The sequence below is a fragment of the Streptomyces sp. NPDC001904 genome (genome assembly GCF_040297005.1).
Lineage (GTDB): Bacteria > Actinomycetota > Actinomycetes > Streptomycetales > Streptomycetaceae > Streptomyces.
Genome location: NZ_JBEOYI010000035.1, coordinates 1 through 57,424, shown reverse-complemented (window position 1 = coordinate 57,424; position 57,424 = coordinate 1). Strand labels below are relative to the sequence as shown.

Genomic DNA, 57,424 nt, shown 5'->3' with positions numbered 1-57,424 from the left:
CGGAAAAGGGCAGGGCGACCGCCTTTCGCGTGTTCACCGCTGGGGAACGCGCGCCGTGGACGGCGACCGCGGCCCCATTGCGGGAAGTACCGCGATTCCATGACGAGATCAGCGGGACCGGATCGGACGTCGTGCACTTCCGAGGGGGACCGGGACCGGGCGTCCTGCATTACGCGGGGCCGGGCCTCGTTCAGTTGGAGGCGTTGGACAGTGGCCTTGCCTATCGGGTGACGGTGGCTGAGGCCCGTACCGGAGAGCACACCTTCCAGTGGCCGGCCAGCGGCTACTACCAGGTGCGCTCGGCCGGAGCATGGAGCCTGACCGCCACTGCCGGCCCGGCCGCCCGTGAGATCGGCGGAGGTTCAGGGGTGCGGTAGGCGTTCGCTATCCGCGGGCAGCCAAACAGGCGAGCAGCCCCGCTGCGGCTCCCAGGACGATCAGTTGCACGACGCCGGGGATACGCCATCCCAGGGCGAGGAGGCCACCGCCTGTGACGACCGCGCCGCCCAGCAGAAGGAGCATGCCCCGCAACGCCTCGCGCGGCGCATCGGGCGGATTGACGCTGTCAAAGGAATCGGCCCAGCCCGTCATTCCGTAGCGGAGCAGCACCAGATAGGCGATGACCATCAGATCGACGATGAGAAGCGCCACGCCGACCCCGACTTGCGCGCCGGTCGACGGTGCGACCTCGGGCCTCAGTCTCATCACCACTCCGATCGCCGGTGACGTTCCGTCCCTCGCATACCGTCCAGCATGCTGACGCGGTCGGCGCCGCACATGAGTACAGCTACTCAGTTGCTCCGCAAGGATTGCCGTCAACTGTGCGATCCCGATGGTTAGTTGATGTGCGAAGCTGTTCGCAACTGATCGCGGAGGGAGCGCAACGTGCTGCGGGACGACATGCAGGCCGGGGTGATCGACACCAGCAGGCCGCATCCTGCCCGGATCTACGACTACCTGCTGGGCGGCAAGAACAACTACGACGTGGACCGGCAGGCCGGTGAGGATCTGATCGCCGTGGCGCCCGAGGCGCGGGACGGGGTGCGGGCCAACCGGGCGTTCATGGAGCGGGCCGTGCGGTTCGCCGTGGGGCAGGGGGTGCGTCAAGTCCTGGACATCGGGACCGGGTTGCCGACCTCGCCGAACGTGCACGAGATCGCCGAGGAGGTCGCCCCCGGGGGCGTGCACGTCGCGTACGTCGACAACGACCCGATCGTGAAGGCGCACGGCGACGCGCTGCTCAGCCGGACCGGCTCGACGGGCATCGTCCTGGGCGACGTACGGGATCCGGGGAGCATCACCGGACACCCCGACGTGCGGCGGCTGATCGACTTCGACGAGCCGGTGGTGCTGCTGCTCGTCGCCGTGCTGCACTTCCTCACCGACGCCGACGAGCCGGAGCGGGTCGCCGCCGAGCTGCGCGACGCACTGCCCACCGGAAGCTATCTGGTGCTCTCGCACGCCACGGGCGACTTCGCGGACCGCAGGAACGCCGAGGCCGGATACAGCAGCAAGGCCTCCGCCTCGCTGAATCTGCGGGCCAGGGACCGGGTGGAGCGGTTCTTCGAGGGGTTCGAGCTGGTCGACCCCGGCCTCGCCCAGATCTCGTACTGGCGGCCCGACTCCCCGCCGCCCGCGGAGGCGGCCAGGATCGGGTTCTACGGGGGCGTGGGCCGCAAGGTCTGACGGCGGGGCGGCCCTACTCGCGCAGCGCGCCCACCGTCCTCAGGAGCCGGTCCGCGCGGTCACGGAGCGCGGGGTGGGCCAGGACCGTGTTGCGCAGGCCGCGGACCGGGCGGCGCCACAGCCGGTGGACGGCCGCCACCGGGTGCGGGCGGCCGGCGATGCCCTCGGTGACGCGCAGTTCACGGGTCTTGAGCCGGTCCTTGTACTCCTTCTCGCCGCGCCCCCAGTCGATCATCCGGATGCCGCGCCGGCCCGCCGTCTCGGCCATCCGCAGGTGCATCATCAGGCCGGGCGAGTAGTAACTGAACTCGGGGTCGTACGCGGTGAACCAGCCCGCGAAGACCGTGCGGGACGTCGGACCGAAGTGCGCGGCGACCGGGCGCTCGCCCGCGTAGACGACGGAGAGCACGCCGGTGAAGTGGGGCTCATGGACGGTGGCGAGGTCGCTCACCAGGCCCACGATCCAGGGGCGGGCGAAGCGGTCCATCCGGCCGGTGCGGCGGTACTGGGCCGACTTCCAGCGCATCAGCCGGCGCAGCACGGCCGGGTCCTGCTCGTCGTAGACGAAGCGCATCTCCCCCGCGTTCCGGGTCAGGCGGCGCTCCTTCTTCAGCATCGTCCTGGCCTGGCCTGGACAGGTGGCCCGCAGCCACTCCGGATAGGAGTCGTGGCCGCCGTCCTTGAGGTCCTGCACCGGGGAGGCGAACGTGCCGGTGACGTACCGGCCGAAGGGCTTCTGGTCCTCCACGAGGTGGTCGAACTCGAACACCGCGAGCCCGCAGGCCTTCAGGAGCTGCTGGGTGTCCCAGCCGACGCCCGGCCGGTGCACCAGCGCCTGGCAGTCGGACAGGCCGAGAGCGATGGCACGCCCGATGCCGAGCGGGCCCCGCTCGTAGGGCAGGAAGCCGACCGCCTCGCCGCCCTCCCGCAACACCGCCACGTGCACCCCGGGCCGGTGCCGGGCGACCCCGGCGGCGAACTCCGGTGAGAGGAAGGGGTTCTGGTAGTCCGGCGCGTCGTCCATGGTCTCGTGCCACGCGGCACGCAGCGACGCGCTCAGCTCACCGGGTCTGTACGTGGTGATGTTCACCGTGCGTTCGACCGCCCTTCCGCAGGGGCGCGCAGCATGAGCTCCCCCCTGTTCCCCCCATAGGGCTCAAAGGTGGCGAAACAGTACGCACCCTGTCAAGGGGACTTCGGGCAGCTTCGGTGCGGAGTGGGCCGCGGCGGCGCTGTCACACTTCCGGCACGGGCCGCGTCAGACTTCACCCGCGCCGAGTGGGTGGCCGTGGGCCTGCTGGTCGGGCTCGCCGTGCCGGCGGTCGGGATCGCGGCCGGGATCGGCCTGCCGTAACTCCCCCGCCCGTCAGGGGTGTTGGATGCGCACGTGGACGTGCATGTCGTGCCAGCCGTCCGCGTGCAGGGCGGAACTGCGCCGGACGCCCTCCAGCGGGTACCCGGCCTTCTCCGCGACCCGGCACGAGGGTTCGTTGCCGGTGGAGTGCTCCAGGTCGATGCGGTGGAAACCGGCCGCCAGGGCCCAGTCCGTCATCGCGGTCAGCGCGCGGGGAGCCACGCCGAGGCCCCGGGCGGCCGCCGTCACCCAGTAGCCGACCTCGGCGACCCCGTCCTCCAGGTTCATCTGCCGCAGGGCCATCCTGCCGAGCGCCTCCCCGCCGTCGGCCCGGACCACCAGCCACTGGGCGGAGGTCTCCTTGCGCCAGCCCTCGCGCACGGACTCCACCCACTCCCCCGCCTCGTCCGTGGAGTCCATGGAGCGGATGTGCCAGTACTGGAGCACCGGGTCCTGGAAGGCGAGGTGGACGGCGGCCGCGTCCGCGGGTTCGAAGGGGCGCAGGGCGAGTGCGTCGTCGGCCGTGCGGAGGGTGGGCTGCGGGGTACGGGAGAAGGTGCCGGGCGGGATGGCGGGCTGGGTCAGGAAGGGCATGGTGCGCAGCATGCCGGGCGGCGCGGGGCGGCCGCACCCCGTTTCCGGGCGCCCCCTCGGAAGGCTGTTGCAACATGTGCACGCTCGTTGCGCAGCGACTGTTAGCGTCGGTCGGAGTCCGCCCCGCCCCTCCGCGCCGACGAACAGGAGCCGATCGTGCCGCCCCCGTACCGCCCCGAGGTGATCTGCCTCGGCGAGACCATGGCGCAGCTGACCCCGGCCGACGGCGCGGGCCTTGAGCACAGCGGGGAGATGCGGCTCGCCGTCGCGGGCGCCGAGTCGACCGTGGCGCAGTACCTCGCCGATCTGGGGCATCGGGCGGCCTGGGTGAGCCGGGTCGGCGACGACCCGTTCGGGCGGCGGACCGTCACGGCGGTCGCGGGCCGCGGGGTGGACGTCTCGCAGGTGACCGTCGACCCCCTCGCCCCCACCGGCGTCTACTTCAAGGACCCCGGCCCGGACGGCACCACCCGTGTCCACTACTACCGGCGCGGCTCGGCCGCCTCCCGGATGACGGCCGCCGACACCGAGGGCATCGACCTGGACGGCGTACGGCTCCTGCACCTGACCGGGATCACCCCGGCACTGTCCGACGGCTGCGCCGGAGCCGTCGCCGCCCTCGCCGAACGGGCCTCCAGGCACGGCGTTCCGCTCTCCTTCGACGTCAACTACCGCCCAGCACTGTGGAGTTCGGTGGATGCGGCGGCGAAGGAACTGCTCGCTCTCGCCCACCGGGCCGACATCGTGCTCGTCGGGCGGGACGAGGGCGAGGCGCTGTGGGGCACCGCCACCGCCGACGAGCTGCACGCCCATCTGGCGCCGCGCGGCACCCTCGTGGTGAAGGACGGGGCTGTCGGCGCGACCGTGTTCGGGTCAGGAGTGCGGGAGTTCGTGGCCGCGCCCGCCGTCGAGGTCGTCGAGGCGGTCGGCGCGGGGGACGCGTTCGCCGCCGGGTATCTCGGCGGGCTGCTCGCCGGTGCGGCGCCGCGCGACCGCCTCGCCCTCGGCCACCGGCTCGCCGGGCGCACCCTGCGCTCCATCGAGGACTACGTCCCGGCCGCCTTCGAAGAGAGTGGGTGACCCCGTGTCCCAGACCGTACGGCGGGCCATCGACATCCTGGAGTACGTCGCCCGCAGCCCCCGCACCCAGACCGAGGTCGGCGACCATCTCGGCGTGCACCGCTCGACCGCGCTGCGCATCCTGGAGTCGCTCACCGAGGGCGGACTCGCGCGCCGGCTGCCCGACGGGCGGTACGCGGTCGGGTACCGGCTCGCCGGACTCGCCCGGCTGGCCCGGGAACAGTTCGGACTGCGGGACATCGCGGCCGAACCGCTGCGGGCCCTCGGCGCGGCCTGCGGGCACACCGTGCACCTCGCCGCGCTGGAGGACGAGCGGATCGTCTACGCCGACAAGGTCGACCCGGCGGACGGGGTGCGGCTGTACGCCGAGATCGGGCGGCCGGTGCCGCTGCACACGGCCGGGGCCGCCAAGGCGATCCTCGCGCACCTTCCGCCCGAACAGGCCGAACTCCTGCTCCGCGACTGCGACTTCGCGCCGCGCACCGATACGACGATCACCGACCCGGCGGTCTACCGGGCGGGCCTCGCCACGGTGCGGGCGCGCGGGTGGGCCGTCGACGACGGCGAGTACGAGTCCTACGTGAACTGTGTCGCCGTCCCCGTACGGGACTGCGGCGGCGCGGTCGTCGCGGCCGTGTCGGTGACCGCGCTCAAGGCGCGGGCCGGCCTCGACGCGCTCGTCCGTGACGTCCTGCCCGATCTGCTGACCACCGCCGAGACGATCTCCAAGGAGCTGGGATGGCGACCGTGACCGACGACAAGCCCGCCGGGACCACCTTCGACTCGCTGTTCGCCGGGGTGCCGGTGATGGCGATCCTGCGCGGGATGTCCGCCGACAGGTCCGTAGAGCTGGCCTCGCGGGCCTGGGACCTGGGGATCGAGTGTGTCGAGGTGCCGGTGCAGAGCGAGGAGGCGGCGCGGGTGCTGGGCGCCGTGGTCGCCGCCGGGGCCGAGCGGGGGAAACCCGTGGGGGCCGGGACGGTCACCAGCGCCGAGCGGCTGGACCGGGCGGTGGCGGCCGGGGCCGCGTTCACGGTGGCCCCCGGGCTGAACGCCGCCGTGGCGCGGGCCAGTGCCGTCGCCGGGCTGCCGCATCTGCCCGGGGTGGCGACGGCCACCGATGTGCAGGCCGCGCGGGGGCTCGGGCTTGACTGGCTGAAGGCCTTTCCGGCGAGTGTGCTGGGGGTGGAGTGGTTCCGGGCCATGCAGGGGCCGTTCCCCGAGGTGCCGTTCGTGGCGACCGGGGGTGTGGATGCCGGGAACGCTGCCGCTTACCTGAAGGCCGGCGCCCGCGTCGTCGCCGTCGGCTCGGCCCTGGAGGACCCGGCCCAGCTCGATCGCCTCGCGGAGTTGCTGCACGGCTGAGGCCCGGTGGGGCTCCTCGCGCCCCTGAAGGCCGCAGGCCTTTCAGGGGCGCGGGGAACTGCGCGAGAAGCGGCCACCGGCCGTCAGCCGGAAGACGACCCGACCGAACCGCCCGTCAGCGGAGTTCCTCCGGGCACGGGGTGCCCCGCGACCACTGGTACGGCGCCGCGAGGCGATAGGTGCCGGGTTTCGGGGCGAGCAGCACCGTCCACTGGTCACCGGAGTCGTCCTTCTCGGTCTCCATCAGGCACCCGTGCACATTGTCGAACGACCGCGGCAGCCTGTCGTCGCCCTCCCGCGCCCGCTTCGACGCCTCGGTCTCCTGCGGCGTACCGACACTCTTGCCGTCGGCGCCGACGACCGACAGCCACGGCGAGTAGGGAATCCGGATCAGCACCCGCCCCGGCTTCGTCACCTCGATGGTCAGCTCCCCCTGCTCGGCGGCGTCGACCACGGCGTGCGGCTCGGCCAGCGGCGTCGGGTCGGTGACGGCGAACAGCTGCCAGTTCGCGTCGCCCCACACCTGCTTCAGATAGGGCAGCCCGCGCTGCACCAGCTCCCGCTCGCGCTCGCCGCCGGACCCGTCGGGCTCCCCCTTCGGCAGCACCACGTAGTGCACGGCCCACCGCTTGAGCCATTCGTGGTAGTTCGCGGAGTTCAGGGTGTCGTCGTAGAAGAGCGGGTTGCGGTCCATGTCGGCCTGGCGGTTCCAGCCGCGCGCCAGGTTCACGTACGGCGCGAGCGCGGACGCCTCCCGGTGCGAGCGGGCGGGCACGACCTCGACGCGGCCGCGCTCGGCACTGACCTGCTGGAGCTCGTTGACGAGCGGCGCCAGCTCGCGGGCCCAGGAGGCGGCGGGGGTGGTGTGCACGACGTCGTCGACGGACTTGAAGCCGATCCAGCCGTTGAACCCGGCGAACGCGACGACGATGACGTACCACTTCCGGGACCGCGGCACGGTGAACGGCAGCGCGGCGAGCAGCGCGACACCCGCGAACAGCATCGGAAGGCGGGTGATGTTGGAGCCGATCTGCGAGCTGATCAGCCACACGAGCAGCACGGCGAGGGTGTAGACGGCGGACGTGATCCGGACCGTCACCCATTCCTTCGGTACGAGGGCGTAGGTGAGGACGCCGTAGACCATCGGCAGCAGCGCCGACCAGAACGACATCGGCTGCGTCCCCGAGAACGGGAACAGCCACGCCGAGAGCCCGACCACGACGGCGGGCGCGATCCCGAGCGCGTACGCCCCGGGCCGTCTCTTCTGGAGGAAGAGCGCCACGGCGACGAGCCCCACGAACAGCCCCGCCACCGGCGAGCAGGCGGTCGCGACACCGGCGAGCGGCGCGGCGACGACGGCCTTCGCCCACCGCTTGAAGCGCCAGCGGTAGGGCCAGCAGAAGACGGCGGCGACGGCACCGAGCCCGAACATCATGCCGAGCCCGAAGGTGACGCGGCCCGACGCGGCGTTGCACAGCAGCGCGAAGACCCCGGCGAGCGCGGGCCACAGCGGCTTCGCGACGGCCCGCGTACGGATCAGGATGAGGGTCAGCAGGGCGGCGGAGAGCGTCCCCGCGATCATCATGGTGGTCCGCACGCCGAGCACGGACATCAGATACGGCGACACCACGCTGTACGAGACCGGGTGCATGCCGCCGTACCAGGCGAGGTTGTACGCGGAGTCGGGGTGCCGGCCCACGAACTCGGCCCAGGCGTCCTGCGCGGCGAGGTCACCGCCGCTGTTCGCGAACGTGAAGAACCAGATGAGGTGCAGGACCCCGGCGATCGCGGTGACGACCAGGACGGGATGGCGTGCGGCGAACCGCGCCGACGCCTCCCACGCCGCACCGCGCGGCTGCTGCGCGGGCCGTATTCGTACGCGCTCCGAGCCCGGCTCCGCGTCGTCGGCACGCGTCGGCTCCGCTGTGGCCACTGCTGACACTCCCCGTACGTACCCGTTGTGACGACCGAGGGGTACGTCCCGAACGCCCCGGTCCTGCCCCGGTCTCGCGACGCTAGCACGGCGCCTGTGAACGGGCGCCGCGGGAGGCCGGTGCGCACCAGCCTCCCGCTACGACGTCACCCGACGCGCTTGATTTTCGCTCCGAAGCCGGGCTCGGCGAGGTCGCTCTGCAGCGCGACGGGCACCTCGACGGCCCCGCCCTCCCCGTCGCCCACCTTGAGCACGCCGACCTCGGTGCCGGCGGTGGCGGTGTGCGGAACTGTCTTCCCGCTCTTGTCGCCGATCTCCAGCTTGACGGTCTTGCCGGCCCAGCCGACGGCTGTGACGTTCTTGGTCAGCACGACCGGCGTGTGCCCGCCGAGGCCGTCGTCCACGTACCCGACGACGTCGCCCTTCTTGAGGATGGTCGCCGGCTTCAGGGCGCCCTGGGCGGCGATCATCGCCGTCTTGCTGACCGCGTTGACGGTGTCGATGATCGGCGCCCTGTGCTGGCCGAGGATCGCGCCGACGACGGTGACGGTCTCGCCGCCGACCTCCTTGGTGGCCGCGAACAGCAGGTTGCCGCCCGCCTTCGTCGTCGTGCCCGTCTTGATGCCGACGGCGCCGTCGTAGGGCACGAGCCGGTTGTAGTTGGTCCACGTCTTGCCCGACGGGTCCTTCCACGTCGGCAGCTTGGTGATGTCGGTGAGGGCCTTGATCTGCACCAGCTCGTTGCCGAGCTTCACCTGGTCCTCGGCGGTGGAGACGGTGCTCTCCTTCAGGCCCGAGGGGTCGGTGTACGTGGTGTTCTTCATGCCGAGCTTCTTGGCGGTGGCGTTCATCTTCTTGACGAACGCCTCCTCGGAACCGGCGTCCCAGCGCGCGAGCAGCCGCGCGATGTTGTTGGCCGACGGGATCATGACGGCCGACAGCGCGTCCTTCTCGGAGAGCTTGTCGCCCTCCTTGACGGTGTTCAGCGTCGACTCGTTCTGCCCGTCGGCGTCGTAGCCGCCCTCCTTCTCGGCGGTCTTGTCGACGGTGATCTCGGGCCCGGCCGCGCCCGCCTTCAGGGGGTGGTCGCGCAGGATGATGTACGAGGTCATGGACTTGGCGACCGAGCCGATCGGCACCGGCGTCTGCTTGCCGAAGTCGTCCATGGAGCCGATGCCCTGGACGTCCATCCAGCCCTGGCCCTCGTCCGGCCACGGCAGCTTCGTGCTGTCGCCGTCGAAGGAGTACGAGTCGTCGGCGGTCAGCGCGAGGGTCGGCGTCGGGAGCGGGCGCACGGCCTGCACGATCGCAAACGCGACGATCAGGAGAATGACGATCGGCGTCCACACCTTGACCCGGCGGACCGCGGTGCGGGTGCGGGTCTCCGGCGGGGGCGGGGTGTTGGTCAGCTCGGCGAGCAGGTCCAGCGGCGGCTTCGGCGGCAGCGGCTGCTGCCGCGTCCGCTCGGGCTCGGCGACGGCGGGAGCCTCCGCCTTCGCGGCACCGGTTCCCGCGCCGTCGTCGAGCGACTTGAGCGGCACGAACCGGCTGGTCCGCTCCGCCTCGGACTCTTCCTTCGCCTTGGCCTCGGCCTTCCCGGCCCCGGCTGCGGGCGACTTCAGCATCGTGGTCGGCTGGTCCACGGGCCGCTGCACGGCCTTGAAGACGGCGGTGGGCTGGTCCACGGCCGCGGGCTCGGGGTCGGCCTTCTCGTCGGCGTCGTCGGCGTCGTCGGCGTCGTCGGCGTCGGCGTCGTCCGCCGTGGCGGGCTCGGCCTTCGCCTCGGACTCCGGAGCGGTGTCCTTGGTGCCGGTGTCCTTGGTGTCCCCGCCCTTGTCCGAGGCTTCCGCCTCGGCGGGCTCGGGCTCCGCGTCCTCGCCGTTGTCGGCGTCCTCGGCGTCCTCGGCGTCGCCGCTCTTGGCGCTCGGGGCGACGAGCTTGGCTTCGGCCGCCTCGGCCTCCGCGTCCAGGGCAGCCGCCTTCGCCACGGCCTCGGCCACGGCGGGCTCGGCGTCCTCGGGCTCGGCGTCGGCAGGCTCGGCGGCCGACTCCTCGGCACCGGAGTCGTCCGCGGCCTCAGCGGGCCGGGCATCCTCGGGCTCGGGCTCGGCGTCACCGGACCCGCCCTCCTCAGCCGCAGCCTCCGCCTCGGACTCAGACTCGGACTCGGACTCAGCCTCAGCCTCGGGCTCAGCTTCAGCCTTCGCCTCCGCCTCGGGCTCGTCCTCATCGGACCCCGACCCGGCGGAGCCCTCCGCGCTGTCACCCGTACCGCCGCCGGAGACCCACGCGGCCACGGCGGCGCGCAAGCGCGCGTCGCCGGGTTCGTCCGCGCCGGAACCGGTCCCGGAGGCCGACTCCGCCTCCGCCCGTGCACCCGTCTCCGTGCTCGTGGAACCGGATCCGGAACCGGACCCCGTCCCCGCCGCGTCACGGACCGAGAAGACCGCTGTAGCGCGATCCGCCTCCGGGCTCGTCTCCCGCGCCACAGCGAGGCGCGGATCGCGCTCCTGCGAGCCCGGGCCTCCCGACGCCTGCTGCTCTCCCGACCTGTCGGGGGTCCCCGCCACCGATGCCTCCTCGACCGCTAACGACTAGACGCCGACGCAAACCAGCGCTGTCCGAACCATGTACCAGTGTCCTGTGTGGGGGCTTAACCCTGGTGGTAGACGAGAACGACATACCTACTGGTTCCCACCCAAAGCCCCCACGCACTCTCGACAGACCAATGTGAGAGGGGTCACCCTGTCATTCATCCACGCGGGGAGGCATGGATGGGCAGGAGCCGCAGAACAATTCCGGAGGAGCTTCTGCTGCTCGCTCTGGACCCGGCCACGGGTACCACAGCGCAGCCGCAGTCGCTCGACCTAGGTCTGGCCGGAGCACAGCTAGTAGAGCTGGCGCTGGCCGGACGGATAGCCCCAGACGGGGATCGTATCGCCGTGGTGGCACCACGGCCGACCGGAGATCCGACTCTGGACTGCGCGTTGGAGTTGCTGCGAAGGCGTGGCGCTCCCGTACGGGCGGTCCACTGGATTGGCGGGCCACGACTGGGGCTCCGCCAGACCTACCTCTCGCACCTGGAGCGGTGCGGCATGGTGCATGCCGTGGCCGGCCAGATGTGCGGGGTACTGCCGACGACTCGCTACCAGGCGACGGACACGGCGATCAGCCGGGAGATCAGGGCCCGGCTGGACAGTGCGATCCGTACCGGCGTCCCGCCGGACCCACGGACCGCGGCGCTCGCCGCACTGGCCCACGCGGTCGGACTCGGCAAGCACCTGTACCCGGGGAACGAGGGACGATCGTCCCGCTCCCGGTTGCGGGATCTGATCAGGCACGACCCGATGGGCGGCCTCGTGGCGCACGCCGTGATGGACGTCCAGAACGGGGTGGCCGCGCAGCCACGCCGCTCGCCCGCCACCCCGGCGGGCCGGGGTGCACCGGAGCCCGCACGGGGCGTTCCGATGCAGCAGCACCACCACGGCCCCATGGCGCGCGTCGCGGCCCACTGAGGAGACTCGGAGGCCGCAGGCACGGCACCACCCGCCGTGCACGCAGCACACGCACCACGGGCAACTGACGCACCAGCCGCACCGACAGCGCCGCACCGCAGTCCCCAAGACCCGGTTCGGGAGCCGCTGTACCGCGCGGGGTGATGCACCGGACGTCCGTCTTCCGCACCGCGGGAGCCGGACCCCGGGACATCACCCCGCGCGGTCGCGTGCGGGCGCGTCGCAGCTCTGTCATAGCTGCACACCCCTCACATATCCGCTGTTTGGCAGCGGTGACGGCCCGTTGGTGGCAATCTGCTGAGCAGCAGATACGCAACGTACAAAAAAATGCACGCAGCCGGAGGTGCACGTCCCGTGGCGTCCAACGTCAATCCCACCGTCAGGCGACGCCGGTTGGGCCAGGAGCTGCGGAGGCTCCGGGAGCTCAAGGGCATGACCGCCGAAGAGGTCGCCGAGCGCCTGCTGGTGTCGCAGTCGAAGATCAGCCGCCTGGAGAACGGGCGGCGCAGCATCAGCCAGCGCGATGTGCGCGACCTGTGCGGGGTCTACGAGGTCGAGGACCACCGCATCGTGGATTCGCTGATGCAGATGGCCAAGGACTCGCGTCAGCAGGGCTGGTGGCACTCCTTCGGCGACATCCCGTACAGCGTCTACATCGGCCTGGAGACCGACGCGGCCAGCCTGCGCGTCTACGACCCCCAGGTCGTGCCGGGCCTGCTGCAGACCCGCGGCTACGCGGAGTCGCTCATCAACGGCGCGCTGCCGGAGACGACGCCGTCGGACATCGACAAGCGCGTCCAGGTCCGGATGCGGCGCCAGGAGCGCATCCAGGCGCCCGACAACCCGCTGCGCCTGTGGACGGTGCTCGACGAGGCGGCGCTGCGCCGCACGGTCGGCGGCCGGGGCATCATGCGCGAGCAGCTGGAGCACCTGGTCGAGCAGTCGCAGCGGCCGCACGTCACGGTCCAGGTGATCCCGTTCGAGATGGGCGCGCACCCCGGGCTCAACGGGCAGTACGCGATCCTGGAGTTCCCCGACGCGGCGGACTCCAGCGTGGTCTACATCGAGGGCGTCACCAGCGACCTGTACCTGGAGAAGGCCAATGACGTACAGAAATACAGCGTCATGTACGAGCATTTGCGGGCACAGGCGCTGAACGTGGAGCAATCGCGACAGTTCATCTCCGAGATCGCCAAGGAGTACGCTCGCTGACGATCTTCGGCCGGCCTTTCCGGAAGATCGAATTCCGGGCAGATTCGGCATTCTCCGCGACTTCGGGACAAAGGCGCCGCACGGTACACCTTCGCCTCTGACCAATGGAAGACCCCAGTGGAATATGCCATCCGGTCGAGTGAATGGCCGCTTCAAGCACCCGAGTTGGCGAGTAGCGTCGATCACGCCATCAAGACATCACCGTTGGCGAGAACCGCTCTGGAACCCCGAGCGGGGACGTAATTCGACCACTGGTCGACCACTGGCTAAACCGGAGCGAACATGGCAATCCAGCAAGGCGCCACGGAATCCTGGATCAAGTCCTCGTATTCCACGGGCAACGGCGCGTGCGTCGAGGTCAAGTCCCCTGTGGTCCACGCGATCGCGGTTCGGGACTCGAAGGTCGAGGAAGGCCCCTCGATCGGCTTCACGCCCGGCTCGTGGAGCGCGTTCGTGCACGAGGTGAGCACGGGCACGTTCTGACCGGGCCGAGAGGCCCTCGGCACCGAGCGTGCCGACGCACCACGGCTCAACAACCGCATCAGCACAGCGAGTATCACTGGTATTACCGGTATCACTGTGGGAGCCCTCTCGACTGGTCCGCCGTCCTGGCCGAGGGGGCTCGGCCGTGTCCGCCCCGCGCGGTCAGCGCAGCCGGTCCACGTAGGTGTCGGTCCCCGGCACCGTCGGGACGAACGGCGCCAGCAGCTCCACCCGCGCCCCGAGCCCCGCGCCCGCCACCTGCTCCCCCAGCCCGGCGAAGCGCTCCTGCCAGCACTCCCGCGGATCCGCCTCCAGGAACCAGAGCAGCGTCAGCCGGGTGTCGACGCCCTCGACCTGCTTCACGTACGTCATCCTGTCGCCCGGCAGCGGCGTCGGCCGGAAGAGCGTCACCATGGCCGCCGGCGACCCGGCGAGGGCCTTCGGCAGGTGCCGCGCGCGCAGCCACTCGACGAGAGCGTCCCGCTGGTCGGGGCGCTCGACGTCGACGACCTCCAGGACCAGACCCTTGTACGGGTGGTCGAGCGCGTGGAAGTCCCGGGGGCCCGCCGCCCCGTCCCGGTAGACGGTCACCTCGTGGTCCTGGAAGGCCGTGAAGACGTGGGTGCGGTCCTGGTAGACCCGGCCGTCGCGGTTGAGCCGCTTGTTGATGCCGACGGTCCACTTCATGTGCTCGTCGTAGCGGCCCTCGGTGACCCAGTACGTGGAGAGGTAGCAGCCGGCCGTGACCGGCTCGGCGACCGCCGACTTCTCCGGGGAGCGCAGGAGCTGGAGGTCGCGGGTGGCGACCCAGCGGCGCCCGGCGAACATCCAGGGCATGGCCATCGCCCCGGCGTAGTAGTGGTCGTCCTCGTACCAGCGGTTGTACGCGTACTCGTGCCCCGGATGCGGTTCGACCATGGTGATCAGGGCGTGCCCGGGGCGCACCCCGTACGGCCCGACGGCCGCCAGTTCCGCGTAGGTCTCGCTGTGGGTGTCCATGCCGGTCCCCTTCCGTCCTCCGTGCGACGCCCCTACTCTGACGGTCCGTCAGAAAGATGGCCAGAGCCAGGAGGCGACCGATGGGGAATGGTGGACTGCTCGCCGGGAAGACCGTGATCGTCTCCGGGGTCGGCGCCGGGCTCGGCCACCAGGTGGCCGCGGCCGTGGTGCGCGACGGCGGCAACGCGGTGCTCGGGGCGCGCACGGAGGCCAATCTGGCCAAGGCCGCGGCGGAGCTCGACCCGGACGGCGCCCGGACCGCCTACCGGGCCACGGACATCACCGACGAGGGGCAGTGCGCGGCCCTCGCCGAGCTGGCGCGCGAGCGGTTCGGCGGGGTGGACGCGGTGGTCCACGTCGCCGCCTGGGACAGCTACTTCGGCGGACTGGAGGACGCCGACTTCGAGACCTGGCGCGGGGTGCTCGACGTGAACCTGCTGGGCACGCTGCGGATGACCCGGGCCTGCCTGCCCGCCCTCAAGGAGCGCGGCGGCTCGGTCGTCATCATCGGGACGCAGTCGGCCGTGGCCGCGCCGACCCAGGTGTGGCAGGCGGCGTACGCGGCGTCGAAGGGGGCGCTGACGAGCGCGATGTACTCCCTGGCGCGGGAGCTGGGACCGCACCGGATCCGGGTGAACACGGTGCTGCCGGGCTGGATGTGGGGCCCGCCGGTGCAGGCCTTCGTCCAGTTCACGGCGCAGACCGAGAAGGTGCCGGAGGACGAGGTCCTGGGACGGCTCACCGAACGGATGGCCCTGCCCGAACTCGCCACGGACGGCGATGTGGCGGACGCGGCGGTCTTCTTCGCCTCCGACCGGGCCCGCGCGATCACCGGCCAGCAACTGCTGGTGAACGCGGGCGAACTCATGCACTGACCACGCTGGGCCGAGACTCCTTTCACGCGACCGCACGGGACCCGCATCCCGTGCGGTCGTTCGCGTCTGTGCGCTGCTTCCGACTACTGACGAAGTGCCCGCTCATGGTGTGGCCCCGGTCACGTTCACGACAACTCCCCGCCCGGTCACGAAAGGGCAAAATCGTTCTACTTGCTGATCTCGGTTCACATCCATGACCGCGAGAGGCCTTGACCGGCTCACCGGACAAGGGGTTCAATCCCCCAAGTCCCCACTCCCGCACGGGGGCGCCCGCTGAAACGGACGTACTGACGAAGAGCCGCAACGTTCACAAGGCGGACCCCTGGAGGGGGCACATGAACAGTCTCGACTGGGTCGTGCTCATCGGCTATTTCGGCATCATGGTCGCGATCGGCGTCTGGTCCCACAAACGCGTGGACAACGTCTCCGACTTCTTCACCGCGGGCGGCAAGATGCCGTGGTGGCTGTCGGGCATCTCGCACCACATGTCCGGGTACAGCGCGGTGATGTTCACCGGGTACGCCGGCATCGCGTACACGTACGGCGTGACGTCCTTCGTCACCTGGTCCTTCCCGATCGCGATCGGGATCGCCATCGGCGCCAATCTGTTCGCGCCGCGCATCAACCGGCTGCGGTCCCGGCTGCACGTGGCCTCGCCGCTGGAGTACCTGAAGAACCGCTACAACCTGCCGACCCAGCAGGCGCTCGCCTGGTCCGGCATGCTGCTGAAGATCGTGGACGTGGCGGCGAAGTGGGCGGCCATCGCCACCCTGCTCTCGGTGTTCACCGGGATCTCCCTCAACCAGGGCATCCTGATCACCGGCGTCATCACCGCCGTCTACTGCACCATCGGCGGTCTGTGGGCCGACGCCCTCACCGAGCTGGGCCAGTTCATCATCCAGCTCCTCGCCGGCGTCTCGATGTTCGTCGCGGTCGTCATCAAGCTCGACGACAAGAACATCGGCTTCCTCGACGCCTGGAACCGGCCCGAGCTCCAGGGCCACGGCAAGCCGCTGGTCGGCCAGTACGGCGCGGTGTTCCTGCTCGCGTTCCTGTTCATCAAGCTCTTCGAGTACAACGGCGGCATGCTCAACCAGGCCCAGCGCTACATGGCCACCGGCTCGCCCCGTGAAGCCACGCGCTCGGCCCGGCTCTCGGCGATCCTGTGGCTGGTCTGGCCGGCCGTCCTGTTCTTCCCGATGTGGATGTCGCCGCTGCTCGTCCACGCGCAGAAGCCGGACGGCTCCGACTCCTACGGCCTGATGACCGAACAGCTGCTGCCGCACGGTCTGCTGGGCCTCGTCATCGTCGGCTTCTTCTCGCACACCATGGCCATGTGCTCCTCCGACGCCAACGCCATCGCGGCCGTCTTCACCCGGGACGTCGCCCCGGTGCTCTCCGTCAAGGCGCGGTCCTGGAACGAGCGGCGGGGCCTGATCGCCGCCCGGGTGACGACCGTCGTCTTCCTCGGCCTGTCCATGGCGGTGGCCACGCAGGTCAACTCGCCCACCTTCAAGGACATCATCACCGTCGTCATCAAGTGGGTCGCCGGTCTGATGGGGCCGATCGCGATCCCGATGATGCTGGGGCTGCTGCGCCCGTTCCGCAAGTCCGGGCCGACCGCCGCGCTGACCAGCTGGGCGATGGGGCTGCTGGCCTTCTGGCTGGTCAACTATCCGATCAGCTGGAACGTCGACGGGGGCGTCCCGCTCCAGTACCAGGTCTCGATCCCGCTGGCGGTCTCCCTCGTCCTCTACATCGTCATCGGCCTCGTCAAGCCCGAGGACACCCCCGAGCGGGACGCCATCATCGAGCGCATCAACACGGACGACGACTCCGGGACGGCCGCGGCCGTCCCGGCTCCGGCCGCGGCCCAGGACGACGTCCAGCGCTTGTAGCCCGACTGCGGTTCGGTCGGGGGCTGGTCGCGCAGTTCCCCGCGGCCTCAGGGGCGCGGGGAACTGCGCGGGAAGCGGCCACCGGGCCGCGGACGAACGACGACCGTCACGGGCCCCGGGCCTAGGCCCGGGGATACCGCGCCAGCCACCCCTCCGACGCCCCGGCCGGCCCGTGCAGCGCGGCCCCCTGCGTCATCTCCATGGCGAAATCATCGGCCAGCTCAAGAATCGTGGGCCGCCCCTCAAGCTCCACCACCCACGCCGGAGGCAACGCGGTCTCCCCGTGCAACGCCCCCAACAACCCCCCGCACAACGCCCCGACAGCCGCCGAAGGCCCGTCGTGGTGAACGGCGAGCCCCAGCCCGTGCCGGATGTCCTCACCGACGAGCGCGCAGTACACGGCCCCGGCGAGCGCCCCGACGGCCCCGCCGTCACCGACGAGCTCCCCGACCCGCGCGGCGTTCGGCATCCCCTGCCGCACGGCCCCCAGCGCGTGCTTGAGGGCGTCCGCGACCGGCGGATGCCCGGGCCGGGCGGCGAGCAGGGCGAGAGCGCGCTGCACGGCGGCGTCCAGCGAGTCCCCGCGCGCGAGGGCGTGCACGATCACGGCGTACGCCCCCGCCGACAGATACGCCTCGGGCGCACCGTGCGTGTGGACGGCGCACTCGACGGCCAGCTGGAGGACGAGCTGCGGCTCCCAGCCGACCAGCAGCCCGAAGCCGGCGGACCGCGTCGCGGCCTCGGGACCGTCGGCGTCGGGGTTCTTGGGCTTGTCCAGGGTGCCCATGACGTCGTTGCCGAGCCCGAGCAGACAGGCGGAGGAGGCGCCGCGGCGGGAGTACAGCCACTCCTCGCGGGCCAGCCAGCCGTCCTCCTTGCGCCGCTCGTCGGGCCCCCAGTCGCGCTGCGTGGCGGCCCACCGCAGATAGGCGCGGTGCACATCGGTGGGCGGGTGCCAGGCGCCGGTGTCGCGGCGCACCTGGGCGCGGATCAGCCCGTCGACGGTGAACAGCGCGAGCTGGGTGGCGGCCGAGACGGCGCCGGTGCGGCCGAAGGCGGGCAGCAGCTCGGCGGCGCGCGCGGCCGGGGCGTCGGCCGGGGCCTTCTCGTCGAGCGGGGCACCCAGCGCGTCGCCGAGCGCGGAGCCGAGCAGCGCGCCGCGCACCCGGCTGCGGAAGTCCTGCTGTTCGGCGCGGCCCCAGACGGCCCCGGCGGCGGGTGGTGCGCCCATGGCTCTCCTTCGCTGCCCTGCGGCCCTCGACTCGCAGCACTGTAATCGACCAGGAACGTTCGCTTCAGTGATCCAAGCGACCTCAACTGGTGTGGGAAGAGACGTCCTTGTGGTCACTTCGGCACGTATGTGCACAGTTCGCGAAGGTACAGAGGAGTCCGCTCCCTGAGGTTCCCGCGCCGTTCACCGCCTCGTCGCACGCCGCTCTCCGACAGCCCGAAGCATCCGCCCCATGACGCACATGAAGCAGCAGATGACGCGTGTCAGGGGCACGGTCACCGCTCTGTCGGCCGCCGCCTTCCTGGCCACTCTCGCAGCCCCGGCGGCCTCCGCGCACTCCGCACACGCCGGACACCACGCGCCGTCCGCCCGGATCCCCTTCACGCGCGCCGAGGTCACGGCGGCGGCGACCCCGGGCACGTACGAGATCACCTGGACGGCGCCCGGCGTCCGGCACGTCACCGTCAAGGCCAACGGCCGCACCGTGGCGAGCGGCGGCTCCACCGGCACGGTGAAGGTCACCGGCCTGCCCGCGCACGTCGACCGCCAGTGGTTCGACCTCACCCCCGGCCACGGCCGCGGGCTGCACCTCGCCGACCGGCTCATCAAGCTCGACGGCACGGTGAACTTCCGCGACGCCGGCGGCTACCGCACCGCCGACGGCCACTGGGTGAAGATGGGCGAGGTCTACCGCTCGGACGCGCTCGACAAGCTCACCGCCGCCGACCTCGCCAAGCTGAAGCGCCTCGGCATCGGCACGGACTTCGACCTGCGCATGGCCTCGGAGCGCGCCGCCGCGCCCGACCGCGTCCCCAGCGGCACCTCGTACGTGGTCGCGGACGTCCTCGCGGGCTCCCCCACCTACTCCGCGATGCCGACGACGGAGGCCGAGGCCGTCGCGATGATGACCGACGGCGAGAAGTTCATGGTCAGCGGCGCCTCCGCGAAGACCGCCTACCGGCAGGTCTTCTCGGGCATCGCCGACGGCGGCGGCGTGCTGTTCCACTGCACGGCGGGCAAGGACCGCACGGGCTGGGCGAACGCGGCCCTGCTCACCGCGCTCGGCGTCCCCCGCGAGACCGTGGTCGAGGACTACCTCGCCTCGAACGACTACCGCGCCCAGGCCAACGCGGCGGCCCTCGCCTCGATGCCCCCGGAGCAGGCCAAGGTCTACAAGCCGCTCCTGGACGTCCGCGCCGAGTACCTGAACTCCGGGTTCGACGAGGTCGAGGACGCGTACGGCTCGTTCGGCGCCTACGAGCGCCGGGGGCTCGGCATCAGCCCGGCCGAACTGCGCGAGCTGAAGCGCGACCTGCTGGTCTGACCGGCGCCCCCGGCCCCCTCTCAGTCCTCCAGGACGGGCAGCAGCTCCGGCAGATGCCCGTCCGACGCGGCCGCCGCCCGGACCCGCTCCTCCGGGACGGCGCCGTACAGGGTCGTCCGGGGCTTCGCCGGGCGGCCCGCCGCGTCGGCGACCGCGATCAGGTCCTTGACGGACTTGTACGAGCCGTAGGAGGAGCCCGCCATGCGGGAGATGGTCTCCTCCATCAGGGTGCCGCCCAGGTCGTTGGCGCCGGAGCGGAGCATCTCGGCGGCGCCCTCGGTGCCCAGCTTCACCCAGCTGGTCTGGATGTTGGGGATGTGCGGGTGGAGGAGGACGCGGGCCATCGCCGTGACGGCCCGGTTGTCGCGGGTGGTCGGGCCCGGGCGCGCGATGCCCGCCAGGTACACCGGCGCGTTGGTGTGGATGAACGGCAGCGTCACGAACTCCGTGAAGCCGCCGGTCTCCTGCTGGATGCCGGCCAGGGTCCGCAGGTGCCCGAGCCAGTGGCGGGGCTGGTCCACATGCCCGTACATCATCGTGGACGAGGAGCGGATGCCCAGCTCGTGCGCGGTCCTGACGACCTCGATCCAGGTCGCCGTGGGCAGCTTGCCCTTGGTGAGGATCCAGCGGACCTCGTCGTCGAGGATCTCGGCGGCCGTGCCGGGGATCGAGTCGAGGCCCGCCTCCTTGGCGGCGGTCAGCCACTCGCGGATCGACATCCCCGTGCGGGTCGCGCCGTTGACGACCTCCATCGGGGAGAAGGCGTGGACGTGCATGCCGGGCACGCGTTCCTTCACGGCCTTCGCGATGTCGAAGTACGCCGTGCCGGGCAGGTCCGGGTGGATGCCGCCCTGCATGCAGACCTCGACCGCGCCGACCTCCCACGCCTGCTGGGCGCGGTCGGCGACCTGGTCCAGGGAGAGGGTGTAGGCGTCGGCGTCCGTGCGGCGCTGCGCGAAGGCGCAGAAACGGCAGCCGGTGTAGCAGACGTTCGTGAAGTTGATGTTCCGGGTGACGATGTACGTGACGTCGTCGCCGTTCACCGTCCTGCGGATGTCGTCGGCGACCTTGCAGAGCGCGTCGAGGGCCGGGCCGTCCGCGTGCAGCAGGGCGAGGGCCTGCTCGTCGGTGAGCTTCGTCGGGTCGTCGGCCGCGACCGCCAGCGCCTCGCGCACGTCACCGTCGATGCGGGACGGCACCATGCCGGGCGCCGCCTGCTCGCGCAGCGCCTCCCAGTCGCCGTACACCTCGTCGAAGTCGTCGCGGCGGTCGGAGGTGCGGCCCTCGGTGTCGATGGTGCGGTGCAGGTCGGTGCGGCCGGATGAGGCGACGTACCCCTCGTCCGGCTCCTGCCAGGGGCGGCCCACGACCGGCGCGTCCGCGATCGCGAGTCCGGTGTCCGGGTCGGCCAGCGCGCGCACGTGCGGGAGCAGGCGCGGGTCGAGCCACGGCTCGCCGCGCGTCACGAACTCCGGGTACACGCAGAGCCGTTCGCGCAGCTCGAAGCCGGCCTGCGCCGACTGCTCGGACAACTCCTCCAGCTTCGGCCACGGCTTCTCGGGGTTGACGTGGTCGATGGTCACCGGGGAGACGCCGCCCCAGTCGTCGATGCCCGCGCCGATGAGACGCGTGTACTCGCCGTCGACCAGGTTCGGCGGGGCCTGGAGGTTGCCCGACGGGCCCATGATGTGGCGGGCGACGGCGACCGTGGCGACGAGATCGTCGAGGTCGGCGTCGGGCATCCCGCGCATCGCCGTGTCCGGCTTGGCGCGGAAGTTCTGGATGATCAGTTCCTGGATGCCGTGGTACGAGCGTGCGGTGCGGCGCAGCGCGAAGAGAGAGTCCGCCCGCTCCTCGTAGGTCTCGCCGATGCCGATCAGCAGCCCGCTGGTGAAGGGGACCGAGGAGCGGCCCGCGTCCTCCAGGACCCGCAGCCGCACGGCCGGTTCCTTGTCCGGGGAGCCGTGGTGCGGCATGCCCGGCTCGGACCACAGGCGCTCGGCGGTCGTCTCCAGCATCATGCCCATGGAGGGCGCCACGGGCTTCAGGCGCTGGAAGTCGGTCCAGGAGAGCACCCCCGGGTTGAGATGCGGGAGCAGGCCCGTCTCCTCCAGGATGCGGATGGATATGGCGCGCACGTACGCGATGGTGTCGTCGTAGCCGTGCGCGTCCAGCCACTCGCGCGCCTCGGGCCAGCGGTCCTCCGGCTTGTCGCCGAGGGTGATCAGGGCTTCCTTGCAGCCGAGTTCGGCGCCCTTGCGCGCGACCTCCAGGACCTCGTCCGGCGACATGAACATCCCGTGTCCGGCGCGCCGCAGCTTGCCGGGGACGGTGACGAACGTGCAGTAGTGGCACTTGTCCCGGCACAGCCGGGTGAGCGGGATGAAGACGCTCTTGGAGTACGTGATGACGCCGGGCCGCCCGGCCGCCTCGAGCCCGGCGTCGCGCACGCGGGCGGCCGATGCCGTGAGGTCGTCCAGATCCGCGCCGCGTGCCTGGAGCAGCACGGCCGCCTCCGTGACGTCGAGCGCGACGCCGTCCCTGGCCCGTTTCAGGGCGCGGCGCATCGCGTTGGCCGTGGGCCGGTCGGTCTGCTGCGTCTGGGGTACGGCGTCCTGATCACTCATGAATTGAGCATACGAGCGGTGCCCCGCGGCCCACGAGAGCGCACCCGGGGGCGCTCCACCAGCGGGCCCTCACAGGTACTGGGCGTAGTCGTCCAGCGTCTTCAGCACCGCCCCGCTCTCCCCCGGCGGGAGTTGCAGGACGACTTCCCCGAATCCCTGCTCGGCGTAGTGCGCCAGCTTGCCCGGGGTCGGCAGGACCGCGTACGGCACGATCGTCAGCGCGTCGGGGTCGCGGCCCGCCTCCTGCCAGCGGTCCCTCAGCTCGGGCACGGTCCGGCTCAGTCCGGCGCCGCCGATGGGCATCCAGCCGTCGGCGTACGCGCAGATGTGCGCGAAGAGCTTCGGGCCGGCGGCGCCGCCGACGAGGACGCGGGGCGCGCCGCCGCGCACCGGCTTGGGGAAGGCGTGGCTGGCGCGCACTCCGGGGCCGAACTCGCCTTCGTACGCGGTGGGTTCGGCCGCCCACAGCGCCCGCATCACGCCCATCCGCTCACGGACGAGGTCCCGGCGCGTGCGCCACTCGGCGACGCCGTGGTCGGCGGCCTCCTCGCGGTTCCAGCCGAAGCCGACGCCGAGCGTGAAGCGGCCGCCGGAGAGGTGGTCGAGGGTGGCGACCTGCTTGGCCAGGACGATCGGGTCGTGCTCCATGGGGAGGGTGACGCCGGTGCCGAGCGCGAGGCGGTCGGTGACGGCGGCCGCCTGGGCGAGGGCGACGAACGGGTCGAGGGTGCGGGTGTACTCGCGGGGCAGGTCACCGCCGTTGGGGTACGGGCTGGTGCGCTCCACGGGGATGTGCGTGTGCTCGGGGAGGTAGAGGCCGCCGAAGCCGCGCTGTTCGAGTTCGCGGGCGAGGCGCACGGGAGTGATGGTCTCGTCGGTCAGGAAGATCGTGGTCGAGATCCGCATGCGGCTTTCCTACCGGCGGGGGTTCCAGGAGTCCATGGGCACGGCTACGCTCCCCTGATCGCATCCCCGGAAAGCTCTTTACCGGGGTTTTGCGAAAGGCGGTCCGGAATTCTTTCCGGGCCATTCTTCACGGGGGTTTTCGATGCGTCTGCGTTCACGTCCCACGGCGGTGCTGGTGCTGTTGGGAGCGCTGCTGTTCGGGTCCGTACCGGTGACGGCGGCCGCGCGCACCGGCACCACGACGGTGTCGGCGGCCGCCGCGGCGGCGGCGCACGGGCCGGCGTCGGCGTCGGCGCCGCGCAAGGTCACCGCGGCCCAGCCGGCGACGCGCATCGGCAAATCCAAGCGGCGGCACAAATCGCGGCACGGCGGATCGTTCGGCAAAGTCGGACTGATCCTGATCATTCTGCTCGTGCTCGTGGTGCTGGTGGTCGTCGGGCTGGTCCGCAAACGCTCCCGGTCGTAATCCGCCGCTCCCCTTCCATTGGCGGGCGGTTAACGGCTCAATACCAGAGTTGCCCGGACCACATCCGACACTCTGGGGGAGCCGCGACATGTGCACCGACGCCGACCACGGGGACCTCGGCAGGCGGGCGCTGCTGGTGTCCGGAGCGGCCACCGCGCTGACGCTCGGGACCATGAGCTTCGCCGGCGCCGCCGAGGGGACGCAGTCGACCCGCACGCTCACGGGCACGCTGCCGCCGGGCGCGCCCGACTTCGTGTACCTGCCGGTCGAGGTGCCGCGCGGGGTACGGGAGATCAGGGTCGCGTACACGTACACGAAGGCCACGGTGCCCGCCGGCACGCAGAACAACGCGCTGGACATCGGCCTCTTCGACGAGCGCGGCACGGCGCTCGGCGGCGACGGGTTCCGGGGCTGGTCGGGCGGGGCGCGCACCGAGTTCTTCGTGCGGGCCGACGACGCGACGCCCGGCTATGTGCCGGGCCCGGTGCGGGCCGGGACCTGGCACATCGCGCTCGGCCCGTACACGGTGGCGCCGGACGGCCTGCCGTACTCGGTGACGGTGACGCTGACGCACGGCGAGCCCGGGGCGACGCCCGTGCCGTCCTATCCGCCGGAGCGGGCGCGCGGGCGCGGCCGGGCCTGGTACCGCGGCGACTGCCATCTGCACTCCTGGTACTCGGACGGCAGGCGCACCCCCGCCGAGATCGGGGCCCTGGCCCGGGCGGCGGGCCTGGACTTCATCAACACCTCGGACCACAACACCCACTCCTCCCACGCGCACTGGGCGGACGTGGCGGGCGACGACCTGCTGGTGATGCTCGGCGAGGAGATCACGACCCGCAACGGCCACGTCGTCGCCCTCGGCACCGATCCGGGCACCTTCGTCGACTGGCGCTACCGGGCCCGGGACAACCGCTGGGCGAAGTACGCCGAGCGGGTCCGGCGGGCGGGCGGTCTGGTCGTCCCGGCGCACCCGCACGCGACGTGCATCGGCTGCGGCTGGAAGTTCGGCTTCGGCGAGGCGGACGCGGTGGAGGTGTGGAACGGCCCGTACACGGCGGACGACGAGGTCTCCCTGGCCGACTGGGACAACACCCTCGTCTCCTACGCCCGTTCACGCGGCGGCGGCCGCGGCTCCTGGCTGCCCGCGATGGGCAACAGCGACGCCCACCGCGACCCGGACCGGGTCGGCGGCCCCCAGACGGTGGTCCTCGCCGACGATCTGACGCGGGACGCGATCCAGGCGGGCATCAGGGCGGGCCGTGCCTACGTCGCCGAGACCAAGGACGTCGAGGTCGCCTTCACGGCGAGCGGCGGCAAGGGCCGGACGGCCGGTCTCGGGGAGCGCCTCGCGGTCGCCGCCGACACCCCGGTGACGGTGGACCTGGAGGTGAGCGGCGCCCCCGGCTGCACCCTGCACATCGTCACGGACGAGGGCACCCTGTTCACGTCGGCGCCGCTGCCCGACTCCGGCACGGGTAGGGCGACCTGGCGCACGACGCCGTCCTATGCGGCCTACGTGCGCGCCGAGGTCCGCCACCCGGCGACGGTCCCGGGCCTGCCCGGCGCCCTGACGGCGTTCACGAACCCGATCTTCCTGGGGACGTGATCCGCGCCCGGCACATCTAGGACAGGAACCGACCTAGATGCCTCCTACCGTGAGTCCACCGGCACCCGAGCGGCCCTGCGGCGGCTCGGGCACGGCCTCCAGCAGCTCACGGAAGGCGGACCCCATGACCGACGAAGAGACGCTCACCCGCGCACAGGACGAGCACGCCGACTGGCTCGAAGGGCTGGCCAAGCAGCGGCACTTCCTCCGGTTCACCGCGCGCGACCTCACCGACGAGCAGGCCGGCCTGCGGACCACCGCCAGTGAGCTGTGCGTGGGCGGGCTGATCAAGCACGTCACCGCGGTGGAGCGGAACTGGGTGCGGTTCATCCAGCACGGCCCGTCCGGGCTGCCCGACTACACCGCCATGACGGAGCAGGACTGGGCCCAGCGTGCGGAGAGCTTCCGGATGCTGCCCGGCGAGACCCTGGCGGGCGTCCTGGCCGCCTACGAGGAGGCGGCCCGCGCCACCGACACCGTGGTGTTCTCCTTGCCCGACCTGAACGCCTCCTGGCCGCTGCCGAAGGCCCCGTGGCACGAGCCCGGCACCGAGTGGACGATCCGCCGCGTACTGATGCACCTGGTGGCCGAAACGGCCCAGCACTGCGGCCACGCGGACATCATCCGCGAGTCGCTGGACGGCGCGCAGAGCATGGCCTAGGTCGCGAGCCAGGCACCGATCGCCGCGAGATCGTCGCCGCGCAGCCCCCGCGCCGGGTCCACCCGGTACAGCAGCGCGGCACCCGGCGCCCGGTCCGCGGGGCCGATCTCGTCGTCGACCCAGACGAACGGCCGCCCGGCGGCCCACGCCACGAGGGGCCGGAGTTTCCAGTGCGTACCGTCCGCGGGCGGCGCGTCGGCCGTGTCGTCGGGCCACTCCACGACCGGCAGCGGGGGCAGGCCGAGCCACGGGGCCACGGACTCGTTGGCCTCGGCGCCCCACGTCGTGGCCCACACCAGTTCGCACGGCAGCGCGCGCAGCAGCGGGCCGAGGGCCGGGTCGACGCGGGGCAGGAGAGGGTTGTCGTGCGGGCCCGGGGTCCAGGGACCCGCGTACGTGCGATGGCCCGCCGGGTTCCCGAAGGGGATCAGCGGGCCGTCGACGTCGAGGAAGAGCAGGGGCGCGTCCGTCATGCACCCAGCATCCGCCGGCCCCCTACTCCTCCACCACCAGCACCGCGGTCTCCCTGTTCAGCACCTCGCCCCGGAAGAACGCCGGGCTCCGGCGGCTCATGACCAGCATGATCAGGAAGCCGATGAGCAGCAGGCCGACGCCGATGACGAAGACCGAGCCCACGCCGAAGACCGAGGAGCCGCTGCCGTACTCCGGGTTCCACATGTCCACCAGGGTCTTCACGAAGACCGCCGAGAGGAGGAGGCCGCCCAGGGCCGGGAACAGGCCCTTGAAGGCGAAGTCGCGCGGCGACGAGCGCAGCTCCGCCTTGAAGTACCAGGCGCAGGCGAACGCCGTGAGCGCGTAGTAGAAGCAGATCATGAGGCCGAGCGCGTAGATCGTGTCGACGAGGACGTGCTCGGAGACCAGCGTCATGACCGTGTAGAAGACGGCGGTCGAGACGCCCGCCGTGACGGTGGCCCGGCCAGGCGTCTTGAAGCGCGGGTGGACGCGGGCGTACGAGGCCGGGAGCGCCTCGTAGGTCGACATGGCGAGGACGGTACGGGCGACGGGGATGAACGTCGTCTGGAGGCTGGCCGCCGCCGAGGCGAGGACCGCGACGAAGAGCAGGATGCCGAGGGTGGGGCCCATCACCGGCCCGGCCAGCGCGGCGAAGACGTTGTCGGAGGTCTCCGGGTTGGCGAGGCCTAGGCCCTTCCCCCCGGAGCCGACGATCATCTGGGCGGCGACGCCCGTGGCCAGGTAGGAGCCGACGAGGACGACCATCGCGATGAGCGCGGCGCGGCCCGGCGTCTTGTCGGAGCCGATCGTCTCCTCGTTGGCGGTCAGGCAGGTGTCCCAGCCCCAGTACATGAAGATCGACAGGGACAGGCCCGCGGTGAACGCGCCGAAGGACTGCACCGAGAACGGGTTCAGCCACGACCAGGAGAAGTCCACCGAGGTCGGGAAGTCCGCCGAGCCCGCCTTCGCCACCGCCATCACGACGAAGACGGCGAGCACCACCAGCTGGAGGCCCACCAGCGTGTACTGCACGCCCTTCGTGGCGGTCATCCCGCGATAGCTGATCGCGGTCGCGGCGGCGATCAGGACGAGGCACGTGACGATGTGGACGGCCTTGTTGCCGTCGAGGTCCGCCACCGCGGAGTTGTCGGTGATCTCCCCGGCGAGCAGCCAGAAGTACGAGGTCGCGACCCCGGCCAGATTCGACAGCACGATGATCGTCGCGATCACCAGGCCCCAGCCGCACATCCAGCCCACGCGCGGCCCGAACGCCTTCACGGTCCAGGTGAACGACGTGCCGCAGTCCGGCATCACCTTGTTCAGCTCCCGGTACGCGAACGCGACGAGGAGCATCGGCAGGAACCCGGCGAGGAACACCGCGGGCATCTGCAGTCCGACCTCGCCGGCGGTGGAGCCGAGGGTCGAGGTGAGGCAGTAGACGGGCGCGACCGTGGAGACGCCGATGACGGCACTGCCGAGCAGCCCGACGGAGTTCCCGCCGAGGCCCTTGCCCTCGCCCTTCCCTGTGCCCTCCTGGGGCCGCACGTCCAGCTGAGTCATGAACAGGACGTTAAATCCTGCGGTTTCCACATCTGGCGTGATTCGCGCCTTCTGCCCCGCTTGGCAATCGATGGGCAATCCGGGCAATCGCTTTCGACTCAGCTGGACGATTGCAGAATGCAGCTATTAATGCAAGGCGATCGGCCCGGTGTCCGATATTCGGGAACCGCAGCCGGGTCCGATATGCCCCGTTCAAAAATTTCCCGTGAGGGGTGGGTCACGTCGCCCGGATCACGTCACCCGGGCCACACGATCGACTGCAGCTCGCTGTAGGCGTGCAGCGCGTACGAGCCGACGTCCCGGCCCACCCCGCTCTTCTTGAACCCGCCGAACGGCGCCTCCATGTTCCGCCCGACCGTGTTCACCCCGACCCCGCCGGCCCGCAGCCGCCGCGCGACCCGGAAGGCACGGGCGACGTCGCCGGACCAGACGTAGTCGATGAGGCCGTACTCGGAGTCGTTGGCCAGCGCCACCGCCTCGTCCTCGTCGCCCGGCCCCGCCCCGTCGAAGGGGACGACCGTCACGACGGGACCGAAGATCTCCTCACGGACCACCCGCATGTCGTTGGTGCACCCGGCGAGCAGCGTCGGAGCCACGTAGAAGCCGGTGTCCGTGCCGGGACCGGCGGGCCGCTCCCCGCCCGCGACCACCGTCGCCCCCTCCTTGCGCCCCAGTTCCACGTACGACTCCACGCGCTCGCGGTGCGCCGCCGAGATCACCGGCCCGACGACCGTGCCCCGCTCCCTGGGGTCGCCGACCTTCATGAACCCGATGTACGCGGTCAGCTTCTCGACGAACGCGTCGTACACCGAGCGGTGCACGAGCGCCCGGGTCGGCGCCGTGCAGATCTGCCCGCTGTAGAAGGCGTACGTCGTGCCGATCCCGGCGACGGCCGAGTCCAGGTCCGCGTCGCCGAAGACGATCGCGGCACCCTTCCCGCCCAGCTCCATCAGCTGCCGCTTCAGGGAGCGGCCGCACACCTCGCCGATGCGCTGCCCGACGGCGGTGGACCCGGTGAAGCTGACCATGTCGACGTCCGGCGCGTCGACGGCCGCCTCGCCGACGTCCACGGAGGCCCCGCTGACCACGTTCACCACACCCGGCGGCGCCCCGGCCTCCTCCAGGGCGGCCGCCATCCGGTACACGGAGAGCGGGTCCTGCGGGGCGGGCTTCACGACGACCGTGTTGCCCATGGCGAGCGCGGGCGCGATCTTGCCCGCCGGGTTGGCCCACGGGTTGTTGTACGAGGTGATGCAGGTGACGACGCCGACCGGCTGCCGCACGGCGAGCGCGCCCATCACCCCGGCCTTCCCCATCGGCCCGGCCTCGTTGATCTGCGGCGCCAGCCCCTCCTCCACGGGTTCGAGGGCGCCCCGCGCATACCGCCGGAAGCGGGTGACGCCGACGCCGACCTGCATCCCGCGGGCCGTCCCGGTGGTGGCGCCGCTCTCGGCCTGCGCCACCTCGGCGTGGGCCGCGAAGTCGCGCTGCATCAGATCGGCGGCCCGGTCGAGGACCGCGGCCCGCTCCTGGGGCGTCGTCCGCGACCAGGGGCCGAAGGCGTCACGGGCGGCGCGCGCGGCGTCGTGCACCTGCTGCCGCGAGGCCTCGGGGGCGGCGCCGACCACCCGCTCGGTCGCCGGGTCGAGCACGTCGTACGTACCGCCCGCGGGCTCGACCCACTCGCCCCCGATGAACAGCTTTCCCGACGTGCCGTCCACAGCGCTCACTTGGTACTCACCGTCCGGGTGTCCTGCCCCGAGCGGAGCACCTTGCCGGGCACGGCGCCGCTGACGACGTCGTCGCGGATGGCCTCGACCCCGTTGACCCAGACCGCGGTGATGCCGATGGCCTTGGAGTCGAGCCGGGGACTGTCGCCGGGCAGGTCGTGCACCAGGGTCGCCTTGCCCGCGTCGATCGCCTCCGGGTCGAAGAGCACCAGATCGGCGTGGAAGCCCTCCCGCACCGTCCCGCGCTCGCGCAGCCCGAACAGCTCGGCCGGGTCGGCGGTCAGCATCTTCACGGCCTGCTCCAGACCGACCAACTTGCGGCCGCGCAGGCAGTCCCCGATGAACCGGGTCGTGTACGGCGCCCCGCACATGCGGTCCAGGTGCGCCCCCGCGTCGGAGCCGCCCAGCATGACGTCCTCGTGGCCCCAGGCCTCGGCGCGCAGTGCCCACGAGTCGGGGTCGTTGTCGGTCGGCATCGGCCACAGAACCGTCCGCAGCCGGTCGTTGGCGCAGATCTCGACCAGGCACGCGAAGGGTTCCTGCCCGCGCTCGGCCGCGATGTCCTTCACCACGCGCCCGGTCAGCCCCTCGTTCGCCTCCGAGTACGTGTCCCCGATGACGTACCGCCCGAAGTCGGCGAGCCGCCGGAAGACGCCGGCCTCCTTGCTGTCGGCGCGGCGCAGCATCTCGCCGCGCACGTCCGGGTCGCTCAGCTTCGCGATCCGCTCGTCCACCGGCAGGCCGAGGACGTCGCCCCAGCCGGGGATGAGGTTGAGCGCGCAGAACGTGCCGAGCGACATGTTCATCGGGGTCAGGATCGGCATGGTCAGGGCGATGATCCGGCCGCCCGACTTACGGGCCCGCTCACTCGCGGCGAGCTGGCGCGGTACGCGTTCGGGGACGGCGGCGTCGATGGTCAGCACGTTCCAGTTGAGGGGCCGCCCGGCGGCGGCGCTCATCTCGACGAACAGGTCGATCTCGTCGTCGCTGAACTGGTCCAGGCACCCGGCGACGATGGCCTCGATCTGGGTGCCCTCGTGTTCGCCGACCGCCCGGCTGAGCGCGATGAGTTCGGCGGGCAGCGCGTGCCGCGACGCGACCGGCCTGCCGTCACCGTCCGAGTGCGTCGAGGACTGGGTGGTGGACAGGCCCCAGGCGCCGGCGTCCATGGCCTCGTGGAACAGCGCGAGCATGGCGTCCATCTGCTGCTCGCTGGGCTGCCCGCCGACGGCGTCCGCCCCCATCACGTACCGGCGCAGCGCGCAGTGCCCCACCATGAAACCGGCGTTGACCGCGATCCGTCCGTCGAGGGCGTCGAGGTACTCCCCGAAGGAGCTCCAGTTCCAGGGCGCCCCCTCTTCGAGCGCGACCAGCGACATGCCCTCGACCTTCGACATCATCCGCCGGGTGTAGTCGGCGTCGTCCGGCCGCTCGGGGTTGAGCGGGGCGAGCGTGAAGCCGCAGTTGCCGCCCGCGACCGTGGTCACGCCGTGGTTGAGGGAGGGCGTCGCGTACGGGTCCCAGAACAGCTGCGCGTCGTAGTGCGTGTGCGGATCGACGAACCCGGGCGCGAGCACGAGCCCCGAGGCGTCCTCACTCGTCCGCGCCCGCTCGGCGACGGCTCCGGGCTCGGCGATGACGGCGATGCGCCCGTCGCGGATGCCGACATCGGCGACGAAGGCGGGGGCGCCGGTCCCGTCGACGACGGTGGCGCCCTTGATCAGGTGGTCGAGCATGCCTGCTCCTCAACGATCGAGCCCAGCAAAACCAAGCCCCTCGGCGGGGGCACATCAAGCCCCTCCGGCGATTGAGGAGCGGGGTCCGGGGCGGAGCCCCGTGACAGCAACGGGACAGAGCCCCGGCCCTCCTGTCCGGGAGGAGGAGAACCGGGGCGGTCGCGGAGCGCTACGCGGCGGACCGGAACCGGCTCGTCCGGTGCACCGGATCCGTGTCGATCTTCGGGATGACGTGCTCCCCGATGAGCTTGATCGTGTTCAGGGTGTCCTCGTGCGAGATCCCGATCGGCAGCCCGAAGGAGAGCTGATCGGCCCCGGCCTGCTCCCACCGCTTGCACTGCTGGAGCACCTCGTCCGGATCGCCGCAGATCATCAGCTCCTCGGCGATGAGGAGTTCGATGATCTCCCGGTTGTACTCCGGAAGGATCTCGGGCCAGGCGGGTATGCCCTCGGGCCGCGGGAAGGTGTCGTGGTACCGGAAGACCAGCGACTGCAGGTAGTTGAGCCCGCCGCCGACCGCGATGTCGACGGCCTTGTCGTGGGTCTCGGCGCAGATGGCCGTCGACGTCACCATGACGTTGTCGTTGACGAAGTCACCGATGGGGTCCGGGTCCTGGATGGCGGTCTTGTACTGCTCGAGCACCCACTCCATGTCCGAGACCTTCTGGACGCTGAAGCCGAGCACGCCCAGCCCCTTCCTGGCGGCCATCGCGTACGAGGGCGGGGACCCGGCCGCGTACCACATGGCGGGGTGCGACTTGCCGTGCGGCTTGGGGAAGATCTTGCGCGGCGGCAGCGACCAGTGCTTGCCCTGGAACCCGACGTACTCGTCCTGGAGCCACATCTTCGGGAACTCGGCGATGGTCTCTTCCCAGATCTCCTTGGTGTAGTTCATGTCCGTCACACCAGGGATGAAGCCGAGGATCTCGTGACTGCCGGCACCGCGCCCGCTGCCGAACTCGAACCGCCCCTCGCTGAGGTGGTCCATCATGGCGACCTTCTCGGCGACCTTCACCGGGTGGTTCACCTGGGCCAGCGGGTTGAAGATGCCGGAGCCGAGGTGGATCCGGTCGGTCGCGTGCGCCAGGTACCCGAGGAACACGTCGTTCGCCGAGAGGTGCGAGTACTCCTCCAGGAAGTGGTGCTCGGACGCCCAGGCGTACTTGAAGCCGGACTTGTCCGCCTGGATGACGTACTCGGTCTCGTTCATGAGCGCGCGGTGCTCGGCGGTGGGGTCGGTCAGCGCCTGCTTGCCCACGTATCCCTGTACAAAGAGCCCGAATTCCAAGGAGGTTCACCGTCCTCGTCAGTTTCTGACGATCCGTCAGATTGAATGGGATGACTGTTCCACTGCGACCTGTGACCGTCAATAGCTGACGCATCGTCAGGCAATGTCGTCGGCTAGATGATGCTGACCCCGGCGAGCCACCCGCCGTCGACCACGAACGGCTGCCCGGTGATGTACGCGGAGTCCTCCTCGGCGGTGAGGAACAGCGCGAGCCGCGCGACCTCCTCGGGCCTGCCGACCCGGCCGAGCGGCACCAGCTTGCGGTACAGCTCGTCGAGGGCCTCGGTACCGGCCTGGATGTCGCCGCCCGGGTCGAGCTGGGCGGGGTTGCTCATCGCGGTGTCGATGGCGCCGGGGCAGACGGCGTTGACCCGGATCCGCTTCGCCGCGAGCTCCAGGGCCGCGACGCGGGTCAGGCCGACGATGGCGTGCTTGCTCGCGGCGTACGCGCCGACCAGCGCCATGCCCGTGACCCCGGTGAACGAGGAGGTGTTCACGATCGAGCCGCCGCCCGCCTCGGCGATCAGGGGGGCGAGGGTCTTGATGCCGAGGAAGGCGCCGACCTGATTGACGTTCACGATCTGCTGGAACTCCTCCAGCGGAGTGCTGGTCAGTTCGTTGAACCGCAGGATGCCCGCGTTGTTGACCAGCCCGTCGACCTTCCCGAAGGCGTCCTTGGCGGCGCGCGCGGCGCCGGCCCACTCCTCCTCGCTGCTGACGTCGAGGTGCACGAAGTGCCCCCCGATCTCCTTCGCGACGGCCTCGCCCTGGTCGTCGAGGACGTCCGCGAGGACGACCTTCGCCCCTTCGGCGGCGAACAGCCGTGCCTCCTGCTCGCCCTGCCCGCGCGCCGCACCGGTGATGAGAACGACGCGCCCGTCCAGCTTGCCCATGCCCTGTGCTCCTCAGTTGAGTCGGGGTGCCACGCCGTCCGCGAAGGCGGCGATCTGGTCGACGAGCTCGGTCCGCCCGCGGCTGCGGAAGCGCACCTGGATCTGGTGCACGCCCATCGCCGCGTACGCGCGCAGCGACTCGGCCAGCGCCTCGGGCGAGCCGGTGAGGGTGCGCCGCCCGACGTGCCAGGAGGGATCGCCGACGTACAGCGGCTCGGCGATGGCCCCGATGGTCAGGGGCGCCTCGATCCCGGCGTCGGCGCGCAGCCGCCCGATGGTCCGGATCTTCTCGGCCAGCTGCTCCCGCGGGTCCCCCTGCGGCAGCCATCCGTCGCCCTTGAGCGCGGCGCGGCGCACGGCGGGCGCGGAGGAGCCGCCGACCCAGACGGGGACGCGCTGCTGTGCGGGCCTGGGCTTCTGCCCCAGCCCCTCGAACTGGAACAACTCCCCCTTGTACGAGGGGTACTCCTCCTGCGTGAGCGCCGCCTTCAGCGCGTCCACGGTCTCGTCGAGCACCGCCCCGCGCCGCGCGAAGTCGACCCCGAGCGCCTCGAACTCCTCCTGTACGTGGCCGGCCCCGACCCCGAGGATCAGGCGGCCGCCGCTGAGGTGGTCCAGGGTCGCGTACTGCTTGGCGGAGAGCAGGGGGTGGCGCAGGGCCACGACGGCGACGTGGCTGAGCAGTCTGGCCCGCTCCGTCACCCCGGCCAGGTAGGAGAGCGTGGCGACGGGGTCGTACCAGGTCGTCGACATGGCGTCGGCCAGCCGTCGCGGGATGCCGACGTGGTCGCAGACCGCGATGTAGTCGAAGCCGCCTCGGTCGGCGGCCCGCGCGATCTCCACCAGGTCGTCGACTCCGGCTCCGTCCTCCCACTTCTCGGCGTACATGGTGCTCTGGGACTGAATGGGGAGCTGAATCCCGTAAGCGAGCCGCGCCATACCCGGTTCCCTCCATCTGACGGTTCGTCACATCCAGGCGCCCCTCATCCTCGTACCTGACGCTCCGTCAGACAAGGGGTGCGACTCCGCGGGGCTCCCCGCGCAGTTCCCCGCCCCAGGGGGAGGCCGCGCGCCAGCGCATGCCTCAGGGGCGCGGGGAACTGCGCGACCGGCCACGACGAGAGCCGCGCACGAACGACGGCTCATGAGGGGCGCGGGGAACTGCGCGAGAAGCGGCCACCGGCCGTCAGCCGACGACGAAAGCCGTGCCTATGGGGGCGCGGGGAACTGCGCAATCAGCCCCGGGCAACCCCGACTTGCGGTCAGATCAAGGCGCCGAGGGCCCCCACAGCCCACCCGGAGTCAACCCGAGCAGATCAATGGCGTTCCCGCGCACGATGCGCTCCACCACATCACCCGCAAGATGCCCCATCTGCGCCTCCCCCACCTCCCGAGACTTCGGCCAGGTCGAGTCGGAGTGCGGATAGTCGGTCTCGTAGAGGACATTGGCGACCCCGATCGAGTCCAGGTTCCGCAACCCGAAGGCGTCGTCGAAGAAGCACCCGTACACGTGCTCCGCGAAATACTCGCTCGGCGGCTTGCGCACCTTGTCGGCGACCCCGCCCCACCCCCGGTTCTCCTCCCACACCACATCGGCCCGCTCCAGGATGTACGGGATCCACCCGATCTGCCCCTCGGCGTACATGATCCTCAGGTTCGGGAACCGTTCGAACTTCCCGCTCATGAGCCAGTCGACCATCGAGAAGCAGCAGTTGGCGAAGGTGATGGTGGACCCGACGGCGGGCGGCGCGTCGGGCGACGTCGACGGCATCCTGCTGCTGGAGCCGATGTGCATGGCGATGACGGTCCCGGTCTCGTCGCACGCGGCGAGGAACGGATCCCACTCGTCGGTGTGGACGGAGGGCAGCCCGAGATGCGGCGGGATCTCGGAGAAGGCGACGGCCCGCACCCCGCGCGCGGCATTGCGCCGCACCTCGGCGGCGGCCAGCTCGGCGTCCCAGAGCGGGACGAGGGTGAGCGGTATCAGGCGCCCGGCGGCAGCCGGCCCGCACCACTCGTCCACCATCCAGTCGTTGTACGCGCGCACCCCGAGCAGCCCCAGCTCCCGGTCCTTGGCCTCGGTGAAGGTCTGCCCGCAAAAGCGCGGGAAGGTGGGGAAGCAGAGGGCGGACTGGACGTGGTTGACGTCCATGTCGGCCAGCCGGGCGGGGACGTCGAAGGACCCCGGCCGCATCTGCTCGTAGGTGATGACCTCCAGCTTGATCTCGTCCCGGTCGTAGCCGACGGCGGTGTCGAGACGGGTGAGGGGCCGGTGCAGGTCCTCGTACACCCACCAGTCGCCGATCGGCCCGTCGTCGCCGGGGCGGCCCATGACGGGCGCGAACTTTCCGCCCAGAAAGGTCATTTCCTTCAGGGGCGCGCGGACGATGCGCGGCCCCACGTCGGCGAACTTCTTCGGCAGCCGGTCGGACCACACGGTGGGCGGCTCGACGGTGTGGTCGTCGACGGAGATGATGAGCGGCAAGTCGGCTGATTCCGGGGCACTTTGGCTGTTTGCGGTCTCGGTGGTCTCCATGGATTCACGGTAGCGCCGATCTGACGACCCGTCAGCTAGTGGGCGCCGGGCGGATTTGCGCGGATGGTGAGGGTCGTTCGCGTGAGATGTCTGTGATGACAGTCTCCCGCGGCTGACGTATCTGCCATGAACAAGGCAAACTGACGGAGTTGCCTCGGGGGGCGCGCGTCGACGGCGGCGCGCCGTCTGGACAGCGAGGGCAGGGGCGTCGGAACGACACCGGCGCGGAGTACGGGACGAACAGGTGCTGGTGCGGCGGCAGGGGGGCGGCGACGATGGACGGTGGACCGCGGGTTCCGGAGCAGCGACGGTCCGGGACGCCTGAGGACGCCGTGTCCGCCGCGCCCGAATCCGGCCTGCGCTTCAGCGTGCTCGGCCCGGTCCACGCCTGGCGCGGCGCCGAAGCGCTGGCCGCCGGCTCCCCGCAGCAGCGCGCGCTGCTGGCCGCCCTGCTGCTGCGCGACGGCCGCACCGCGACGGCGCCCGAGCTGATCGACGCGCTCTGGGGCGAGGAATCCCCCTCGCAGGCCCTCGCGGCGCTGCGCACCTACGCGTCCCGGCTGCGCAAGGTCCTGGACCCGGGCGTGCTCGCCAGCGACTCCGGCGGCTACGCGATCCGGCTGCCCCGGCGCGACGCCCTGGACCTCTCGGTGGCCGAGGAGCTGGCGGCGGACGCCGAGAAGGCCCGCCAGTCCGGCGACCTGGGCCAGGCGCGGGCCCTGCTGCGCAAGGCCCTCGGCCTGTGGGACGGCGAACCGCTCGCCGGCGTCCCCGGCCCGTACGCGGAGACCCAGCGCGCCCGCCTGGAGGAGTGGCGCCTGCAACTCCTCGAGGCCCGCCTCGACATGGACCTGGAGCAGGGCTGCCACGCGGAGGCGGTCTCCGAGCTCACCGCCCTCACCGCGGCCCACCCGCTGCGCGAGCGGCTGCGCGAACTGCTGATGCTGGCGCTGTACCGCAGCGGCCGGCAGGCGGAGGCGCTGGCCGTGTACGCGGACACCCGCCGCCTCCTCGCCGACGAGCTGGGGGTGGACCCGCGCCCCGGCCTGTCCGAGCTCCAGCAGCGCATCCTGCGCGCCGACCCCGGCCTCGCCGAGCCCTCGGCGCCGACCGCCGAACCCGCCGCCGCCCCGGTCCGCCCGGCCCAACTGCCGGCGACCGTGCCCGACTTCACCGGGCGCGCCGACTTCGTCCGGGAACTCAGCGACGCCCTGTCCGCCGCCTCCTCGGAGACCGGTGCGGGCGGCGTGATGGCGGTCTCCGCGGTGGCCGGCATCGGCGGCGTCGGCAAGACGACGCTGGCGGTGCACGTGGCCCACGCGGCCCGTTCCGCCTTCCCCGACGGCCAGTTGTACATGGACCTGCAGGGCGCGGGCCCGCACGCGGCCGAGCCGGAGGCGGTCCTCGGCTCGTTCCTGCGGGCGCTCGGCACCGCCGACTCCGCGATCCCCGACTCCCCGGACGAGCGGGCGGCGCTGTACCGCTCGACGCTGGACGGCCGCCGCGTCCTGGTCCTGCTGGACAACGCCCGGGACGCGGCGCAGGTCCGCCCGCTGCTCCCCGGGACGGAGGGCTGCGCGGCGCTGATCACGGGCCGGGTCCGGATGGTCGACCTGGCCGGCGCCCACCTGGTGGACCTGGACGTCATGTCCCCGGAGGAGGCCCTCCTGCTGTTCACCCGCATCGTCGGCGAGGAGCGGGTCGCCAGCGAGCGCGAGGCCGCCCTGGACGTGGTGGCGGCGTGCGGCTTCCTGCCGCTGGCCATCCGGATCGCCGCCTCCCGCCTGGCCGCCCGCCGCACCTGGACGGTCTCGGTCCTCGCGGCGAAGCTGGCCGACGAACGGCGCCGCCTGGACGAGCTCCAGGCCGGCGACCTCGCCGTGAAGGCGACCTTCGAGCTGGGCTACGGCCAGCTGGAGCCCGCCCAGGCCCGCGCGTTCCGCCTCCTGGGCCTCGCGGAGGGGCCGGACATCTCGCTGACGGCGGCCGCGGCGGTCCTGGACCTGACCGCCGAGGAGACCGAGGAGATCCTGGAGACCCTGGTCGACACGTCCCTCATCGAGTCGGCGGCCCCGGGCCGCTACCGCTACCACGACCTCGTACGGCTCTACGCGCGTGCGTGCGCCGAGCGCGACGAACTCCGCTCCGGGAACAGCGAGTCGGCGATGTCCCGGCTGCTGGACTTCTACCTGGCGACCGCCGCGGGGGTCTACGCGATCGAGCGGCCCGGGGAGCGGGTCCTCGACCACCTGGCCCTGGGGACCTACCCGGGGCTGCGGTTCGACGACCGCGCGCAGGCCCTCGACTGGCTGTTCTCCGAGGCGAACGGCATCCTGGCCACGGCCCAGCAGGCCACCTCGCCGGGCATGCTGCGCAGGGCCGCGGATCTCCTCGTCGTCTCCGCCGACCTGGGCGAATCGGGCATCAGCTCGCGCCAGTGCGTCCAGGCCCTCAGGTCGCTGATCGAATCCGCGGGGGCGGCCGGCGACGCCTGGGCCGAGGGGCGCGCGCGCGTCACGCTCAGCCACATCCTCGAACTCTCCGGCCAGTTCGACGAGTCCGACGCCGAGGCCGAGCGGGCGCTGCGGGTGGGCACGCCCATCGACGACCCGATCGTGTGCAGCCACGCCCCGAACCAGCGCGCGATCATCGCCCTGTACACCGGCCGCCACCGGGAGGCGGAGGAGCATCTGACGCGGGCCCTGCACGCCTTCCAGAAGGACGGGAACAAGCCGGGCGAGGCGAGTGTGCTGTGCAATCTGTCCCGGGTCCACCTCGCGACGGGCCGCAACATGTCCGCGGTCGCCCTGGCCAGGGAAGGGCTGACCATCTACGAGGGCGACACGTCGGGCAGAGCGCTGCGGCTGGCCAACGCGAAGTACGCGCTGGGCCTCGCCCTGACGCAGGCCGGGGACATCGCGCAGGCCCTCGCGACCCTCACCGAGGCCCTGCGCGTCTTCCAGGACGCCCGGCAGCGGCTGTGGCACGGCATGACCCTGTACCGGCTGGCCGAAGTCCACCTCGCCGACCGGAATCCGGCCCAGGCCGCGGCCCACGCCGAACAGGCCCTCTCCGTGCTCCACGGCCTCGGCGGCGACTGGCGTCGCGCCAACGTGCTCACCACGCTGGGCAGCGGCCTGCACGGCATCGGCCAGACCGGCCGGGCCCGCGTATGCTGGCGCGAGGCGCTGTCGATCTTCGACGAGCGCGGGGGCGCGGAGGCCGACGACGTGCGCCGACTGCTCAGCGCCGTACCGGCGAGCTGACCTTCCCGGCCCGCGCCCCGGGCGCGTTCATCGTTCGTTTATCGCGACCCGGCACTCTCTGAACTACCGAGCCACCGCCACGGGGGGGGCAGGTGGCTCGGGGCCTGGGTCTCACCTTTATGGTGAACGGCCTTGCGCTGTCTGTCCGGCAGTCCTCGGGGGAACTGCCGGGCGGGCGCGCTCCCTACCGTCCCACATCGAGGAGTTGACCGTCATGGCCGACGAGACCGGCACCGTCAAGCCGAACGACTACCACGCCACCGGCGCGGAGACCGAGCCCACCCTGGCCGCTGCGAAGCCCGTCACCGGCAAGCCCGTCGTCGTGAAGCCGAACGACTACCACGCCACCGGCGAGGGCGACGCGACCACGGACGACTACCACGCCACGGGCGAGACCGCCTGAACAGACTTTCATTCCCGACGGGGATCGGCCGCGGCGGCGCGGAGGGGAAGCCGCCGCGGCCGAGGCATGCCCGGACAGGAACGACCCGCGACCGGCGGCGCCCTACAGCTTGCGCGCCACCTCGGTCGCCCAGTACGTGAGGATCATGCTCGCCCCGGCCCGCTTGATCCCGGTCAGCGACTCCATGATCGCCGCATCCCGGTCGATCCACCCGCGCTGCGCGGCAGCCTCGATCATCGCGTACTCACCACTGATCTGGTACGCGGCGACCGGCACGTCCGACGCCTCCGCGACCTTCGCCAGAATGTCGAGGTAGGGCCCGGCCGGCTTGACCATCACCATGTCGGCGCCCTCCTCCAGGTCGAGCGCCAATTCCCGCAGCGACTCACGCGCGTTGGCCGGGTCCTGCTGGTACGTCTTGCGGTCACCCTGCAGCGACGACGCCACGGCCTCGCGGAACGGACCGAAGAAGGCGGAGGAGTACTTCACCGAGTACGCGAGCACACCCACGTCCTCGCGCCCGATCTGGTCCAACGCGTCCCGGATGACCCCGATCTGACCGTCCATCATCCCGGACGGGCCCACCACGTGGGCTCCCGCGTCGGCCTGCACCTGCGCCATCTCGGCGTACCGCTCGAGCGTCGCGTCGTTGTCGACCCGGCCCTGCTCGTCGAGGACCCCGCAGTGCCCGTGGTCGGTGAACTCGTCGAGGCACAGGTCGGACATGACGATCAGGTCGTCGCCCACCTCGGCCCGCACATCGCGCAGCGCGACCTGGAGGATCCCGTCGGGGTCGGTCCCCACGGTGCCCGCCGCGTCCTTCTTCTCGTCCAGCGGCACGCCGAACAGCATGATCGCGGAGACGCCCGCCTCGACGGCCTCGGCCGCGGCCTTCTTCAGGGAGTCACGGGTGTGCTGGAGGACGCCCGGCATCGAGCCGATCTCCACCGGCGCGTCGATCCCCTCGCGCACGAACGCGGGCAGGATCAGATCGGCCGGATGCAGCCGCGTCTCGGCGACCATGCGCCGCATCACGGGAGTCGTCCGCAGCCGCCGGGGCCGGGAACCGGGGAAAGAGCCGTACCGAGTCACTGAACTGTCACCTCGTACCTACACGTACTTCTACGTACCTACACGTACTCACGAAAAACGAAGCGGGGCGGGCACCCGGCCGAAACCGGACACCCGCCCCTCAACTCTGCCCTACGGAGCGGCCCGCCGACGGCGCGCCCCCGGCCTCCGCTCGCTCGGCCGGGTCACCGGGTCGCCGGCCTCGATGGCGGCCAGCCGGCGCCGGGCGCCGAAGTCGGCGAGCGCGGCGGCCAGCTTCATGACGGACGGCTCGGGAGCCATCACGTCCACCCGCAGACCGTGCTCCTCGGCCGTCTTGGCGGTGGCCGGGCCGATGCAGGCGATGACCGTCACGTTGTGCGGCTTGCCGGCGATGCCGACCAGGTTCCGCACGGTGCTCGACGACGTGAACAGCACCGCGTCGAAGCCACCGCCCTTGATGGCCTCCCGGGTCTCGGCGGGCGGCGGCGAGGCGCGCACGGTCCGGTACGCGGTGACGTCGTCGACCTCCCAGCCCAGCTCGATCAGACCGGCGACCAGGGTCTCGGTCGCGATGTCGGCGCGCGGCAGGAAGACACGGTCGATCGGGTCGAAGACCGGGTCGTACGGCGGCCAGTCCTCCAGCAGACCGGCGGCCGACTGCTCACCGCTCGGCACCAGGTCCGGCTTCACGCCGAACGCGATCAGCGCGTTCGCCGTCTGCTCACCGACCGCGGCGACCTTGATCCCGGCGAAGGCACGGGCGTCGAGCCCGTACTCCTCGAACTTCTCCCGGACGGCCTTCACCGCGTTCACCGAGGTGAAGGCGATCCACTCGTAGCGACCCGTGACCAGGCCCTTGACCGCGCGCTCCATCTGCTGCGGGGTGCGCGGCGGCTCGACGGCGATCGTCGGCACCTCGTGCGGCACCGCGCCGTAGGAGCGCAGCTGGTCGGAGAGCGCCGCCGACTGCTCCTTCGTCCGGGGCACGAGCACCCGCCAGCCGAACAGCGGCTTCGACTCGAACCAGGACAGCTGGTCGCGCTGGGCGGTGGCACTGCGCTCCCCGACCACGGCTATCACCGGCCGGTTGCCCTCCGGCGACGGCAGCACCTTGGCCTGCTTGAAGGTCTGCGCGATGGTGCCGAGCGTGGCGGTCCAGGTCTTCTGCCGCGTCGTCGTCCCCGCGACCGTCACCGACAGCGGGGTGTCGGGCTTGCGGCCCGCGGCGACCAGCTCACCGGCGGCGGCCGCCACCGAGTCGAGCGTCGTCGACACCACGACCGTGCAGTCGGACGCGCCGACCTCGGTCCAGCAGCGGTCGGAGGCGGTACGGGCGTCCACGAACCGGACGTCGGTGCCCTCCGCGTCCCGCAGCGGCACACCGGCGTACGCGGGCACGCCCACGGCCGCGGCGATGCCCGGGACGACCTCGAAGCCGATGCCCTGCGCGGCGCACGCGAGCATCTCCTCGGCCGCGTACGTGTCGAGCCCGGGGTCCCCCGTGACCGCACGCACGACCCGCTTGCCGCCCCGCGCGGCCTCCATGACAAGATTGGCCCAGTCCCTCAGAGCCGGGACCGCGACGGCAGTTGACGCCTCGTCAGCGAGGCCCGTCTGCCCCGGCGTGCCCGTCGAGTCGAGGACGGTCACGCCTGCCCGGGCATGCGTGCGCACGACGTCGAGCACTTCGGGCTCGGCGATCAGCACATCCGCTCGGGTCAGGGCTTCCACGGCCCGTAGGGTCAGCAGTCCTGGATCACCGGGACCGGCACCCAGGAAGGTGACGTGCCCAGGTGTACAGGCGGTCGATTCAGCGGTGGTGGGGCTCAAAGTGCTCGCTCCCCCATCAGACCGGCCGCACCCTTGGCCAGCATCTCGGCGGCGAGTTCCCGCCCGAGAGCCAGCGCCTCGTCCTCCGACGAGGGCACGGGACCGGTGGTGGTCAGCTGCACCAGCTCGGAGCCGTCGGTGGTGCCGACGACGCCGCGCAGGCGCATTTCCTTGGCAATCTGCCCGTCGGCCAGCAGGTCGGCCAGCGCACCCACAGGTGCGCTGCAACCGGCCTCCAGGGCGGCGAGCAGGGACCGCTCGGCGGTCACGGCGGCCCGGGTGAACGGGTCGTCCAACTCTCCGAGCGCGGCGGCGAGTTCACCGTTGGTCGCGGTGCACTCGACTGCCAGAGCCCCCTGGCCGGGGGCGGGCAGGACGATGTCGGTGGAGAGGAAGTCGGTGACCTCCGCGCTCCGACCGATGCGGTTGAGCCCGGCGGCCGCCAGCACGACGGCGTCCAGCTCGCCCTTTTCGACGTAACCGATGCGGGTGTCGATGTTCCCGCGGATCGGCACGGTCTCGATCCGCAGGCCGTGGCTGCGGGCGTACGCGTTCAGCTGCGCCATCCGGCGCGGCGAACCGGTCCCCACCCGGGCCCCGGCCGGCAGCTCGGTGAACGTCAGGCCGTCCCGGGCTATCAGGACGTCGCGCGGGTCCTCGCGCACCGGCATCGCCGCCAGCACGAGCCCCTCGGGCTGCGCGGTCGGCAGGTCCTTGAGCGAGTGCACGGCGAAGTCGACCTCATTGCGCTCCAACGCGTCGCGCAGCGCCGTCACGAAGACGCCGGTGCCGCCGATCTGCGCCAGGTGCTCACGGGACGTGTCGCCGTACGTCGTGATCTCGACCAGCTCGACCTCGCGGCCGGTCAACTGCCGTACGGCTTCGGCTACATGCCCCGACTGGGACATGGCGAGCTTGCTGCGCCGGGTGCCCAGCCGCAGTGCCCTCTCGGCGGTCATGCCGGGCCTCGATTCTTGCCTGCCGTGCCGGTAGCGGATTCACGGTCTTGGGGGGTTGCCCGGGAGACGGAGTCGACCGTCTCCTGGTCCAGGTCGAAAAGGGTGCGCAGCGCGTCCGCGTATCCGGCGCCACCGGGCTCGGCCGCGAGCTGCTTGACCCGTACGGTCGGTGCGTGGAGGAGCTTGTCCACCACGCGCCGCACGGTCTGGGTGATCTCCGCGCGCTGCTTGCCGTCGAGGCCGGGCAGTCGCCCGTCGAGCCGCGCGATCTCACTGGCCACGACGTCCGCGGCCATGGTGCGCAGCGCGACGACGGTCGGCGTGATGGTCGCCGCGCGCTGGGCCGCGCCGAACGCGGTGACCTCCTCGGCCACCAGCGCCCGCACCTGGTCCACGTCGGCGGCCATCGGGGCGTCGGCGGAGGCGTCGGCGAGCGACTCGATGTCGACGAGGCGGACCCCGTCGATGCGGTGCGCCGCCGCGTCGACGTCCCGCGGCATCGCCAGGTCGAGCAGGGCCAGGGCGACATCGCGCACGGGCCCGGGAGTCCGCTCGCGGCGCATCTCCGGCACCCGGCCGACGGCGGCCAGCGCCGCGATGGCGTCCGCCTCCGAGGCCTCGGGGGCCTGCGTCCGGCGGCCCGGCGCGTTGTCCACCCAGGCGCCGTGCTGCTCCAGCTCGGCGGCGTCCATCCCGGCGACGGCGGCCTCGCCCTCGACGGAGAACCCGCCGCGGACCACCTCGACCGGACAGGTGTCGGCGACGCTCTTGCCGGTGCCGGCGGCCGTGGGCGCGGACACCTCGGCCCCCGCGGTGGGGGTGCGCCCGGCGACGGCCGCGCGCACCGCGTCGGCGGTCAGCACCAGGCCGGTGGCGCCGGTGCAGGAGATGGCGACGTCGGCACGTGTCAGTTCGTCCGCCACGGCGTCCATCGCGACGGCCCGGGCAGTGAACCCGCCCTCGGTCAGACCGTGTCCGTAGTTCTCTTCGAGAAGGGCCACCAGCCGGTCGGCCCGCTCGGCGGTCCGGTTGGCGACGACGACCTCGGCGACCCCGGCCCGCGCGAGCGTGGCGGCGGCCAGCGACGACATCGACCCGGCACCGATGACCAGGGCGCGCTTCCCGGCCGCCCAGTCCTCCACCGGCCGTCCGAGCGCGAGCTGTTCGAGGCCGAAGGTGACGAGCGACTGACCGGCGCGGTCGATGCCGGTCTCCGAGTGGGCCCGCTTGCCGACCCGCAGCGCCTGCTGGAACAGATCGTTCAGCAGCTTGCCCGCGGAGTGCAGCTCCTGGGCGCGCGCCAGGGTGTCCTTGATCTGGCCGAGGATCTGGCCCTCGCCCACGACCATCGAGTCGAGCCCGCACGCCACCGAGAACAGGTGGTGCACCGCCCGGTCCTCGTAGTGCACGTAGAGATAGGGAGTGAGCTCGTCGAGCCCCACACCGCTGTGCTGCGCGAGCAGCGTCGACAGCTCGGCGACACCGGCGTGGAACTTGTCCACGTCCGCGTACAGCTCGATGCGGTTGCAGGTGGCGAGCACCGCGGCCTCGGCGGCCGGCTCGGCGGCGAGGGTGTCCTGCACCAGCTTGGCCTGCGCGTCCGCGTGCAGCGCGGCCCGCTCCAGGACGCTGACCGGAGCGCTGCGGTGGCTCAGCCCGACGACGAGGAGACTCATGCCGGCATCACGGCGGGCACGTCCCCGTCGGGTCCCTTGCGGTTCTTGTCGGCCGGCTGCGCGGCGGGCTTGGTGACCTTGGCGGCCGGACCCTCGACGCCGACGGCGCCCTCGGCGGGGCTCTCCCCCTCCAGGGCACCCTCGCCGGCCTTGCGCTGCTCGTGGAAGGCCAGGATCTGCAGCTCGATGGAGAGATCGACCTTGCGCACGTCCACCCCGTCCGGCACGGACAGCACGGTGGGCGCGAAGTTCAGGATGGAGGTGACACCGGCGGCGACGAGGCGGTCGCAGACCTGCTGCGCGGCACCGGCCGGGGTCGCGATGACGCCGATGGAGACGCCGTTGTCGTCGATGATCTTCTCGAGCTCGTCGGTGTGCCGCACGGCCATCCCGGCCACCGGCTTCCCGGCCATCGCGGGATCGGCGTCTATCAGCGCGGCGACCCGGAAGCCACGGGAGGCGAACCCGCCGTAATTGGCCAGCGCCGCACCGAGGTTACCGATACCGACGATCACAACCGGCCAGTCCTGGGTCAGCCCCAGCTCGCGGGAGATCTGGTACACGAGATACTCGACGTCGTAGCCCACGCCACGGGTCCCGTACGAACCGAGGTACGAGAAATCCTTGCGCAGCTTCGCGGAGTTGACCCCCGCCGCGGCCGCGAGCTCCTCGGAGGAGACCGTGGGTACCGAGCGCTCCGACAGTGCGGTCAGGGCTCGGAGGTACAGCGGAAGCCTGGCGACGGTGGCCTCGGGAATTCCTCGGCTGCGGGTCGCCGGTCGGTGAGTTCGGCCAGTTGCCACGGTGCTCCTGCGGGTAGAGCGGGGCTGCAGGCGGCCGTTCGTTCCCAGACCGCCCCGTCGAATGCAGGCTATGTCTTTGTGAACGCGTGCACAAAGATGGTGTCCGATTTGCCCGGCCAACGTGACCGGGGTCACGCGCCCCCGGCGCGCCCTGGTGGAACCGGCGCGCAGGCAGCTTCGTTGCTCACCTGTTGGGGGCAAAACCGCACACACTCCTTACGATCCACGCCCCCGAGACCAAAACCGCCCTCGATCCTAAGCGACTTTTGAGCCTGTTTGGACTCGTCGGTCAGTGACGTGTGCGACGGCTGTGCACCCCCTCATCCCGTCAGCGCCCGCCGCAGCCGCTCCTCCTTCACCCGCCAGAAGTCGTGCTGCGCCCCGTCCACCAGGACGACCGGGATCTGCTCCCAGTACAAGCGGTGCAGCTCCGCGTCCTCGGTGATGTCCTTCTTCTCCCAGGACGCGCCGACCTCGGCGCAGACCTTCTCGATCACCTCCTGTGCGTCGTCGCACAGATGGCACCCGGGCTTCCCGATCAGCGTGACCACCCGGTCGGCTGGATTCTTCTTCTCGCTCCGGCGAAAGATGGGACTCATACCGGCCATTCTGGCCCCACGTCCGGACCCCTCACGACGCCTGGATTTCACAGAGCGACAGCTTCCCGAAATCCGCTCGACTCCGGAACCACCGAACAAACTGGCTATGCTCACCGCATGGCCGCTCTCGGATGGCTCACACCCCGTAGGCGCTCCGCCACCGCGCGGAGCGTGCTGGCAGGCGAGGCTTCGGCGGAGGCCGCTCGCAAGTCCTCGCTGGAGCTCGAAGACCTCGAGAACCTGGAGGACCAGGCACCGCCGGGCGAGGAGGAAGCGGGCCGGGAACCCGATTTCCCGGTCGTCGGGGACGACAAGGCCGCGGCCTTCTTCGACCTGGACAACACCGTGATGCAGGGCGCCGCGATCTTCCACTTCGGCCGCGGCCTGTACAAGCGGAAGTTCTTCCAGCGCCGCGAGCTGACCCGCTTCGCCTGGCAGCAGGCGTGGTTCCGGATCGCCGGGATCGAGGATCCCGAGCACATGCAGGACGCGCAGAACAGCGCCCTGTCCATCGTCAAGGGCCACCGGGTCGCCGAGCTGATGTCCATCGGCGAGGAGATCTACGACGAGTACATGGCCGAGCGCATCTGGCCCGGTACCCGCGCCCTCGCCCAGGCCCACCTGGACGCCGGGCAGAAGGTGTGGCTGGTCACGGCCGCCCCGGTGGAGATCGCCACGGTGATCGCCCGCCGCCTGGGCCTGACCGGCGCCCTGGGCACGGTCGCCGAGTCGATCGGCGGGGTCTACACGGGCCGGCTCGTCGGTGAGCCGCTGCACGGCCCCGCGAAGGCCGAGGCCGTCCGCGCCCTCGCCACCGCCGAGGGCCTGGAGCTCGGCCGCTGCGCCGCGTACAGCGACTCCCACAACGACATCCCGATGCTCTCCCTCGTCGGGCACCCGTACGCGATCAACCCGGACGCCAAGCTCCGTACGTACGCCAAGGAGCGGGACTGGCGGCTGCGCGACTACCGCACCGGCCGCAAGGCGGCCAAGGTCGGCATCCCGGCGGCGGCCGGCGTGGGCGCCGTCGCGGGCGGCACGGCGGCCGTCATCGCCCTGCAGCGCCGCCGTCGCTGACCCTCCCCGGAGCGCATTCCGAACGTCTTACCCGGCCCCGGACACGGCCAGTCACGCGGATACCACTCGGCCACAACGCGTCACGAGCGCTGCCGGAACATGACCTAATCCGATCAACAAGTGGTCACTCTCCGGTGCTTGAACCATCGCCGATCAGCTACAGAAGTGACGTAATCGGTGATTTGAGCAACTGGGTGTAGCGCTCCCTGCACGAAGCGTTATTCTCCTCAGACGCATTCCGGCACCCACTCGCCAGTACGACGAGTGAACAGTCCGGTACTGCACGTGATGGAAGCTCTGCCTCTGGGAGTCCCGTGTTTCAACACGTCGGGGTTGACGCCTCGGGCCTGGCTACGCTGCGCGCAACGGTCGTCGACCGGCTGCGCGGCTTCGTCCCCACCGCGTACGCCGTCCCCGCCCTCGCCGTCCCTGCGCCCGCCCGTCCATGCTTCGCGATGGCCGACAGCGGCGCGGCCACGGCGGGCAGACGAGCGCGCTCCGGCGCCGCCGGCACGTCCGGCACTTCCACCGCCCGCCGTCCCGCCGCGGACAGCGACAGCGCGCGCATGATGGACCTGGTCGAGCGCGCCCAGGGCGGCGAGGCCGACGCGTTCGGGCGCCTCTACGACCAGTACAGCGACACCGTGTACCGGTACATCTACTACCGCGTGGGCGGGAAGGCCACAGCGGAGGACCTCACCAGCGAGACCTTCCTGCGCGCGCTGCGCCGGATCGGCACCTTCACCTGGCAGGGCCGCGACTTCGGCGCCTGGCTGGTGACGATCGCCCGCAACCTGGTGGCCGACCACTTCAAGTCCAGCCGCTTCCGCCTGGAGGTCACCACGGGCGAGATGCTGGACGCGAACGAGGTGGAGCGCTCCCCCGAGGACTCGGTCCTGGAGTCCCTCTCGAACGCGGCCCTCCTCGAGGCCGTGCGCCGGCTGAACCCGCAGCAGCAGGAGTGTGTGACGCTCCGCTTCCTCCAGGGGCTGTCCGTCGCCGAGACCGCCCGCGTCATGGGCAAGAACGAGGGCGCGATCAAGACCCTCCAGTACCGGGCCGTCCGCACCCTCGCCCGGCTCCTCCCGGACGACGTGCGCTGACCGACCGTCACGATCCGCATCCTCCAACTCACCTTCCGTGAAAGAGAGATGCGATCGCGGTCGGATCATCCGTCGGTCCGTAACCCAAGTGCCGCGCCGATCGTTGTGCGGGATGCAGGCTCCCTGTGGTCACATCCGGATCGGTTTCACTCACTCGATCGTGTGCAAACTCTTCCGGTGTGCAACCCCAGGACCACCTGGGGAGTCGACCGTCATGACGAGAGGAGGTGCCGCCAGTGATCGCACATGTCTCGGCACACCGGCGGGCGAACGCCTTCGCCCAGGCCCTGGAGGACGAGTCCGCCCAGGACTCGGTGGCGCAGCAGCCGGAGGAGCCGGTCGCCCCGTCCGAACAGTCCGAGCAGGGCAGACTTCTGACCCTGACCGAAGGCCTCGGCGAACTGCCGAAACCGGAGCTCGACCCCGAGGTCAAGGTGGTGCAGCGAGCCCAGCTCGTTGCCGCCATGGAGGCCATGTTCGCGGAGGGAGCGCCGGGCCCAGCCGTACCGGAACAGCGGTCGGCGAAGGCCAAGGGCGCACATCGCGCCAGCCCGTTGCGGAAGCTGCGGCCCCGCTCCCGCCTCACCAAGGGCATCGCCGCGGGCGGGCTCACGGTCGGTGTGGCCGCGGGCGCGTTCGGTGGTGTGGCGGCCGCCAGTTCGAGCGCCCTGCCCGGAGATCACCTCTACGGCCTCAAGCGCGGCATGGAGGACCTCAAGCTGGGCATGGCCGACGGTGACTCCGACCGCGGCCAGATCTATCTGGACCAGGCGTCGACGCGGCTGAACGAGGCCCGTCGGCTGATGGACCGCGGCCGCACCGGACACCTCGACCACGAGTCCGTCGGCGAGATCCGTCGTGCCCTGTCCGGCATGCAGTACGACGCGTCGGAGGGCCACAAGCTGCTCAGCGCGGCCTACAAGCGGGACGGCTCCCTGGGCCCGATCCAGGTCCTCTCCGCCTTCACCGAGTCGCACCGCAAGAGCTGGTCCGCCCTCAGCGACAAGCTGCCGGTCCAGCTCGGCGACGTACGCGACCAGGTGAGCTCGATCTTCGCCGCCATAGACGAAGAGGTCGGCCCGCTGCGCTCCCTGCTGCCCCAGCCTCCCGGCCAGGACAGCAAGGGCGGCACGGACCGGGGCGGCGGCACCGCCACGGACACCCCCGGCACCGAGCACTCGGCCCCGTCCGGCACCACGGGCCACGACCGGCACTCGTCCTCGGCGAAGCCCAAGCCGTCCAGCTCCAGCAGCGGCAAGGACGACGGTCTGCTCGGCGAGACCACGGGCGGCCTGCTCGACCCCCCGAAGGACGCGTCGACCCCGACCCCGTCCGAGGGCAGGTCCGGCGACAGCACCACCGGCCCGGCCAAGCCGGACGTCACCCTGCCCCCGCTCCTCCCGGGCCTGCTCCCGGGCCTGGGCATCGACAGCGAGGACGCCGACTAGCAGCAGGCATCAGGGCCCGGGGAACACCACCCCGGGCCCTTTTGCACGCACTCTCGAAGGCCCGTCAGAAGAACACCGACCGCCGCTGCACCAACAGCTTGTACAGCGTGTGCTGGATCTGTTCGCGGACCTGGTCGGTCAGGTTGAACATGAGCATCGGGTCCTCGGCCGCCTCCGGCGGATATCCGTCCGTCGGGATCGGCTCCCCGAACTGGATCGTCCACTTCGTCGGCAGCGGCACCGCGCCGAGCGGTCCCAGCCACGGAAACGTCGGTGTGATCGGGAAGTACGGGAAGCCCAGGACGCGTGCCAGGGTCTTCGCGTTGCCGACCATCGGGTAGATCTCCTCCGCCCCGACGATCGAGCACGGCACGATCGGCGTCCCGGCGCGCAGCGCGGTCGAGACGAAGCCGCCCCGGCCGAACCGCTGGAGCTTGTACCGCTCGCTGAACGGCTTGCCGATGCCCTTGAAGCCCTCCGGCATGACGCCGACCAGCTCCCCGCCCTCCAGCAGGCGCTGGGCGTCCTCCGCGCAGGCGAGGGTGTGACCGGCCTTGCGGGCCAGCTCGTTGACGACCGGCAGCATGAAGACCAGGTCGGCGGCGAGCAGCCGCAGATGGCGGCCCTCGGGGTGGTTGTCGTGCACGGCGACCTGCATCATCAGGCCGTCCAGCGGCAGCGTCCCCGAATGGTTGGAGACGATCAGCGCTCCGCCGTCGGACGGAATGTTCTCGATGCCCTTCACCTCGACCCGGAAGTACTTCTCCGCGATCGGCCGCAGCAGCGACATCAGGACCTGATCGGTGAGTTCCTTGTCGTAGCCGAACTCGTCGACGTCGTAATCGCCGGTGATCCGGCGCCGCAGGAAGGCGAGCCCGCCCGCGATCCTCCGGTCCCAGCCGCCCCGCTGCTCCCCGGCCGCCTCCGGCTCCGGGACCGGTCCCGGCTCCGTGGCAGGCGTCGGCTCCTGGACGGGCACGGCCGCCATCTCGCGTACGGCCGCGGGCTCGCCCCTGCGCCGGCCGCCGGGCCCCCTGCGGCGTGCGGCAGCCTTGCCGGTCGCCCCCCGCGACCTGTCGTCGTCGAACGGAATGACCTTGGCATCCGCCATCGTTGATGCGCTCCTCAGTTGGCGCTCTGCGTCGGGGGCCGGCTCGGAGTACGGGCACCGCCCAGGAAGGGCAAGGCGGCCACCCTGTCCACGGCTGACGCCAGGGCCTGGGGTGGCAGCAGTCCGGGCCCCCGGCCGCGTACGAAGTCCGCGAAGGTCTCCGCGGTCGTGTACGCGGGCCGGAACCCCAGGGTGTCGCGCATCTGGGCCGTCGACACCACTCGCCCGTGGGTGAGCAACCGGATCTGCTCGGGCGAGAAGTCCGTGGCACCCAGCGTACGCAGCGCGCCGCCGACCCAGGTGACGGCGGGCAGCAGGACGGGCACGGTCGGCCGGCCGAGCCGGCGCGAGCACTGCGAGAGCAGCAGCACCCCGTCCCCGGCGATGTTGAAGGTCCCGCTGTTCAGCGTCGCGCGCCGCGGCTCGTGCGAGGCGATGCGCAGCACCTCGATCACATCGTCCTCGTGCACGAACTGCAGCCGCGGGTCGTACCCGAACACGGTCGGCAGGACGGGCAGCGCGAAGTACTGGGCGAGCGGTGAATCGGCGGTCGGACCGAGGATGTTGGCGAACCGGAGCACGCACACGGCGACATCGGGACGGCGCCGGGCGAACCCGCGCACATACCCCTCGACCTCGACGGTGTCCTTGGCGAACCCGCCGCTCGGCAGCGACTTGGGCGGTGTCGTCTCGAAGAAGACGGCCGGGTCGCGGGGCGCGGACCCGTACACGTTCGTACTGGACTTCACCACGAGCCGCCGCACACTGGGCGACTTCTGGCAGGCGCCGAGCAGCTGCATCGTGCCGATGACGTTGGTCTCCTTGACCGAGCCGCGGCCGCCGCTGGCCAGCGGGGTCCCGGTGACGTCCAGGTGCACGACGGTGTCCACGGAGTGCTCGGCGAGCACCCGCCCGATCGCCGGCTGCCGGATGTCGGCCTGGAGGAAATCCGCCCCGCCCAGATGGTGCGCGGGCGGCACGGCGTCCACCGCGATGACCCGCTCCACGTCCGGGTCCCGCTGGATGCGCCGGACGAACCGGCCTCCCAGCTGCCGGGCCGCCCCGGTCACGAGCACGACCTTGCCCAAGATCAGCGCCTACCTTCCGTCGCGTCCCCGCCGCGCTCCGCAATCACTGCTTGCGGCTCACGTTAGCGGTTCGATGTTGCGCTGTGATGACCAGGCGATGCTTGAAGTGACGACAGCCACAGGCGCCCGTACATCGCCGGAACGGCCGGCGCGCTCCCTGCACGGCCGGCCAACGCACTGTGGCCCTCCCACCGAACGGTGAAAGGGCCACAGATGATGCGCTTGACGCAGCAGTCGCTTACTTCTTGTTGCGACGCTGCACGCGGGTGCGCTTCAGCAGCTTGCGGTGCTTCTTCTTCGCCATCCGCTTACGGCGCTTCTTGATAACAGAGCCCACGACTACCCTCGCTCACTTCTCGGACAAGCCCCGCAAAGCGGGGACCATCACTCGGTGCGGGGCTGCATTGGGGCCCACACGACCTACGGGGGGCCAGCCTACCCCGCCCGAGTGCCGAGCCAGAAATCGAGGCCTTCGCCGGCTACGGATCAGCCCGCATCCACCCCCACATAGGACTCGCGGAGGTACTCGTGAACCGCTTGCTCCGGGACGCGGAAACTGCGGCCGACCCGGATCGCGGGCAGATGACCGCTGTGCACCAGCCGGTACACGGTCATCTTGGACACTCGCATGACCGAGGCGACTTCCGCCACGGTCAGGAACTGCACCTCGTTCAGAGGCCTACTCTCACCAGCAGCCATGTCACACCTGAACCTTCCGCACTCGACGGCCACCGGCTTCCCCTTCCGGTGACTCAACGTCGTTGCGTGCTCACTCCCCAATGTAGGGGCGTGTGGTGCGAGTGGGGAAGAGGAGATGCGATCGGCCGCCTACTGTGACAGACACGCTCGATTGAGTACATAGCGAGTAAGCGGTCGGTAGTAATCAGACCGCACAGCGTCATCAAGCGGAACGACGACGGACACCTGCCCCTCGGCCTCACCGACGAACAGGGCCGGATCATCCGTATCGGCCAGGCCGATGGCGTCGAACCCCAACTGACCTGCACCGCAGACCCATCCGTGGTCCCCCACGACAAGTCCTGGAAGCGGTTGCCCGGCCTCCGCCAGAGCGGTCAGAGCGGTACGAACCGGGAGGGGGGAGTGCGTGTGCGCGCCGGTCTCACTTCCGGGCGGCCACGCCTCCGGTTCCCGCACCAGCGCGACGCCTCGTACGTAGTCGAGGTTGTAGGTGCGTAGGCCAAACCGGGTCGTTATGTCGACACTGAGACCCTGCGCGGGAGTGAGAACGGGACAGCCCGCCGCCGACAGGGCACCCGCCAACGAAGCGTAGAAGCCGAGCAGACGGTGCGGATGTCCGGTCCCGATGAGCACGGGGGTCCGGGCGTCGGCGGCCCTGCCGAGGCGGTCGCCGAAGGCGTCGAGCGCCGCCAGCGTACGTTCCGGATCGATGATGTCGTACCCCGAGGTGTGCCCCGGATCCGGCGAGACCCCGCATCTGTCGGCCATGAGGGCGAGCAGATCCCGCTGCCCCCACGCCCATTCGGGATCGAGCCCGAGCAGCACACGCGGGTCCCGCGCCTCGAAGAGCCGGTAACTGCGCAGACTCTCCTCACGGGAGGTCGCCACGGGCCCGGCAAGCCGAGCCGCCAACAGATGCGCACGAAGGGCGCCGGTGCTCAACACCCTTGCGATGCTGGCCCATTGAACAGCCCCCCACCCCCAAAACCCCAAAACACCCCACAGTCGGAGTAATCCAGCCAGAGCCTTGGACAGTCCGCCGCCGGCCCGCCGCACCACCGGCCCCGCTAAGCCAGCAACCCCCGGAGGGGAAACGCCGCCTTCCGCGTAGCCAGAATCGCCTGGTCCAGCCGATCGGCGGGGTCGTACCCCTCGTCCCACCCCCGGAACTCCACGGGCCACCGCCCATCGGTCATCCGGGCAGGAGCCAACTGCCGCGTACGGGCGAAGACTTCCTGCCGCCACGACTCCGGGATCACGGTCTCGGCCGCGAGGTCCCGCCCGGCGGCGACCGCCACCAGATGCGTCCAGGACCGCGGCACGACGTCGACGACGGCGTACCCGCCGCCCCCGAGCGCGACCCACTTCCCGTCCGCGTACGTGTGCGCCAGTTCGTGACAGGCGACCTGCACGGCCCGCTGCGCGTCGAGCGACACCGCGAGATGCGCGAGCGGATCCTCGAAGTGCGTATCGGCCCCGTGCTGGGTGACGAGCACCTGCGGCCGGAAGTCGGCGAGCAGCTCCGGCACCACGGCGTGGAACGCCCGCAGCCATCCGGCGTCCCCGGTCCCGGCCGGCAGCGCGACATTCACCGCGGACCCTTCGGCCGCCCCGTCGGACCCGGTCTCCTCGGGCCACCCGGTCTGCGGGAACAGCGTCCGGGGATGTTCGTGCAGCGAGACGGTCAGCACGCGCGGGTCCTCCCAGAACGCGGCCTGGACCCCGTCCCCGTGGTGCACGTCCACATCGACGTACGCGACGCGCTCGACGCCCAGCTCCAGGAGCCGCGCGATGGCCAGCGCCGCGTCGTTGTACACGCAGAACCCGGACGCGGCGCCCGGCATGGCGTGGTGCAGCCCGCCGGTGAAGTTCACCCCGTGCAGGGCGTCCCCGCGCCACACGGCCTCCGCGGCGCCCACCGACTGCCCGGCGATCAGCGCGGACACCTCGTGCATCCCGGCGAAGGCCGGATCGTCGGTGGTGCCGAGCCCGTACGCGGGATCGGCGGCGGCCGGATCGAGGGAGGCGGCCTTGACCGCCTCCACGTAGTCCTCGCGGTGCACGAGCTGGAGCGTGGACTCCCCGGCCCGGGCCGCGGCCACGACCTCCACGTCCCCCGCCCGGTCGAGCCCGAAGGCCCCCACCAGGCTCCGGGTCAGCTCGAGGCGGACCGGGTCCATCGGATGCCCGGGCCCGAAGTCATACCCCGCTACCGCCGGGTCCCACATCAACTGCACGCGGCCGCTCATGCCCGCCACCGTATCGGTCACCGCCCTTGCCGAACGAAGGGGCGTACACCAGCGTCACCAGCACCAACGCCATGGGGACGAGCATCGCCCCGCGGTAGCTCCACGCATCGCCCAAAGCGCCCACGAGCGGCGAACCCACCAGAAAACCAACGTAGTTAAAGATATTGAGCCGCGCGATGGCCGCGTCGGAGGCCCCGGGGAAGAGCCGTCCGGCCGCGGCGAAGGTCTGCGGCACGATCACACACAGCCCGAGCCCGAGCAGCATGAAGCCGAGCATCCCGACCCATGGCCCGGGCGCCACGGCCACCACACCGAACCCGGCGGCCGCGATCACGGTCCCCAACCGCACCACGGCCACGGCCCCGAACCGCCGCACGCCCACATCGCCCACGGCCCGCCCCACGAGGGTCATCACCATGTAGACGTTGTACGGGACCGTGGACAGCTGCTCCGAGCTCCCCAGCACGTCCTGCAAGTACTTCGCGCTCCAGTTGGAGACGGTCGAGTCCCCGATGTACGCGAACGCCATCACCAGGCACAGCGGCAGCAGCATCTTGAACATGACACCGCCCGCCGCCTGATCGGCGTCGATCTCCGCGGCGGCACCGGCACGGGCGTCGACGTACCACCGGCTGGCGACGAGACAGAGCGGCAGCAGCACGACGGCGACCGGCAGGTAGGACACGAACAGCGACAGATCCCAGTGCGCCCCCGCCCATGCGAGCGACGCTCCCACGATGCCGCCCAGGCTGTACGAGGCATGGAACCCGAGCATGATGCTGCGCCCGTACGCGCGTTGCAGGCTGACTCCGAGCATGTTCATCGACGCGTCGAGCGCGCCCACGGCCAGGCCGAACGCGCCGAGGGCGACGGCGACCTCCACCACGGTGTCCCCGGCCCCCACGCCGAGCAGTGCGAGGAGCACCACGGGCTGCGCCCACCGCAGCACCCGGCTCGGCCGGACCCGCTTGACGAGCTGCTCGGTGCAGACGCTGCTGACACCGGCGAGGATCGGCACGGCGGCGAGAAAGACGGGAAGCAGCCCGTCCGAAATCCCGTACTGGTCCTGAATGGCCGGAATCCGGGTCACAAGGAGCGCGAACGCCACCCCTTGGGCGAAGAAGCTGAATCCCAGCGCTCTTCGGCCCCATCTCATCGCGCCTGGTATGCCTGCGTTCCCATCGGTCATGGCGGCTCAGCGTATGCGCCAGGCCTACCGCTGGGTAGATAGATCAAGCACCCAATTCCCGGGGAAGGCACTTCAGTTCAGCCCAGGAGCCCGGCCAATTCACGCATATCGCCGAACAGTCCGTCGGCGTCCTTGAGCCTCTCGGCCGGCGTCATGGCGGTGAACCCGTACACGTCCATCCCGGCGGCGACGGCCGCCTGCACCCCGAGCGGACTGTCCTCGATCACCACACACTTCTCCGGGGCGACCCCCATCCGCTCGGCCGCGTACAGGAACAGGTCCGGCGCCGGCTTCCCCCGCCCGACGTCCTCGGAACTGAATACGCGCCCCTGCCCGAACCACCGATCGAGCCCGGTGGTCCGATGCCCCACCCGAATCCGCTCGTGACTCCCCGACGAGGCCACGCAGTACGGCACTCCCTCGGCGACCAGCTTCTCCAGCACCTCCACGACTCCGGGCACCGGCTGAAGCTCCCGCTCGAACGCGGCGAATACCCGCGCGTGAAAGACATCGTCGAAGTCCGCGGGCAGCCGCTCCCCGCTCCGTTCGAGAACCAGGTCGTGCACGCGGTGCAGGGCGGCCCCCATGTAGTCGCGCAGGGAGTCCTCGTACGAGGTCGGGTGCCCGAGCTCGGTGAGATAGCCGGCCAGCAGCGTATTGGAAAGGGGCTCACTGTCGACGAGTACGCCGTCGTTGTCGAAGATGACCAGTTCGTAGCGCATACGACGACTTTACGACGCCTAAACGCAGAAAAGCCCGGACCGTTCCCGGTCCGGGCTTTTCTCAAAATTTGTTCGGCGGCGTCCTACTCTCCCACAGGGTCCCCCCTGCAGTAC

General features: G+C 71.3%; 50 protein-coding genes (1 of these 50 cut by a window edge). 19 read left to right on the top strand and 31 right to left on the bottom strand.

Features of this window, described 5'->3' with window-relative positions; all coding sequences use genetic code 11:
• Positions 1-377, top strand: the 3' portion of a protein-coding gene (locus ABT127_RS35520) for a hypothetical protein (protein WP_351459451.1). 370 nt of this gene lie to the left of the window's left edge; the window shows 377 of its 747 coding nt (coding positions 371-747); its start codon lies beyond the left edge, outside the window; it ends in the stop codon at positions 375-377.
• A 7-nt stretch (positions 378-384) separates the two neighbouring features.
• Here the strand turns inward: ABT127_RS35520 and ABT127_RS35515 are convergent, their stop codons facing one another.
• Positions 385-705 (bottom strand): DUF6234 family protein, encoded by a 321-nt coding sequence (locus tag ABT127_RS35515; RefSeq protein WP_351459449.1) that lies wholly within the window; start codon positions 703-705, stop codon positions 385-387.
• Between the two features lie 195 nt (positions 706-900).
• Here ABT127_RS35515 and ABT127_RS35510 point away from each other — a divergent pair, with 195 nt between their 5' ends.
• Entirely contained in the window at positions 901-1,686 is a 786-nt protein-coding gene (locus tag ABT127_RS35510) for an SAM-dependent methyltransferase (RefSeq protein WP_502971834.1), read from the top strand.
• Between the two features lie 13 nt (positions 1,687-1,699).
• Here the strand turns inward: ABT127_RS35510 and ABT127_RS35505 are convergent, their stop codons facing one another.
• Both ABT127_RS35505 and ABT127_RS35500 read right to left on the bottom strand, forming a co-directional pair.
• Entirely contained in the window at positions 1,700-2,776 is a 1,077-nt protein-coding gene (locus ABT127_RS35505) for a GNAT family N-acetyltransferase (protein ID WP_351459444.1), read from the bottom strand.
• A 276-nt stretch (positions 2,777-3,052) separates the two neighbouring features.
• Positions 3,053-3,634, bottom strand: coding sequence for a GNAT family N-acetyltransferase (locus ABT127_RS35500; RefSeq protein ID WP_351459441.1), 582 nt, complete (start codon positions 3,632-3,634; stop codon positions 3,053-3,055).
• Between the two features lie 156 nt (positions 3,635-3,790).
• On the opposite strand from ABT127_RS35500, the gene ABT127_RS35495 reads away from it, so the two are divergent.
• From ABT127_RS35495 to ABT127_RS35485, 3 genes are read left to right on the top strand one after another with little or no spacing between them, the layout of a single operon-like run.
• Complete coding sequence (locus tag ABT127_RS35495; protein ID WP_351459438.1) at positions 3,791-4,714, top strand: sugar kinase; 924 nt, start codon at positions 3,791-3,793, stop codon at positions 4,712-4,714.
• A gap of 4 nt (positions 4,715-4,718) precedes the next feature.
• Complete coding sequence (locus ABT127_RS35490; protein ID WP_351459435.1) at positions 4,719-5,465, top strand: IclR family transcriptional regulator; 747 nt, start codon at positions 4,719-4,721, stop codon at positions 5,463-5,465.
• Positions 5,453-6,079: a bifunctional 4-hydroxy-2-oxoglutarate aldolase/2-dehydro-3-deoxy-phosphogluconate aldolase gene (locus tag ABT127_RS35485; RefSeq protein WP_351459433.1), complete on the top strand. Its 627-nt coding sequence runs from the start codon at positions 5,453-5,455 to the stop codon at positions 6,077-6,079. The genes ABT127_RS35490 and ABT127_RS35485 overlap by 13 nt, the downstream gene beginning before the upstream one ends.
• Before the next feature lie 115 nt (positions 6,080-6,194).
• Here the strand turns inward: ABT127_RS35485 and ABT127_RS35480 are convergent, their stop codons facing one another.
• Both ABT127_RS35480 and ABT127_RS35475 read right to left on the bottom strand, forming a co-directional pair.
• Complete coding sequence (locus ABT127_RS35480; protein ID WP_351459430.1) at positions 6,195-8,012, bottom strand: DUF8823 domain-containing protein; 1,818 nt, start codon at positions 8,010-8,012, stop codon at positions 6,195-6,197.
• A 146-nt stretch (positions 8,013-8,158) separates the two neighbouring features.
• Entirely contained in the window at positions 8,159-10,582 is a 2,424-nt protein-coding gene (locus ABT127_RS35475) for a D-alanyl-D-alanine carboxypeptidase (RefSeq protein ID WP_351459427.1), read from the bottom strand.
• A 204-nt stretch (positions 10,583-10,786) separates the two neighbouring features.
• On the opposite strand from ABT127_RS35475, the gene ABT127_RS35470 reads away from it, so the two are divergent.
• From ABT127_RS35470 to ABT127_RS35460, 3 genes are all read left to right on the top strand, one after another.
• On the top strand, positions 10,787-11,527 hold the full coding sequence (locus tag ABT127_RS35470) for a GOLPH3/VPS74 family protein (RefSeq protein WP_351459424.1): 741 nt from the start codon (positions 10,787-10,789) through the stop codon (positions 11,525-11,527).
• A 354-nt stretch (positions 11,528-11,881) separates the two neighbouring features.
• Positions 11,882-12,739 (top strand): helix-turn-helix domain-containing protein, encoded by an 858-nt coding sequence (locus ABT127_RS35465; RefSeq protein ID WP_351459421.1) that lies wholly within the window; start codon positions 11,882-11,884, stop codon positions 12,737-12,739.
• A gap of 282 nt (positions 12,740-13,021) precedes the next feature.
• Complete coding sequence (locus ABT127_RS35460) at positions 13,022-13,222, top strand: DUF397 domain-containing protein (protein WP_351459418.1); 201 nt, start codon at positions 13,022-13,024, stop codon at positions 13,220-13,222.
• Between the two features lie 162 nt (positions 13,223-13,384).
• Here ABT127_RS35460 and ABT127_RS35455 read toward each other — a convergent pair whose 3' ends face one another.
• The gene (locus tag ABT127_RS35455) at positions 13,385-14,221 is read right to left on the bottom strand and encodes a hypothetical protein (RefSeq protein WP_351459415.1); all 837 of its coding nucleotides are present in this window, start codon (positions 14,219-14,221) and stop codon (positions 13,385-13,387) included.
• 80 nt (positions 14,222-14,301) lie between these two features.
• On the opposite strand from ABT127_RS35455, the gene ABT127_RS35450 reads away from it, so the two are divergent.
• Positions 14,302-15,096 carry an SDR family oxidoreductase gene (locus ABT127_RS35450; RefSeq protein WP_351459413.1) on the top strand — a complete coding sequence of 265 codons (795 nt, stop codon included), beginning with the start codon at positions 14,302-14,304 and terminating at the stop codon, positions 15,094-15,096.
• 335 nt (positions 15,097-15,431) lie between these two features.
• A complete protein-coding gene (locus tag ABT127_RS35445) occupies positions 15,432-16,994 on the top strand; it encodes a sodium:solute symporter family protein (RefSeq protein ID WP_351459412.1) in 1,563 nt (520 codons plus the stop codon).
• Between the two features lie 121 nt (positions 16,995-17,115).
• On the opposite strand, the gene ABT127_RS35440 is transcribed toward ABT127_RS35445, so the two are convergent.
• On the bottom strand, positions 17,116-18,225 hold the full coding sequence (locus tag ABT127_RS35440; RefSeq protein ID WP_351459409.1) for an ADP-ribosylglycohydrolase family protein: 1,110 nt from the start codon (positions 18,223-18,225) through the stop codon (positions 17,116-17,118).
• A gap of 232 nt (positions 18,226-18,457) precedes the next feature.
• Between ABT127_RS35440 and ABT127_RS35435 the strand changes: the two genes are divergently transcribed.
• The gene (locus ABT127_RS35435; RefSeq protein WP_351459406.1) at positions 18,458-19,549 is read left to right on the top strand and encodes a tyrosine-protein phosphatase; all 1,092 of its coding nucleotides are present in this window, start codon (positions 18,458-18,460) and stop codon (positions 19,547-19,549) included.
• 20 nt (positions 19,550-19,569) lie between these two features.
• On the opposite strand, the gene ABT127_RS35430 is transcribed toward ABT127_RS35435, so the two are convergent.
• Both ABT127_RS35430 and ABT127_RS35425 read right to left on the bottom strand, forming a co-directional pair.
• Entirely contained in the window at positions 19,570-22,176 is a 2,607-nt protein-coding gene (locus ABT127_RS35430) for a bifunctional FO biosynthesis protein CofGH (protein WP_351459404.1), read from the bottom strand.
• Between the two features lie 69 nt (positions 22,177-22,245).
• The gene (locus ABT127_RS35425) at positions 22,246-23,082 is read right to left on the bottom strand and encodes an LLM class F420-dependent oxidoreductase (RefSeq protein ID WP_351459401.1); all 837 of its coding nucleotides are present in this window, start codon (positions 23,080-23,082) and stop codon (positions 22,246-22,248) included.
• Positions 23,083-23,224: 142 nt separating this feature from the next.
• Between ABT127_RS35425 and ABT127_RS35420 the strand changes: the two genes are divergently transcribed.
• From ABT127_RS35420 to ABT127_RS35410, 3 genes are all read left to right on the top strand, one after another.
• Complete coding sequence (locus ABT127_RS35420; protein WP_351459399.1) at positions 23,225-23,548, top strand: hypothetical protein; 324 nt, start codon at positions 23,225-23,227, stop codon at positions 23,546-23,548.
• 88 nt (positions 23,549-23,636) lie between these two features.
• Positions 23,637-25,157, top strand: coding sequence for a CehA/McbA family metallohydrolase (locus ABT127_RS35415; protein WP_351459397.1), 1,521 nt, complete (start codon positions 23,637-23,639; stop codon positions 25,155-25,157).
• Between the two features lie 124 nt (positions 25,158-25,281).
• The gene (locus ABT127_RS35410) at positions 25,282-25,818 is read left to right on the top strand and encodes a DinB family protein (RefSeq protein WP_351459394.1); all 537 of its coding nucleotides are present in this window, start codon (positions 25,282-25,284) and stop codon (positions 25,816-25,818) included.
• Here the strand turns inward: ABT127_RS35410 and ABT127_RS35405 are convergent.
• From ABT127_RS35405 to ABT127_RS35370, 8 genes are all read right to left on the bottom strand, one after another.
• Entirely contained in the window at positions 25,815-26,291 is a 477-nt protein-coding gene (locus tag ABT127_RS35405; protein WP_351459391.1) for an HAD domain-containing protein, read from the bottom strand. The genes ABT127_RS35410 and ABT127_RS35405 overlap by 4 nt on opposite strands.
• 22 nt (positions 26,292-26,313) lie before the next feature.
• Complete coding sequence (locus ABT127_RS35400) at positions 26,314-27,852, bottom strand: APC family permease (RefSeq protein ID WP_351459389.1); 1,539 nt, start codon at positions 27,850-27,852, stop codon at positions 26,314-26,316.
• A 236-nt stretch (positions 27,853-28,088) separates the two neighbouring features.
• On the bottom strand, positions 28,089-29,573 hold the full coding sequence (locus ABT127_RS35395) for an aldehyde dehydrogenase family protein (protein WP_351459474.1): 1,485 nt from the start codon (positions 29,571-29,573) through the stop codon (positions 28,089-28,091).
• 5 nt (positions 29,574-29,578) lie between these two features.
• Positions 29,579-31,318: an N-acyl-D-amino-acid deacylase family protein gene (locus ABT127_RS35390; RefSeq protein ID WP_351459387.1), complete on the bottom strand. Its 1,740-nt coding sequence runs from the start codon at positions 31,316-31,318 to the stop codon at positions 29,579-29,581.
• A gap of 169 nt (positions 31,319-31,487) precedes the next feature.
• Complete coding sequence (locus ABT127_RS35385) at positions 31,488-32,606, bottom strand: LLM class flavin-dependent oxidoreductase (RefSeq protein ID WP_351459384.1); 1,119 nt, start codon at positions 32,604-32,606, stop codon at positions 31,488-31,490.
• A 113-nt stretch (positions 32,607-32,719) separates the two neighbouring features.
• Complete coding sequence (locus ABT127_RS35380; protein WP_351459382.1) at positions 32,720-33,499, bottom strand: SDR family NAD(P)-dependent oxidoreductase; 780 nt, start codon at positions 33,497-33,499, stop codon at positions 32,720-32,722.
• A 12-nt stretch (positions 33,500-33,511) separates the two neighbouring features.
• Positions 33,512-34,438 carry an LLM class F420-dependent oxidoreductase gene (locus ABT127_RS35375; protein ID WP_351459380.1) on the bottom strand — a complete coding sequence of 309 codons (927 nt, stop codon included), beginning with the start codon at positions 34,436-34,438 and terminating at the stop codon, positions 33,512-33,514.
• Positions 34,439-34,766: 328 nt separating this feature from the next.
• The gene (locus ABT127_RS35370; protein WP_351459378.1) at positions 34,767-36,035 is read right to left on the bottom strand and encodes an amidohydrolase family protein; all 1,269 of its coding nucleotides are present in this window, start codon (positions 36,033-36,035) and stop codon (positions 34,767-34,769) included.
• Positions 36,036-36,310: 275 nt separating this feature from the next.
• Here ABT127_RS35370 and afsR point away from each other — a divergent pair, with 275 nt between their 5' ends.
• Together afsR and ABT127_RS35360 are read left to right on the top strand one after the other, a co-directional pair.
• Complete coding sequence (gene afsR, locus ABT127_RS35365; RefSeq protein ID WP_351459375.1) at positions 36,311-39,301, top strand: SARP-family global regulator AfsR; 2,991 nt, start codon at positions 36,311-36,313, stop codon at positions 39,299-39,301.
• A 214-nt stretch (positions 39,302-39,515) separates the two neighbouring features.
• Positions 39,516-39,704: a hypothetical protein gene (locus ABT127_RS35360; RefSeq protein WP_351459372.1), complete on the top strand. Its 189-nt coding sequence runs from the start codon at positions 39,516-39,518 to the stop codon at positions 39,702-39,704.
• Between the two features lie 102 nt (positions 39,705-39,806).
• Here the strand turns inward: ABT127_RS35360 and hemB are convergent, their stop codons facing one another.
• From hemB to ABT127_RS35330, 6 genes are all read right to left on the bottom strand, one after another.
• Positions 39,807-40,796, bottom strand: coding sequence for a porphobilinogen synthase (gene hemB / locus ABT127_RS35355; protein ID WP_351459369.1), 990 nt, complete (start codon positions 40,794-40,796; stop codon positions 39,807-39,809).
• A gap of 111 nt (positions 40,797-40,907) precedes the next feature.
• The gene (locus ABT127_RS35350; RefSeq protein WP_351459367.1) at positions 40,908-42,587 is read right to left on the bottom strand and encodes a bifunctional uroporphyrinogen-III C-methyltransferase/uroporphyrinogen-III synthase; all 1,680 of its coding nucleotides are present in this window, start codon (positions 42,585-42,587) and stop codon (positions 40,908-40,910) included.
• On the bottom strand, positions 42,584-43,546 hold the full coding sequence (hemC, locus tag ABT127_RS35345; protein WP_351459364.1) for a hydroxymethylbilane synthase: 963 nt from the start codon (positions 43,544-43,546) through the stop codon (positions 42,584-42,586). Before hemC ends, ABT127_RS35350 begins: the two co-directional genes overlap by 4 nt.
• Positions 43,543-45,222, bottom strand: coding sequence for a glutamyl-tRNA reductase (locus ABT127_RS35340; protein ID WP_351459361.1), 1,680 nt, complete (start codon positions 45,220-45,222; stop codon positions 43,543-43,545). Before ABT127_RS35340 ends, hemC begins: the two co-directional genes overlap by 4 nt.
• Positions 45,219-46,025: a redox-sensing transcriptional repressor Rex gene (locus tag ABT127_RS35335; RefSeq protein ID WP_351459359.1), complete on the bottom strand. Its 807-nt coding sequence runs from the start codon at positions 46,023-46,025 to the stop codon at positions 45,219-45,221. The genes ABT127_RS35340 and ABT127_RS35335 overlap by 4 nt, the downstream gene beginning before the upstream one ends.
• Positions 46,026-46,345: 320 nt before the next feature.
• Positions 46,346-46,633 carry a glutaredoxin family protein gene (locus ABT127_RS35330; protein WP_375606001.1) on the bottom strand — a complete coding sequence of 96 codons (288 nt, stop codon included), beginning with the start codon at positions 46,631-46,633 and terminating at the stop codon, positions 46,346-46,348.
• 108 nt (positions 46,634-46,741) lie between these two features.
• Here ABT127_RS35330 and ABT127_RS35325 point away from each other — a divergent pair, with 108 nt between their 5' ends.
• The 3 genes from ABT127_RS35325 to ABT127_RS35315 all read left to right on the top strand — a co-directional run bounded on the left by ABT127_RS35325 (position 46,742) and on the right by ABT127_RS35315 (position 50,252).
• Positions 46,742-47,701, top strand: a complete 960-nt coding sequence (locus ABT127_RS35325; protein ID WP_351459356.1) for an HAD family hydrolase — start codon at positions 46,742-46,744, stop codon at positions 47,699-47,701.
• Positions 47,702-48,015: 314 nt separating this feature from the next.
• Positions 48,016-48,804, top strand: a complete 789-nt coding sequence (locus tag ABT127_RS35320; RefSeq protein WP_111668445.1) for an ECF subfamily RNA polymerase sigma factor, BldN family — start codon at positions 48,016-48,018, stop codon at positions 48,802-48,804.
• 236 nt (positions 48,805-49,040) lie between these two features.
• Entirely contained in the window at positions 49,041-50,252 is a 1,212-nt protein-coding gene (locus ABT127_RS35315; RefSeq protein WP_351459353.1) for a DUF5667 domain-containing protein, read from the top strand.
• Positions 50,253-50,316: 64 nt separating this feature from the next.
• Here the strand turns inward: ABT127_RS35315 and ABT127_RS35310 are convergent, their stop codons facing one another.
• From ABT127_RS35310 to ABT127_RS35275, 8 genes are all read right to left on the bottom strand, one after another.
• Positions 50,317-51,363, bottom strand: coding sequence for a lysophospholipid acyltransferase family protein (locus ABT127_RS35310; protein ID WP_351459350.1), 1,047 nt, complete (start codon positions 51,361-51,363; stop codon positions 50,317-50,319).
• Positions 51,364-51,377: 14 nt separating this feature from the next.
• Positions 51,378-52,451: an NAD-dependent epimerase/dehydratase family protein gene (locus ABT127_RS35305; RefSeq protein ID WP_351459347.1), complete on the bottom strand. Its 1,074-nt coding sequence runs from the start codon at positions 52,449-52,451 to the stop codon at positions 51,378-51,380.
• Positions 52,452-52,689: 238 nt separating this feature from the next.
• On the bottom strand, positions 52,690-52,788 hold the full coding sequence (locus ABT127_RS35300; RefSeq protein WP_003948845.1) for a 30S ribosomal protein bS22: 99 nt from the start codon (positions 52,786-52,788) through the stop codon (positions 52,690-52,692).
• Between the two features lie 149 nt (positions 52,789-52,937).
• The gene (locus tag ABT127_RS35295) at positions 52,938-53,150 is read right to left on the bottom strand and encodes a helix-turn-helix domain-containing protein (RefSeq protein ID WP_158689180.1); all 213 of its coding nucleotides are present in this window, start codon (positions 53,148-53,150) and stop codon (positions 52,938-52,940) included.
• 129 nt (positions 53,151-53,279) lie between these two features.
• Positions 53,280-54,095: a phosphatase gene (locus tag ABT127_RS35290; RefSeq protein WP_351459345.1), complete on the bottom strand. Its 816-nt coding sequence runs from the start codon at positions 54,093-54,095 to the stop codon at positions 53,280-53,282.
• Positions 54,096-54,217: 122 nt separating this feature from the next.
• Positions 54,218-55,399: an acetoin utilization protein AcuC gene (locus tag ABT127_RS35285; protein WP_351459343.1), complete on the bottom strand. Its 1,182-nt coding sequence runs from the start codon at positions 55,397-55,399 to the stop codon at positions 54,218-54,220.
• Positions 55,350-56,555 (bottom strand): MFS transporter, encoded by a 1,206-nt coding sequence (locus tag ABT127_RS35280; RefSeq protein WP_502971833.1) that lies wholly within the window; start codon positions 56,553-56,555, stop codon positions 55,350-55,352. The genes ABT127_RS35285 and ABT127_RS35280 overlap by 50 nt, the downstream gene beginning before the upstream one ends.
• A gap of 110 nt (positions 56,556-56,665) precedes the next feature.
• Entirely contained in the window at positions 56,666-57,310 is a 645-nt protein-coding gene (locus ABT127_RS35275) for an HAD family hydrolase (protein WP_351459341.1), read from the bottom strand.
• Positions 57,311-57,424 lie beyond the last annotated feature (114 nt).

What these genes read in the sequence shown, in the direction of transcription:
- ABT127_RS35450 (WP_351459413.1), top strand. Translation starts at nt 14,302, where the DNA reads ATGGGGAATGGTGGACTGCTCGCCGGGAAGACCGTGATCGTCTCCGGG.
- ABT127_RS35510 (WP_502971834.1), top strand. Translation starts at nt 901, where the DNA reads ATGCAGGCCGGGGTGATCGACACCAGCAGGCCGCATCCTGCCCGGATC.
- ABT127_RS35410 (WP_351459394.1), top strand. Translation starts at nt 25,282, where the DNA reads ATGACCGACGAAGAGACGCTCACCCGCGCACAGGACGAGCACGCCGAC.
- ABT127_RS35295 (WP_158689180.1), bottom strand. Translation starts at nt 53,150, where the DNA reads ATGGCTGCTGGTGAGAGTAGGCCTCTGAACGAGGTGCAGTTCCTGACC.
- ABT127_RS35430 (WP_351459404.1), bottom strand. Translation starts at nt 22,176, where the DNA reads ATGAGTGATCAGGACGCCGTACCCCAGACGCAGCAGACCGACCGGCCC.
- ABT127_RS35310 (WP_351459350.1), bottom strand. Translation starts at nt 51,363, where the DNA reads ATGGCGGATGCCAAGGTCATTCCGTTCGACGACGACAGGTCGCGGGGG.
- ABT127_RS35400 (WP_351459389.1), bottom strand. Translation starts at nt 27,852, where the DNA reads ATGACTCAGCTGGACGTGCGGCCCCAGGAGGGCACAGGGAAGGGCGAG.
- ABT127_RS35330 (WP_375606001.1), bottom strand. Translation starts at nt 46,633, where the DNA reads ATGGCCGGTATGAGTCCCATCTTTCGCCGGAGCGAGAAGAAGAATCCA.
- ABT127_RS35435 (WP_351459406.1), top strand. Translation starts at nt 18,458, where the DNA reads ATGACGCACATGAAGCAGCAGATGACGCGTGTCAGGGGCACGGTCACC.
- ABT127_RS35280 (WP_502971833.1), bottom strand. Translation starts at nt 56,555, where the DNA reads ATGAGATGGGGCCGAAGAGCGCTGGGATTCAGCTTCTTCGCCCAAGGG.
- ABT127_RS35325 (WP_351459356.1), top strand. Translation starts at nt 46,742, where the DNA reads ATGGCCGCTCTCGGATGGCTCACACCCCGTAGGCGCTCCGCCACCGCG.
- ABT127_RS35445 (WP_351459412.1), top strand. Translation starts at nt 15,432, where the DNA reads ATGAACAGTCTCGACTGGGTCGTGCTCATCGGCTATTTCGGCATCATG.
- afsR (WP_351459375.1), top strand. Translation starts at nt 36,311, where the DNA reads ATGGACGGTGGACCGCGGGTTCCGGAGCAGCGACGGTCCGGGACGCCT.
- ABT127_RS35405 (WP_351459391.1), bottom strand. Translation starts at nt 26,291, where the DNA reads ATGACGGACGCGCCCCTGCTCTTCCTCGACGTCGACGGCCCGCTGATC.
- ABT127_RS35360 (WP_351459372.1), top strand. Translation starts at nt 39,516, where the DNA reads ATGGCCGACGAGACCGGCACCGTCAAGCCGAACGACTACCACGCCACC.
- ABT127_RS35370 (WP_351459378.1), bottom strand. Translation starts at nt 36,035, where the DNA reads ATGGAGACCACCGAGACCGCAAACAGCCAAAGTGCCCCGGAATCAGCC.
- ABT127_RS35440 (WP_351459409.1), bottom strand. Translation starts at nt 18,225, where the DNA reads ATGGGCGCACCACCCGCCGCCGGGGCCGTCTGGGGCCGCGCCGAACAG.
- ABT127_RS35420 (WP_351459399.1), top strand. Translation starts at nt 23,225, where the DNA reads ATGCGTCTGCGTTCACGTCCCACGGCGGTGCTGGTGCTGTTGGGAGCG.
- ABT127_RS35380 (WP_351459382.1), bottom strand. Translation starts at nt 33,499, where the DNA reads ATGGGCAAGCTGGACGGGCGCGTCGTTCTCATCACCGGTGCGGCGCGC.
- ABT127_RS35375 (WP_351459380.1), bottom strand. Translation starts at nt 34,438, where the DNA reads ATGGCGCGGCTCGCTTACGGGATTCAGCTCCCCATTCAGTCCCAGAGC.
- ABT127_RS35415 (WP_351459397.1), top strand. Translation starts at nt 23,637, where the DNA reads ATGTGCACCGACGCCGACCACGGGGACCTCGGCAGGCGGGCGCTGCTG.
- ABT127_RS35425 (WP_351459401.1), bottom strand. Translation starts at nt 23,082, where the DNA reads ATGCGGATCTCGACCACGATCTTCCTGACCGACGAGACCATCACTCCC.
- ABT127_RS35390 (WP_351459387.1), bottom strand. Translation starts at nt 31,318, where the DNA reads ATGCTCGACCACCTGATCAAGGGCGCCACCGTCGTCGACGGGACCGGC.
- ABT127_RS35460 (WP_351459418.1), top strand. Translation starts at nt 13,022, where the DNA reads ATGGCAATCCAGCAAGGCGCCACGGAATCCTGGATCAAGTCCTCGTAT.
- ABT127_RS35340 (WP_351459361.1), bottom strand. Translation starts at nt 45,222, where the DNA reads ATGAGTCTCCTCGTCGTCGGGCTGAGCCACCGCAGCGCTCCGGTCAGC.
- ABT127_RS35515 (WP_351459449.1), bottom strand. Translation starts at nt 705, where the DNA reads ATGAGACTGAGGCCCGAGGTCGCACCGTCGACCGGCGCGCAAGTCGGG.
- hemC (WP_351459364.1), bottom strand. Translation starts at nt 43,546, where the DNA reads ATGACCGCCGAGAGGGCACTGCGGCTGGGCACCCGGCGCAGCAAGCTC.
- ABT127_RS35470 (WP_351459424.1), top strand. Translation starts at nt 10,787, where the DNA reads ATGGGCAGGAGCCGCAGAACAATTCCGGAGGAGCTTCTGCTGCTCGCT.
- ABT127_RS35275 (WP_351459341.1), bottom strand. Translation starts at nt 57,310, where the DNA reads ATGCGCTACGAACTGGTCATCTTCGACAACGACGGCGTACTCGTCGAC.
- ABT127_RS35455 (WP_351459415.1), bottom strand. Translation starts at nt 14,221, where the DNA reads ATGGACACCCACAGCGAGACCTACGCGGAACTGGCGGCCGTCGGGCCG.
- ABT127_RS35285 (WP_351459343.1), bottom strand. Translation starts at nt 55,399, where the DNA reads ATGAGCGGCCGCGTGCAGTTGATGTGGGACCCGGCGGTAGCGGGGTAT.
- ABT127_RS35500 (WP_351459441.1), bottom strand. Translation starts at nt 3,634, where the DNA reads ATGCCCTTCCTGACCCAGCCCGCCATCCCGCCCGGCACCTTCTCCCGT.
- ABT127_RS35485 (WP_351459433.1), top strand. Translation starts at nt 5,453, where the DNA reads ATGGCGACCGTGACCGACGACAAGCCCGCCGGGACCACCTTCGACTCG.